Here is a 56,447-nt window from a genome sequence, read left to right as displayed (position 1 = left end):
GGCACAGCTGCCGCAGTATCAGTCGCAGGCGCGCCAGGCGATGAACGGGCTGGCGGTGCTGCTGGGCAAAACGCCCGGCGCGCTGGATAACGAGCTCTTTGCGCCTAAAGCGATGCCCGCCTTGCCGCAGATCGTGCCGGTCGGCATTCCCGCCACGCTGGCGCGCCGCCGACCCGATATTCGTCAGGCGGAGGCGACGCTGCACGCGCAGACGGCGAATATCGGCGTGTCGGTGGCGCAGCTCTTTCCCAGCCTGTCGCTTACCGGGCAGCTCGGGGTGCGCAATACCGACGTCAGCTATCTCGACAACTGGAGCAGCCACTTCTATTCCGTCGGCCCCTCGCTGTCGATTCCCATTTTTCAGGGCGGTCGTCTGGTCTCCAGCGTGAAGCTGGCGCGCGCCCAGCAGGCGAGTGCGGCGCTCGACTATCGTCAGACGGTGCTCACCGCGCTGCAGGATGTAGAAAACGCGCTGGTGAGCTATCGCGCCGATCAGGCGCGGGTCACGGCGCTGGATGAAACCACCGGGTCGCTGCAGCGCGCCTTCGATTTGGCCAGCGACAGCTATCGTCAGGGCATCTCGACCTTTATCGATGTGCTGGACGCGCAGCGTCAGCTGGCGCAGGCGCAGGAACAGGCGACCCAGGCGCGCATGCAGAGCGCGCTCGATTTAGTGGCGCTCTATAAAGCGCTGGGCGGCGGCTGGGAAACTTACCAGAATGTTACGCTGCCGCAGTTCGACGTTTTCGGCCCGGCCGCCAGCTAACGCTTTCTCTCTGTTTACGGCTGCGGCATCTGTCGCAGCCGCTCTCCGCAGCCACGCCGCTATTAATGAAATAAAAGTTTCTTTTTATCGCCTTGATGCATTTTACGCACGGTGCAATTAAGGGTGCCAGTAAAGACTTATGGCGCATAAATGTGATCTATCAAGCAAAAATAAGCGGAGCCTATGATTCACCACGCAAAACTAATATTTCATATTTTATAGTTGCGATAAAAATAATCTATTTTCACTGGACATCTGCAAACCATCGGGAGAAAACATGTCCAGAGAATCCTACCTTACGCTGAATAAAGCCTCAGGGCCGAACAGCAACGCCCGCACCGAACCTTTTGTTAAAGTCATCGCCGTGGTCGCTACGCTTGGCGGGCTGCTGTTTGGCTACGACACCGGCGTGATCTCAGGTGCGCTGCTGTTTATGGGCCCGGAACTCCATCTGACGCCGTTTACCACCGGTCTGGTGACCAGCAGCCTGCTGTTTGGCGCGGCCTTTGGCGCGCTGCTCTCCGGCCATTTCGCGGCAGCGGCCGGACGGAAAAAAATTATTCTGGTTTTGGCCGTGATCTTCGCCATGGGCGCCCTGGGCACCTCGATGGCGCCGGATGTAGCCTGGATGATTTTCTTCCGTCTGGTGCTGGGCGTCGCCGTCGGCGGCGCGGCGGCCACCGTACCGGTCTATATCGCGGAAATCGCGCCGGCGAACCGACGCGGCCAGCTGGTGACGCTCCAGGAGCTGATGATCGTCTCCGGCCAGATGCTGGCCTATATCTCCAACGCCGGTTTCAACGCCGCCTGGGGCGGTGAAACGACCTGGCGCTGGATGCTGGCGGTAGCGACGCTGCCGGCGGTACTGCTTTTCTTCGGCATGATGTTTATGCCAGACACGCCGCGCTGGTACGCGATGAAAGGGCGCCTGGCCGATGCGCGCCGGGTGCTGGAGCGGACCCGCGCTCGCCAGGACGTTGAATGGGAACTGACGGAAATAGAAGAGACGCTGACGGAAGAGCAGCAGCAGCGCCCGCGGCTGAGCGAGCTGCGCAAACCCTGGCTGTTCAAGCTCTTTTTGATCGGTATGGGTATTGCGGTCATTCAGCAGCTAACGGGCGTCAATACCATTATGTATTACGCACCGACCATGCTGAAAGCGGTCGGCATGGATGACAGCGCGGCGCTGTTCGCCACGATCGCCAACGGTGCTATCTCAGTGTTAATGACCTTTGTCGGCATCTGGCTGCTGGGAAAAATGGGGCGGCGCACGTTGACCATGACTGGACAGTTCGGCTGCACCGCCTGCCTGGTTTTTATCGGCGCAGTGACGCTGTTTATGCCGGAAACCGTTAATGGGCAACCTGATATGTGGCGCAGCTATATGGTGCTGTTCGGCATGCTGCTGTTTTTAAGTTTTCAGCAGGGCGCGTTATCGCCGGTCACCTGGCTGCTGCTGTCGGAAATATTCCCAACGCGTCTGCGCGGTATTTTTATGGGCGGCGCGGTATTCGCTATGTGGATCGCCAATTTCCTTATTTCGCTAATGTTTCCGGTGCTGCTGGCAAGCGTCGGTCTGGCAGGTGCTTTCTTTATCTTTGCGCTGGTGGGTATTGCGGGCGCGATATTTGTCATTAAGTGCGTACCGGAAACGCGTAATCGTAGTCTGGAGCAGATTGAACACTATCTGCATGAAACCCTCTCGCGCGATGATGAGATTGTGCGCGAACCCCTGAGACGGCCGGCAAATAAAACATCATAATAAAAGGTTATCAATTTGAGTCTGAGCCGGCGCCCGCGCCGGCTTTTTTTTATCCATTCGTGCCGAAGATTAACCTTTTCATGCTCGCTTACGCTTAAACTCCCCGCAGGCGTCTTACATGAACCGAGCAGATACTATTTGTAAAATATCATCTGAAAAGCACTTTATATCGCCTTTTATCCTCAGGCTGCGAGCTATTAAACCCTTCAACCTTCAATGAAAACGATTTCAGCCGCGCGCTTTTATCCAGACGTGCACTGTTAATTCACCGTTAATAACACCGTGAGAATTCCCTTAAGTTTCTGCTACGAAATTTTACCTGCGCGCTTCGGAATTTTCTGGAGTAGAAAATTAATTTATTTTTTTATTTGAATTGGGTAATCTTGTCGCTACAGTTTTATTAAACCCCTTAGTCAAGGACAGTATAATGAGTGACGCATTTAAAGTTCTGAACAACATTCGCACATTACGTGCTCAGGCACGCGAACTGCCATTGAGCGACCTGGAAGAAATTCTGGAAAAATTAACCGTCGTCGTCACAGAACGTCGTGAAGAAGTGGAAGCTGAAGAAGCGCAAAACCGCGAAAAAGAAGAAAAGCTCTCTAAATATCGCGAAATGCTGCTGGCTGACGGTATCGACCCGAACGAATTACTGGGCGCGCTGGAAACCGGTAAAAAACGCGCCAAGCGCGCGCCGCGTCCCGCCAAGTATTCTTATACCGACGAAAACGGCGAAGTAAAATCCTGGACCGGCCAGGGCCGTACTCCAGCGGCAATTAAAAAGGCGCTCGATTCCGGCAAAAGCCTTGACGATTTCCTGATCGGCTAAATTTACCCAATCCTTGCAAGTGGGAGCCGGTGGCCTGAACAGCCACCGGCTTTTTATTTTTCCCCCACTGCCAGCGGCTTGCCTCAGGCCGCACGCCTGGCGCTGGCATGCGTAAGGCGATGTCTGGCATAATGGCCGCCGTTTTTCCCCTCACTCAGCCATAAAGGTCAATGCCGTGTTAGTAAGCAGCAATATCACCATGCAGTTTGGCAGCAAGCCACTGTTCGAAAATATCTCCGTAAAATTTGGCGGCGGTAATCGTTACGGTTTAATCGGTGCAAACGGCAGCGGTAAATCCACCTTTATGAAAATCCTCGGCGGCGATCTGGCGCCCACCGGCGGTAATGTCTCTTACGATCCCAACGAGCGCATCGGCAAGTTAAGACAGGACCAGTTCGCGTTTGAACAATATAGCGTGCTGGACACCGTCATCATGGGTCACCATGAATTGTGGGAAGTAAAGCAGGAGCGCGACCGCATATATGCTTTGCCGGAAATGAGCGAAGAGGAAGGCTATAAAGTCGCAGACCTTGAAGCGCTTTACGGCGAAATGGATGGCTACAGCGCCGAATCGCGCGCTGGCGAGTTATTACTCGGCGTTGGCATCCCGGTTGAACAGCATTATGGCCCGATGAGCGAAATTGCGCCGGGCTGGAAATTACGCGTGCTGCTGGCGCAGGCGTTATTTTCAAATCCTGATATTTTGTTACTGGACGAACCAACCAACAACCTGGATATTGATACTATTCGCTGGCTGGAGCAGGTGCTGAACGAGCGTGAAAGCACCATGATCATCATTTCGCACGACCGTCACTTCCTGAATATGGTTTGTACGCATATGGCGGATCTCGATTACGGCGAATTACGCGTATATCCAGGCAACTATGACGAGTATATGACGGCGGCTACCCAGTCGCGCGAACGTTTATTAGCAGACAACGCCAAGAAAAAAGCGCAGATCGCCGAGCTGCAGTCTTTCGTCAGCCGCTTTAGCGCCAACGCCTCTAAATCGCGTCAGGCGACGTCGCGCGCGAAACAAATTGATAAAATCAAACTGGATGAAGTTAAAGCGTCCAGCCGTCAAAACCCGTTTATTCGTTTTGAACAAGACAAGAAGCTGTTCCGTAATGCGCTGGAAGTCGAAGCGCTTACCAAAGGTTTTGATAACGGTCCGCTGTTTAAAAATCTCAATCTGCTGCTTGAAGTGGGCGAAAAGCTGGCGGTTATCGGCGCCAACGGTATTGGTAAATCCACGCTGCTGAAAACGCTGGTAGGCGAACTTGAGCCAGACAGTGGCAGCGTTAAATGGTCGGAAAATGCGCGCATCGGTTATTACGCGCAGGATCACGCTGCCGACTTCGCCGACGACCTTAGCGTCTTCGACTGGATGAGCCAGTGGAAGCAGGAAGGGGATGACGAGCAGGCGGTGCGCAGCATTCTGGGTCGTCTGCTGTTCAGCCACGACGACATCAAAAAACCGGCGAAGGTGCTGTCGGGCGGGGAAAAGGGGCGCATGCTGTTCGGCAAGCTGATGATGCAGAAACCCAATATCCTGATTATGGACGAACCGACCAACCACCTGGATATGGAGTCGATCGAGTCGCTGAATATGGCGCTGGAGATGTATGAAGGCACGCTGATTTTCGTTTCGCACGACCGTGAATTCGTCAGCTCGCTGGCGACGCGCGTGCTGGAGATCAAAGAGGACCGCGTGGTGGACTTTACCGGCACCTACGAAGATTATCTGCGCAGTCAGGGTATTTACTAAGGCCGCCGGATCCTTCTGACAGACGACGAAGAACGCTAATAAGCGGGTGGCGTGGACCGAAGAGCAAAGCGTCCCGCGCCATGGAGGGCGCGGGCCGAGCGAGCAGGGATGCGTAAAGCGACTTTGCGATCGGTCCACGCCACTTGCGTTAGCGCAAAACAGGCAGACAGCTTAATTGAGGGCATAAAGGGGATAGCGTAAGCTATCCCCTTTATTATTTACCACAGACTTCGCAGTGCGCATCCTGCGCCACCTTCACGCTGCGGAACTCCGCGCTCATCGCATCATACATCAGCAGCCGCGAGGCGGCGGGCGTGCCGAAGGCCGTCAACACTTTAATCGCCTCCATCGCCTGCATGGCACCAATCACCCCGACCAGCGGCGCCATCACGCCCGCTTCGACGCAGCTGAGCGTTTGCTCGCCGAACAGGCGGCTAATACAGCGATAGCAGGGCGTGCCCGGCTGCCAGGTAAAGACGCTAATCTGGCCTTCCATACGGATCGCCGAGCCGGAAACCAGCGGCACGCCACGCGAACGACACAGGCGGTTCAGCTGTTCGCGGATCTGCACGTTGTCGGTACAGTCGAGCACCACCTGATGCCTGGCGATCAGCGCCTCAAGCGCCTCATCTTCCAGCATGCCGTTAACGGTATCGATATGCACATGCGGGTTGATGGCGGACAGACTCTCCGCCGCCGAGTCGACCTTGGCGCGGCCGATATCCGCGTCGTGATGCAGGATCTGACGCTGCAGATTCGACAGCGCGACGGTATCGAAATCGAGCAGGGTCAGCGCGCCGACGCCCGCGGCGGCCAGATATGGCGCCGCCGCGCAGCCCAGCCCGCCGAGACCGACAATCAGCGCGCGGCTCGCTTTGAGCTTCTCCTGACCGTCGAAGTCGAAGCCGCGCAGCACAATCTGGCGGTTATAGCGCAGCATCTCTTTATCGCTGAGTTCAGGCAGCATTATCCCTCCAGCAGCGCGTTGAAGGGCTCAACCTCGACCCATTCGCCCGGCTCGACCGCGCCGCGATCGCGCTCCAGCACGATAAAGCAGTTGGCGGCGGCGAACGAGCTAAAGACGTGCGAGCCCTGATGGCCGGTACTGTGCACCTCCAGCTCGCCGTCCGCGCCGCGGCGCATGATGCCGCGCTGGAAATCGAGGCGGCCGGGTGATTTTTTCAGGCGTGAGGCGGCGCGCGCGCGCAGACGCGGCGGCAGCGACGATTCGCGCTGGCCGGTCAGGGCGGCGAGCAGCGGCTGCACCAGCTGATAGAAGGTGACGGCGGCCGACACCGGATTGCCCGGCAGCCCGCAGAACCAGCTGCTGGCGAGACGGCCGAAGGCGAAAGGCTTGCCCGGCTTGATGGCCAGCTTCCAGAAGGTAATGACGCCCAGCTCGTCCAGCATAGCTTTAGTGAAATCCGCTTCGCCCACCGACACGCCGCCGGTGCTGATCACCACGTCGGCCTGCCGATCCGCCTCTGCGAAAGCGTGACGCAGCGCCTGCGGATCATCTTTGATGATGCCCAGGTCGATCACCTCGCAGCCGAGCTTGCGCAGCATCAGCGAGACGGCAAAACGGTTAGTGTCGTAGATCTGACCCGGCGCCAGCGGCTGGCCGACCGGCTGCAGCTCGTCGCCGGTGGAGAAAACCGCGACGCGCAGCTTGCGCAGCACGCTGACCTCGGCCAGGCCGAGCGAGGCGAGGAGCGGCAGCTCTGCCGCGCCGAGGCGCACGCCTGCCGCCAGCACCGGCTGGTCGCGACGGATATCTTCGCCGATCAGGCGGATATTTTGTCCCGCCCGCACCGGCGCGTTAATCACAATGCCATCCTCGACCTCGCGCGTCTCTTCCTGCATCACCACCGCTTCGCAGCCTGGCGGCACCGGCGCGCCGGTCATAATGCGCACCGCGCTGCCCGCCGGCCAGTCGCCGTCAAAAGGGGCGCCGGCAAAGGCTTTGCCGGCGATCTTCAGCGGTCGATCGGATTGAATATCGGCCAGCCGCACGGCGTAGCCGTCCATCGCCGAGTTATCAAACGGGGGCACGTCGATCGGCGAGGTGACCGGCAAGGCGGTAATGCGGCCGGCCGCGTCCGCCAGCGGCACGCTGACGCGATCGCGCAGAGGCTGAAGCTGCGCCAGCATTTTCGCCTGCGCCTCTTCCAGAGAAATTAATCCTGCGGTAAAGCTTTCCATCGTATTAGCAACCTGAGTAAAGACAGTTGCTGACTATTATGGTGCTAATTGCCAGCGGAGTCACATTTCCGCCGCGGCATAAGCCACAATAAAAGGTTATGGCTGACGCGCCAGTTTCCCCTTTACAAGCTTTGACAGGCTTTCTATAGTCAAAAATCATTTAAATTGGCTGAAAACCATTTTAAATCAGTGTTTTCACTCCGGTAAAAGGATAGGGCAAGCGTTATGGTTAAAGCAGTCATCGCCATTCACGGTGGGGCAGGCGCCATTACGCGCTCGGCAATGAGCGCAGAAAAAGAGCAGGCGTATCGTCAGGCGCTGAGCGATATCCTTAGCGCGGGACAGCAGATGCTGGCACGGGGCGCCAGCGCGCTGGACGCCGTGACCGAAGCGGTGCGGCAGCTGGAAGAGTGCCCGTTGTTCAACGCCGGCAAGGGCGCGGTCTTCACCCATCAGGGCACGCACGAGCTGGACGCCTGCGTAATGGACGGCCGCACGCTGGCGGTAGGTGCGGTGGCAGGCGTGTCGCGCCTGCGCAATCCGGTGCTGGCGGCGCGCAAGGTGCTGGAATCGAGTCCGCACGTGCTCTTTATCGGCGCGGGCGCGGAGCAGTTCGCGCGGGATAACGGGCTGGAAGAGGTCGATCCCGCTTTCTTTTCGACGCCGGAACGCTGGGAGCAGCTTCAGCGCGCGCTGGCCAGCGACGAGATGGTGCTGGATCACGACGGCGCGGCGAAATCGGACGACCCGCTCGATCCCGACCGTAAATTCGGCACCGTCGGCGCGGTGGCGATCGATGCGGAGGGCAACCTTGCCGCCGCCACCTCGACCGGCGGCATGACCAACAAACAGGCGGGCCGCGTCGGCGACTCGCCGCTGCCGGGTGCAGGCTGCTACGCCAGCAACGATACGGTGGCGGTCTCCTGCACCGGTACGGGTGAAGTCTTTATTCGCACCCTGGCGGCCTACGATATCGCCGCGCAGATGCGCTACGGCGGCCATTCGCTGCAGCAGGCGTGCGTTAACGTCATCCACGACGCCATTCCTGAGCTGGGCGGCAGCGGCGGCCTGATCGCTATCGACCGCTTCGGCAACGTAGCGCTGCCGTTCAATAGCGAGGGCATGTACCGCGGCGTCGCGCGCGTGGGCGAAGAGATTGAGGTCGGCATCTACCGCGAAGGCTAAGGAGCAGGCATGACGCAGCAAATGGCGCCGGATCAGGTTCTGGCGGTACGCAATCTCAACGTGCGCTTCAGCCATGAAGGGCGCGTGACGCACGCGGTGCGCGACCTGTCGCTCGAGGTGCAGCGCGGCGAAACCCTGGCGATCGTCGGCGAGTCCGGCTCCGGCAAATCGGTCACCTCGCTGGCGCTGATGCGGCTGATCGAACAGGCGGGCGGCGAGGTCAGCGGCGATATAGTGCTGCGCCGCCGCAGCGGCGAGCTGCTGGACGTGACGCGCGCAGCGCCGGGCGTGATGCGTCGCGTGCGCGGCGCCGACATGGCGATGATTTTTCAGGAGCCGATGACCTCGCTCAACCCGGTTTTCACCGTTGGCGAGCAGATCGCCGAATCGATCCGCCTGCATCAGGGCAAAGGCCATCAGCAGGCGCTGGCGGAAGCGCGCCGTATGCTCGATCTGGTGCGCATTCCCGAAGCGCAGGGCGTGCTGTCGCGCTATCCGCATCAGCTCTCCGGCGGCATGCGCCAGCGTGTGGTGATCGCCATGGCGCTGTCGTGCCGTCCCGCGCTACTGATCGCCGATGAGCCGACCACGGCGCTCGACGTCACCATTCAGGCGCAAATCCTGCAGCTGATCCGCGTGCTGCAAAAAGAGATGCAGATGGGGGTGATTTTTATCACCCACGATATGGGCGTGGTGGCTGAAATGGCGGACCGCGTCCAGGTGATGTACCGCGGCGACGTGGTGGAGAGCGCGCCGGTGCAGCAGCTGTTCGACGCGCCGCAGCAGCCCTATACCCAGGCGCTGCTGGCGGCGGTGCCGAAGCTCGGCGCGATGAGCGGCCAGCCGCTGCCCGCGCGTTTTCCGCTGCTGCGCGCCGGCGGTCAGGCGGAGCCGGAGACGCCGCAGGATACTGTGCGTCGCGATCTCGAGCCGATTTTGCAGGTGCGCGAACTGGTGACGCGCTTCGATATTCGCGGCGGCCTGCTTAACCGCGTGAAGCGTCGCGTACACGCGGTAGAGAAGGTGAGCTTCGATCTCTACGCCGGCGAGACGCTGGCGCTGGTAGGCGAATCGGGCTGCGGCAAATCCACCACCGGGCGTTCGCTGCTGCGGCTGGTGGCGAGCCAGGGCGGCACCATTACCTTCAACGGCCAGCGCATCGACAGGCTCGCCGGCTCGGCGCTGGTGCATCTGCGGCGCGATATCCAGTTTATCTTTCAGGATCCCTACGCCTCGCTCGATCCGCGTCTGACGGTGGGCTTCTCTATTATGGAGCCGCTGCTGGTGCATAAGGTGATGCCGCGCCGCGAGGCGGAACAGCGCGTCGCCTGGCTGCTGGAAAAGGTGGGGCTGCTGCCGGAGCACGCGCAGCGCTATCCCCACGAATTCTCCGGCGGCCAGCGCCAGCGCATCTGCATCGCGCGCGCGCTGGCGCTCAATCCCAAAGTGGTTATCGCCGATGAGTCGGTGTCGGCGCTTGACGTGTCGATTCAGGCGCAGATCGTCAATCTGATGCTCGATCTGCAGCGCGAATTCGGCATCGCCTTCCTGTTTATTTCGCACGATATGGCCGTTGTCGAACGCATCAGCCATCGCGTGGCGGTTATGTATCTGGGACAAATCGTTGAAATGGGGCCGCGCCAGGCGGTGTTCGAGCAGCCGCGCCACCCCTATACCCGCAAGCTGATGGCCGCCGTACCGGTGGCGGATCCGGCGCATCGCCGGCGCGAACGCGCGCTGATGGTGGATGAAATACCCAGCGCCGTGCGCGCGCTGGGCGACGAGCCTGAAGTCGCGCCGCTGATGGAGGTGGCGCCAGGCCATTTCGTCGCGCGCCACGCTATCAGCAGCACCTGACATCACAATCACACTAAGCAGGGATACAGGAGAACACGATGCACAACGCAATGCGTAAAGGGTTACTGGCTGCGGGCGTGATGAGCGCCATGGCGGCGCTACCCGCCTGGGCGGCAAAAGACGCGGTTATCGCCGTCGGGTCCAACTTCACCACGCTCGATCCTTACGATGCCAACGACACGCTGTCGCAGGCGGTGGCGAAATCGTTCTATCAGGGGCTGTTCGGCTTCGATAAAGAGATGAAGCTGACCAACGTGCTGGCGGAAAGCTATCAGGCAAGCCCGGACGGCCTGACCTACACCATTAAGCTGCGCCCAGGGATTAAATTCCAGGACGGCACTGACTTCAACGCCGAAGCGGTCAAGGTCAACCTGGAGCGCGCCAGCAATCCGGATAACCACCTTAAGCGCTATAACCTGTTTAAATATATCGCCACCACCGAGGCCGTCGATCCCACTACGGTGAAGATCACCCTGAAGCAGCCTTTTTCAGCCTTTATCAACAATCTGGCGCACCCGGCCGCCGCGATGATTTCGCCCACCGCGCTGAAGAAATATGGCAAAGAGATCGGCTTTCACCCGGTTGGCACCGGCCCGTATGAGCTGGTAACCTGGAACCAGACCGACTACGTGAAGGTGAAAAAGTGGGACGGCTACTGGAAGAAGGGCTATCCGAAGCTCGACAGCATTACCTGGCGTCCGGTAGTGGACAACAACACGCGCGCGGCGATGCTGCAGACCGGCGAAGCGAACTTCGCGTTCCCGATCCCCTTCGAGCAGGCCAAACTGCTGGAGAAGAACGCGAAGCTGAAGGTAGTGACCTCGCCGTCGATCATGCAGCGCTATATCAGCCTGAACGTCACCCAGAAGCCGTTCGATAACCCGAAAGTGCGTGAGGCGCTAGAGTACGCCATCAACCGCGAGGCGCTGACTAAAGTCGCCTTTGCCGGCTACGCGACGCCGGCGACCGGCATTGTGCCGCCGTCGATCGACTTTGCGCAGCGCTACCCGGCGATTCAGTATAACCCGGCCAAAGCGCGCGAGCTGCTGAAGGAAGCGGGCTATCCCAACGGCTTTGAGACTACGCTCTGGTCATCGCATAACCACAGCACCGCGCAAAAAGTGCTGCAGTTTACCCAGCAGCAGCTGGCGCAGGTGGGCGTAAAGGTCAAAGTGACGGCGATGGACGCTGGCCAGCGCGCCGCCGAGGTGGAGAGTAAAGGACAGAAAGAGAGCGGCGTCCGCATGTTCTACACCGGCTGGTCCGCCTCTACCGGCGAAGCCGACTGGGCGCTGACGCCGCTATTCGCCACCACCTCCTGGCCGCCGGCGATCTTCAATACCGCCTTCTACAGCAATCCGCAGGTGGATAAAGATCTGGCCGATGCGCTGAAGACCACCGATCGCGAGCGTAAAGCCAGCCTGTATAAAGATGCGCAGGATAAAATCTGGAACGACCATCCGTGGATCCCGCTGGTGGTGGAGCAGCTGGTCTCCGCCAACACCGCGTCGCTGACCGGGTTCTACGTGATGCCCGATACCTCATTCAGCTTTGACGAGGCCGACCTGAAGTAACCCGATCGGCCAGCCCGCGCGGGCTGGCCGCCGCTGCGCAGGATTTCGCATGCTTAACTATTTTATCAAACGTCTGCTCGGGCTGATCCCGACGCTGCTGATTGTCGCGGTGCTGGTGTTCCTGTTTGTGCACCTGCTGCCGGGCGATCCGGCGCGCCTGATCGCCGGTCAGGACGCCGACGCCACGGTGGTGGCGCTGGTGCGCCAGGAGCTGGGTCTGGATCAGCCGCTGCCGCAGCAGTTCTGGCACTTTATTCTGAATGCGCTGCAGGGCGACTTCGGCCATTCGCTGGTGTCGAAGCGGCCGGTCGCCGAGGAAATCGCCACCCGCTTTATGCCGACGCTGTGGCTGACGCTGGCCAGCATGATCTGGGCGGTGATTTTCGGCATGACGATCGGCATCGTCTCCGCCGTGTGGCGCAACCGCTGGCCCGATCGCCTCGGCATGACGCTGGCGGTTTCGGGCATCTCCTTTCCCGCCTTTGCGCTCGGCATGCTGCTGATGCAGGTTTTTTCGGTGGAGCTGGGCTGGCTGCCGACCGTCGGCGCCGACAGCTGGCGGCACTATATTCTGCCGTCGATTACGCTGGGCGCCGCCGTGGCGGCGGTGATGGCGCGCTTTACCCGCGCCTCGTTCGTCGAGGTGATGCAGGAAGACTATATGCGCACCGCGCGCGCCAAAGGGGTGCGCGAATCGCTGGTGGTGGTCAAACACGGCCTGCGCAACGCCATGATCCCGGTGGTCACCATGATGGGCCTGCAGTTCGGCTTTCTGCTCGGCGGCTCGATCGTGGTAGAGGTGGTCTTCAACTGGCCTGGCCTCGGCCGCCTGCTGGTGGATTCGGTGGAGATGCGCGACTACCCGGTGATCCAGGCCGAAGTGCTGCTCTTCTCGCTGGAGTTCATCCTGATTAACCTGATTGTCGATCTGCTCTATGCGGCAATCAATCCCGCTATTCGCTACAGGTAAGGAGTCGCAATGAAAAACTGGCGACGCGAAGCGGTGCTGAAAAGCCTGCCGCTGACGACGGAAAATCGGGTTCGAACGCCCTGGAGCGAGTTCTGGCGACGCTTTCGCCGCCAGCCGGTGGCGATGACCGCCGGGCTGTTTGTGCTGCTGCTGATCGTGCTGGCGTTTATCGCGCCGCTGATTGCGCCGTTCGACGCTGAGAACTATTTCGACTACGACCGGCTCAATCAGGGGCCTTCGCTGATGCACTGGTTCGGCGTCGATGCGCTGGGCCGCGATATCTTCAGCCGCGTGCTGGTCGGCACCCGCATCTCGCTGATCGCCGGCTTCTTTTCGGTGGCGATCGGCGCGGCCATCGGCACCTTCTTCGGCCTGCTGGCGGGCTACTACGAGGGCGCCTGGGATCGCGTCACCATGCGCATCTGCGACGTGCTGTTCGCCTTTCCCGGCATTCTGCTGGCGATTGCCGTGGTGGCGATTATGGGCAGCGGCATGAGCAACGTGATTATCGCGGTGGCTATTTTCAGCATTCCGGCGTTCGCCCGCCTGGTGCGCGGCAATACGCTGGTGCTGAAGCATCAGACCTATATCGAGTCGGCGCGCAGCATCGGCGCGTCCGACGCCACCATTCTACTCAGGCATATTCTGCCCGGCACGGTGTCCTCTATCGTGGTCTACTTCACCATGCGCATCGGCACCTCGATTATTACCGCCGCCAGCCTGTCGTTTCTCGGCCTGGGCGCGCAGCCGCCGACGCCGGAGTGGGGCGCGATGCTCAACGAGGCGCGCGCCGATATGGTACTGGCGCCGCACGTGGCGATTTTTCCCAGTCTCGCGATTTTTCTCACGGTTTTAGCATTTAATTTGCTTGGCGACGGGCTACGCGACGCACTCGATCCTAAACTCAAGACATGAAAAAATTCGATTACGAGCAGGACTTTAAAACCATCGACTTCCGCAAACAGCCGGAGCGCTATCAGGTCGGGCGCGGCGAGCAGGGCGTGCTGATGGTGGAGCCCTATAAAAGCGAAATCTTGCCGCACTGGCGCTTCCGCACCGTGCCGATCGCCGAAGCATCGGCGGCGAAGATCATGGAGCTGTTTGAAGCCTACCGCGCGCAGGATGATTTTGTCGGTATGGATATGGCGCGCAAGTTCATCCAGATGGGCTATACCCGCGCGCGCCGCTACAGCAATCACAAGGGCGGGCGCAAGTACGACGCCGACGGCAACGAGCTGCCGCGCGGCGTCGACGAAGAAAAGGCCGCTGCGGCGGCCGTTTTCAAAGCCTACTGGGATCGCCTGCGCGAAGATGAAGACTACCTGACGCGCAAGCAGGCGCATCAGAAGCTGTACGGTTAAATCCATCATGCCAGCGATCGGCTGAATTTCGCCATCCATCCTACCTGACGCTGGCCTCATTCGGCACGTCGGCGATTGCGCGTGCGCGTTTTCGTCGCGTTTCGCCTGAAATTGCCGTGCTTTTTGTGGGGGAATTATGACGTCTTTTCAGTGAGATAAGCGGCGCTTTTACCTGATAAAAAGGCGGCGATCTGCCCGCATGTTACGTAAATAAGTGCAAACGTCGCGGCCGGATGGTGTGAGGCTAACCTGCGGGAATTTCAACGAAAATTCTTATCCGCTACAGGCGCATCATTTGTCAATAATCAGAACAGGGTTGAGTTTAACGCGGCCTGGTGCTTAAATCCTGAATTCAAATTTACTGTGAATTCAATAATAAGCAGATAACAAGGCAGCTGCGGACACCTGTCGCCGCAGTCGACTAAGTGGATAATGTGAGAGCGCAATGATGAAAGAGATCGTTAACGGATTTCTGAGTTTTCAACAGAATGTGTTTCCTGAAAGGAAGGATCTTTTCAAAAGCCTGGCGTCGAACCAAAATCCGAAAGCGCTGTTTATCTCCTGTTCCGACAGCCGTTTAGTACCGGAGCTGGTGACCCAGCAGGAGCCGGGCCAGCTCTTCGTGATCCGCAACGCGGGGAACATCGTGCCGCCGTTCGGGCCGGAGCCAGGCGGGGTATCGGCCACCATCGAATATGCGGTCATGGTGCTGGGCGTAAGCGAAATTATCATCTGCGGTCACTCCAACTGCGGCGCGATGAACGCTATCGCCTCCTGTCAGTGCATGGACAATATGCCGGCGGTCGATCACTGGCTGCACTACGCCGATGCGGCGAAAACCGTGGTGGAAGAGCGCGAATACGAGACGCCGGAAGCGAAGCTGAACGAGATGGTCAAAGAGAACGTCATCGCCCAGCTGAACAACATCAAGACACATCCATCCGTGGCGCTGGCGCTGCGTAAAGGCAAAGTGCGCCTGCACGGCTGGGTCTACGATATCGAGTCAGGCAAAATCATCGCCCTGACCGAAGGCGGCAAGAGCTTTATCTCTCTCTCCGATAACCCGGAAACCTGCTTCGAGTAAGCCTTTCGCCCGCTGCACCCGCAGCGGGCGTTTTCTTTCTGTTTCTCCCGGCACGTTCTCAACGGATTATCTAAGCTATTAACGTCCTGTTTCCACTTGAGAACTGACTATGCGCAAAATTTCCTTGTTGACCCTGATGGCGAGCGCCATGCTGCTGGCGGGATGCACCTCGCACGTTGCCGATAAACAGCAATATTCCGGTTTTATCACTGATTACAGCCAGCTTAAACCCGCCACCTCCGCCAGCGATCGCCCTACGCTGCGCTGGATCTCGCCCGACTATCGCGACAGCGACTATACCTCGGTCGTTTATACGCCGGTGGTTTACTATCCGGCGGCGAAGCCGACGGCGCGCGTCAGCCAGCAGACGCTGGATCAGATCCGCAGCTACACCGATACGCGACTTAAGGCGGCGATTGGCGAACGTAAAAAGCTGGTGACCCAGCCTGGTCCGCATACGCTGATCGTGCGCAGCGCCATTACCGGCGTGACGGCGGAAAACGAGGGCGTCCAGTTCTATGAGGTGGTGCCGGTGGCGGCGGTGATTGCCAGCACCATGGCGGCCACCGGCCACCGCACCCAGAATAGCGCGCTGTTTCTGGAGATCGAGGCGCGCGACGCGCAGACCGGCAAGCCGCTGATCAAGGTAGTGCGCAAGGCGTTCGGCAAGCCGCTGAACAACAGCAGCGCGCCCATCACTTACGCTGACGTGAAAAGCGCCATTGACGATACGGTCAGCGACGCCGTGCACTTCAGCGCGCCCTGAGTCGCGCGCCGAGGGCAGGGACGCCTTGTTTAATCTTTTGTAAAGCCTGAACATTATCGGGTCGCGCTGGCTACGCTTAAGCTCATCCCCTGATGACTGGAGCACACTATGGCCCGACTGACTGCTACGCTGCTACTTGGCGGCGCGCTGTTTACTCTCCCCGCGCTGGCGGAGGAGCTGCAGGTTCAGGTTTTGCAGGACAAGCTTAATCATCCCTGGTCAGTAGCGTTTCTGCCCGACAATCAAACGCTGCTGATAACTGAACGGAGCGGAGAGCTGCGCAGCTGGCGGCCCGACAGCGGCCTGTCGCAGCCGATCGAAGGGGTGCCGAAAGCGACAGTGCGCCGCCAGGCGGGACTGCTCGACGTGGTGCTGGCGCCGGACTTCGCGCAGAGCCGTCGCGTATGGCTCAGCTATACCACCGAAGCCAGCAGCGGCGAACTGGGCGCGGTGGTCGGCTATGGCCAGCTCAGCGCGGATAACCGGCGTCTGACCGGCTTTAAACCCGTCATCCGTCAGACGCCGGCGCTTTCGGCGGGCAATAATCTCGGCACGCGCATGGCCTTCGATCGCGACGGCTATCTCTATATCGTTTTCGGCGATAACTTTCACAGCAGCAGCGCGCAGGATCTCGACAAGCTGACCGGCAAAATCCTGCGGCTGAATCAGGACGGCAGCGTGCCGAAAGATAATCCTTTCGTCGGCCGCAGCGGCGCGCGTCCGGAGATCTGGGCCTACGGCCTGCGCAATCCGCAGGGTCTGGCGCTGAACCCCTGGACGCAGCAGATATGGGAGAGCGAGCACGGCCCGCGCGGCGGCGACGAGGTGAATATCCCGCAGAAAGGCAAAAACTATGGCTGGCCGCTGGCGACCTGGGGCATCGACTACAACGGCAGCAAGGTGCCGGAATCAAAGGGCAGCCACGCAGAGGGAACGGAACAGCCGGTCTTCTACTGGAAAAAATCGCCTGCGGTGAGCGGCATGGCGTTTTACAACAGCGCCCGCTTCCCGCAGTGGAAAAATTCGCTGTTTATCGGCGCGCTTAAAGAAAAGAACCTGATCCGCCTCAGCGTCAATGGCGATAAGGTGGTGGAGGCGCAGCGCCTGCTGACGGATCGCGACGAGCGCATCCGCGACGTGCGCCAGGGGCCGGACGGCTATCTCTACGTGCTGACCGACGACGACAACGGTAAGCTGCTTAAAGTGGGCCTCGCGCAGGACGCCAGCGCGTCCCGCGGCTAATCAGCGCGCCCAGCGGCAGACCTGCCAGCCGCGGTTCAGCGCCTCCTGATGCAGCAGCGCATCCGGGTTAATGACGAGCGCGTGATCGGCCTGCGCCAGCAGCGGCAGGTCGTTCATCGAGTCGCTGTAGGCCCAGGTGCGGGCGAAATCCTGCTCCTGCTGCAGGGCGCGCCAGTCGGTCAATCGCGTCACCTTGCCCTCTTTATAGGTCATGGTGCCGTAGGTTTGTCCGCTGTAGCGGTCATCCACCACCTCGACGCCAATCGCCAGCGCGCCGTGCGCGCCCAGCCGTTCGGCTATCGGCGTCACCAGATGTTCGCCGCTGGCGGAGCAGATTACCACTTTGTCGCCGCGCTGCTGGTGCCAGCTGATGCGGTCGCGCGCTTCAGGATAGACGCGCGGCAGAATGTCGCGCTGGATCCAGCGGCGCACCCAGCCTGCGACGGTCGGTGCCGCCAGACCGGCCAGCGGCGAGAGCGTCAGCGCCATATAATCCTCCATCGCCAGCGTGCCGGCGTAGTACTGCGCCATTAGCGCCTGCTCTTGCGCCAGCAGTTCTTCACGGGCAAAGCCCTGCGATACCAGCCAGCGCAGCCAGAGGCCGGTGCTGTCTGCGCAGATAACGGTTTCGTCGAGATCAAATACGGCTAAGTCCATGGTGGGTCTCCTCTGTAGACTCACAACAGCCTGGCAGAATTTTGTGACGCTCTTAACCTTTCTACGAAAAATCGGAATTTCACCGGCTTTTCCGGGCGCTTGCCTGGCGTGACACTGGTAAGCGCGCCCGGCAAATGCCAGGGTTACTCTACTAAACTCTATAAAACTTTACGGTTGGGCGGTTTTTTTCATGCTCTGCAGAGGGTAGCGTTTCACTCTGTAGGTTTTTGCCTTAAAACCGCGATTTAACATGGAATTTCCTCGCACATGACAACTATTCGCTCTCCACGCCGCCTGCGGCACGTCGCCGCCGCCTCGTTACTGCTGTTTATCGCCCCCGTTGCTTTTGCCGTGGATGCGCCTGCGCCCCCTCAGGTCGAGGCCAAAGCCTGGATATTAATGGATTACGCCAGCGGCAAGGTGCTGGCGGAAGGCAATGCGGACGATCGGCTCGACCCCGCCAGCCTGACCAAGATGATGACCAGCTATGTGGTCGGCCAGGCGCTGAAGTCGGGCAAAATCAAGCGCGACGACATGGTGACCATCGGCCAGGACGCCTGGGCAACCGGCAATCCCAAACTGAAAGGCTCTTCGCTGATGTTCCTCAAGCCCGGCGACCGCATTCCGGTGTCGGAGCTGAATAAAGGCATCGTTATTCAGTCAGGCAACGACGCCTGCATCGCGCTGGCGGACTATGTCGCCGGCAGCCAGGACGCCTTTATCGGCCTGATGAACAACTACGTTAAGGCGTTCGGGCTGAAGAACACCCACTTTATGACGGTGCACGGGCTGGATGCAGAAGGGCAGTACAGTACGGCGCGCGATATGGCGCTGATTGGTCAGGCGCTGATCCGCGACGTGCCGGAAGAGTATGCGCTGAATAAAGAGAAAGAGTTTACCTTCAACCATATTCGCCAGATGAACCGCAACCGGCTGCTCTGGAGCACCAACCTGCAGGTCGACGGCATCAAGACTGGCCATACCTCGGGCGCCGGTAACAACCTGGTGGCCTCCGCCACCGAGAACGATATGCGGCTGATCTCCGTGGTGCTCGGCACCGCCACCGACGCCGCGCGCTTCCGCGAGAGCGAGAAGCTGCTGACCTGGGGTTTCCGCTTTTTTGAGACCGTGACGCCCATTAAGGCGGATAAGCCCTTCGCCCAGCAGCGCGTCTGGTTCGGCGATCGCAAAGAGGTCAACCTCGGCGTCGAGAAGGATGCCGCGCTGACGCTGCCGAAAGGACAGATGAAGAACCTGAAGGCGAGCTATACCCTCACTACGCCGCAGCTTGAGGCGCCGTTAAAGAAAAATCAGGTGGTGGGCACTATCGACTTCCAGCTTGACGGCAAAACCATTGAGCAGCGGCCGCTGGTGGTGATGGAGGAGGTGCCGGAGGGCAATTTCTTCAGCCGCATCGTCGATTTCGTGCTGATGCAGTTCCACTCCCTGTTCGGCAAGTGGTTTAGTTAAAGCACACTCTGGTAGCGTTGAGCAGACGCGGATGGCATGGGCCGATCGCAAAGTCGCTCAAGGCCTCCCTGCGCGCTCGGCCCGCGTGGTTACGCACCTCATCCCTGAGGTGCGCCCGTAAACGGGCCAACACGCTGCCAGTTTGCTTAATCCTGGATCCAGCCCTTGCGTATCGGCAGGGCGAACAGCGCGCGGTAGGCGGCGTTAAAGGTCGCCAGCATGCGCGCGCCATATCCCTGCCAGGCGAGATGCGACGCCAGACAGCCGAGCAGCCCCACCAGAAACCCGCCCAGCATATCCATCGGCCAGTGCACGCCGAGGTAGACGCGCGACCAGGCGATGGCCGTGCCAAGCGCCATCAGGATCACGCCTGACCAGAGGCGATGCCAGAAGATAAACGCCAGCGCGAAGGTGAAAATCGTGGTGCCGTGATCGCTCGGGTAGGAGTCGTCAGGCGCATGATGCAGAAACTGATACCCAAGCCCGATGGCAAATGGGCGCGGATGAGGGAAAAGCTGGCCGACGCACCAGGAGATAGCAAGCGCATAGATCAGCGCCATGCCGGTTTTCAGCACCAGCACGCGCTGCGATTTCACCTGGTCGCGTGGCCCCCACAGCCAGAGCGCGACAATCAGCAGCGGCACGATGGCGATCAGATCTTTGGCGATAAAGGTCGCCAGCGCCAGCAGCCAGCCGGGCGAATCGGGCGTCGCGTTAATGGATAAAAACAGAGAGTGGTTAAACGCTTCCATAGGGGTAATAAATCCTCGTCGTGTACCTGCGCTCATTCGCCGCTGCGCACAAAATGTCAATGAACAGGCCTATTCTGGCGACGCCGCGCGCCGGGATATATAGCGCCGGCTCCTAAATGACGCGCAGGTTTCAGAACGGTTTAAGTTCAGTGACAGTGCGCGCATCCCTTATGCGCTCTGCCTGTCGCGGCCGGGTAAACCGCAGGCATAAAAAAACCCGTCAGCAAAAAAGCTGGCGGGCTCCACAATTTGGGGATTTCAAAGAAAAGCAGTGGCACTTATTCAGACTCACCCTTAACAAAAAAGTTCTGGACTGAGTCGAAAAAATTTTATAAGGGCAAAATCGGCCAGATAATCACAATCAGCGTGCCCGCCAGCGTCAGCAGCACGTTGGCGATGGCGTAGGTGCCCGCATAGCCCAGCGCCGGAATATTGCTGCGCGCCGTATCGCAGATAATTTCCATCGCCGGCGCGCAGGTGCGCGCGCCCATAATCGCGCCGAACAGCAGCGCGCGGTTCATGCGCAGCACGTAGGCGCCGAACAGATAGCAGATCACTACCGGCAGCAGGCTCACCAGCAGACCGCACAGCAGCATCAGCGCGCCTTCGCTACCCAGGCCCTGGTTAATGCCGCTGCCGGCGCTCAGCCCGACGCCCGCCATAAACACCATCAGCCCGAACTCTTTCACCATGGTCAGCGCGCCCTGCGGGATATAGCCGAAGGTGGGATGGTTGGCGCGCAAAAAGCCGAGCATAATGCCGGCGAACAGCAGCCCGGCAGCGTTGCCGATGCCGAAGCTGAAGTTGCTGAACTGAAAGGTGATCAGCCCGATCATCAGCCCGACGATAAAGAAGGCGCAGAACGCCAGCAGATCGGTCACCTGGCTATGAATCGCGATAAAGCCGATGCGGTCCGCCACGTTTTTCACGCGCTTCGCCTCGCCGCTGACCTGCAGGATATCGCCTTTGTGCAACATAATGCTGTCGTCGATCGGCATCTCGATCTGACTGCGGATGACCCGGTTCAAAAAGCAGCCGTGATCGGTGAGATTGAGTTTGCTGAGGCGCTTATTCACGGCGTTGTGGTTTTTCACCACAATCTCTTCCGTCACGATGCGCATATCGAGCAGATCGCGGTCGAATACCTCTTTGCCGTTGCGAAAGCTGGCGTCGAGCCGCGCGTGAGCATCTGGATAACCCACCAGCGAAATTTCGTCGCCGAGCTGCAGCACCGCGTCACCGTCCGGGCTGGCGAGAATGCCGTTACGGCGAATACGTTCGATATAGCAGCCGGTCTGGCGATAGATACCGAGCTCGCGCAGATTCTTGCCGCCGCTCCACGCCACCAGCTCCGGGCCGACCCGGTAGGCGCGGATCACCGGCAGAAAGACTTTACGCTGGCTGTCGGCGTCCAGGCCGCGCTCGCGCGCGATTTGCTGGGCGCAGGTGGGCAGATCCTGATGCTGCAGGCGTGGCAGATAACGCGCGCCGAAAATCAGGCTTACCAGGCCTATCAGATAGGTCAGGGCGTAGCCGAGCGAGAGGTGATCCTGCATCAGCGCCAGTTGGCCGCCGTCGTTGATGCTCTGTCGCAGGGTATCGCCCGCGCCGACCAGCACCGGCGTCGAGGTCATCGAGCCCGCCAGCATCCCCGCCGTCATGCCGATATCCCAGCCGAAAAGTTTGCCGAAGCCCAGCGCCAGCAGCAGGGCGCTCAGCACCATGACGATCGCCAGCAGAAAATAGTTTTTACCGTCGCGGAAGAAAATAGAAAAAAAGTTGGGCCCCGCCTCTACGCCGACGCAAAAAATAAACAGCATAAAGCCGAGGCTTAATGCGGCGGTATTTATCGCGAAGTGTTGTTGGCCAAGTAATAAAGAAACGACTAATACGCCGATGGAATTTCCTAACTGCACTGAACCCAAGCGCAATTTACCCAGGCAAAGACCGAGTGCTAAAACGACAAATAATAACAGAACGTCATTTCCGCTTAACAAATCTGCGACGTTTATGTTCACTGTTTAACTTCTTGTTTACTTGTAAGCTGTTGATGACAGGCCTGTTTTTCGCTATCTTGTGCAGGCCGCGCAGTGAGCCTGCTGCCAGATTTAAACAGGCCGCTCTTAAACGGCAGGTATTCTAATCATAAAAATCACCCTCAGCCATTAGCTTTAAATTTCATACCGCTAACGGCCTGTTTCATTTTATTTCCACCAGAGATCGCGGCAGGTTGTTGTCATTGTGATGATTTTCAATAAGTGGGGTGATATGCCACAGCGTTCCTTACGCTGGACCAGTGCGACGCTTGGCGTTGCGCTCTACAGTCTGGTGTTTATTTATGCGCATCGTTACTGGCTGGTGGGCAATGCGCCGCTGGGCGGGCAGCCTGAGCTGCTGCTTTTTTTGCTGCCGGGCGCGGTAATGGCGCTGCTGCATGCGGAGAGTCCGCTGAAAAGCACGCTGCTGATGGCGCTCTGGGGCACGCTTCTCGGCGTTCTGTTGCTCAACAACACGCTGCTGGCCCATACCAGCTGGCTGACCCTGTCGGTCTGGAGCCTGAGCGCGCTCTTCTGGGCGGGCAGCGGCGCGCTGCTGGTGCGTCTGGCGCGCATCGTCTGGCGCTGACGCCAGAACGAAAAAACGGGCCGTGTCGGCCCGTTACGCTGGCGAAAAAATCTTATGCGCTCAGGTTTTCTTTGGTCCAGGCGGCGAAATCGGTGTAGCCGCCGATATGCTGCTCGTCGATGAAAATCTGCGGTACGGTGGTGACGGGTTTGCCCGCGCTTTTTTCCAGATCCGCTTTGGTAATGCCTTCCGCCTGGATATCCACATACTGGTAACTAAAGTCGTCGCGCTCAGCGCTGAGCTTGTCGGCCAGCTCTTTCGCACGTACGCAATAGGGGCAGCCAGGACGACCAAAAATAACAGTAACCATGAAAAGCTCCTTAATTCAGGCTATTTAATGTGACCCATATCACACAAGCTCAAGGTGGATGGTCAACATGATGCCCGCTCAAACCGCTTAAAGAAAGCAGGAAATGCCTGTTAGTCTGATGCGCGTCGTCTATGCAAGTCTGTGAACCTTGACCATAATTGACGGCCTGAACCCGGTGCGACCCAGGAGAATGCTATGCCGAATCTGGCGCGTTTACCCAAAGCTCTGCTGATCATGGAGGCGCTCGGCGGCCTGCTGACGCTGTGCGCGCTGCTGCTGGCTAACCGCTGGCTGCCGCTGCCCGCGCACGCTGACGGCAAGACGCTGGCGACCGCGCTGCTGATTATCGGCATTCTCCTGATGCTGCCCGCCGCCTGGCTGATGATATGGCGTACCGCGCAAGCGATGGCGCCGCAGCTGTTTGGTCGCGCCAATACTAAAAATGACACTCGCCGGAGACCTTAATGACACCGACAATCGATCTATTGTGCAGCCATCGTTCTATTCGCGCCTTTACCGACCAGGCGATCAGCGCGGAACAGCGTGAGGCGATTATCGCCGCGGCGCAATCGGCGTCCACCTCCAGCTTTCTGCAGTGCTCTTCCATTATTCGCATCACCGATACCGCGCTGCGCCAGCAGCTGGTGACGCTGACCGGCGGTCAGCAGTGGGTAGCGGACGCGGCGGAGTTCTGGGTATTTTGCGCCGACTTCAATCGCCACCTGCAGATTTGTCCCGATGCGCAGCTGGGCCGCGCCGAGCAACTGCTGCTCGGCTGCGTCGATACCGCGCTGATGGCGCAAAACGCCATGGTCGCCGCCGAATCCCTCGGCCTGGGCGGCGTCTTTATCGGCGGCATCCGCAACAATATCGCGCAGGTGACCGAGCTGCTCGGCCTGCCGAAATTCGTGCTGCCGCTGTTCGGCTTCTGCATCGGCTATCCCGATGCGGTGCCCGACGTCAAACCGCGTCTGCCGCAGGCGATGCTGGTGCATGAGAACCGTTATCAGCCGGTCGATCCGCAGGTGCTGGCCGACTACGATAGCCGCACGGCGATCTACTACGAGCAGCGCGACAGCAATCAGCGCAGCGAGACCTGGAGCGAGCTGATTCAGCGTCTGATCGTCAAAGAGACGCGCCCCTTTATGCTCGACTACCTGCACCAGCAGGGCTGGGCGACGCGCTAATTCCAGAGAGGGCCGATGATGAAAATCGCTATCCTGTCGCGCGACGGGCAACTTTACTCCAGCCGACGCTTGCGCGAGGTTGCCGAGCTGCGCGGGCATGAGATTCAAATCATCGATCCGCTCTCCTGCTACATGAATATCAACCCGGCCTCCCCAGCGGTGCACTACCGCGGCGAGCCGCTCGGCCATTTCGATGCGGTCATTCCGCGCATCGGCTCCGCCACCACCTTCTACGGCACGGCGGTGCTGCGCCAGTTCGAGATGTGCGGCAGCTATCCGCTCAACGAGTCGCTGGCAATCGCCCGCGCGCGCGACAAGCTGCGCTCGCTGCAATTGCTGGCGCGTCAGGGCATCGATATGCCGGTGACCGGCTTCGCCTCGTCGCCGGATGATACCCAGGATCTTATCGCCATGGTCGGCGGCGCGCCGCTGGTGGTGAAGCTGGTAGAGGGCACGCAGGGCATCGGCGTGGTGCTGGCGGAGACGCGGCAGGCGGCGGAGAGCGTCATCGACGCCTTTCGCGGCCTTAACGCGCATATACTGGTGCAGGAGTTTATCCAGGAGGCAAAAGGACGCGACGTGCGTTGCCTGGTGATTGGCGGCGAAGTGGTGGCGGCGATCGAGCGCGAGGCGAAAGAGGGCGATTTCCGCTCTAATCTGCATCGCGGCGGCAAAGCGCATCCGGTGGAGATTACGCCGCAGGAGCGCGCCATCGCGGTCAAAGCGGCCGCGACGCTGGGGCTGGACGTGGCGGGCGTCGATATTCTGCGCGCGCATCGCGGACCTCTGGTAATGGAGGTAAACGCCTCACCCGGCTTGGAAGGGATCGAAACCAGCACCGGCATCGATATCGCCGGCCTGATGATCGGCTGGACAGAGCGCAACGCTCTGCCCGGTTTCAGTCTTAAAACCGGCGGCTGACGCGCGCTTTTCAGCGGTTTTCGTAGCGTCAGGCGCATTTTTTCCGTAAGCTTAGTCGCCTGTTTATTCACCCCTTGGGACACTACGATGGATTCTCTTGTCGTTCCGGATATCGACCTGTTGCGTCGCTGGCTGGATCAGCAAAATATCACCTGGTTCGAATGTGATGCCTGTCAGGCACTTCATCTGCCGCACATGCAAAATTTCGATGGGGTGTTCGACGCCAAAATCGATCTGGTCGACAACGTTATTCTCTTTTCCGCGCTGGCGGAAGTGAAGCCGACGGCGCTGATCCCGCTGGTCGGCGATCTGTCGCAGATCAACGCCAGCTCGCTGACGGTAAAAGCCTTTGTCGACATTCAGGACGACAACCTGCCGAAGCTGATTGTCTGCCAGTCCCTGACGACCAGCGCCGGGTTGACCTTCGGCCAGTTCGCCAGCTTTATGAAGCAGAGCGAAGAGCAGGTCTCCATGGTAATTATGGAAGCGTTTGCCAATAATCTGCTGATGATGGGCGAAGAAGAAGAGCGTGCGCCGGTCAGTTTCAGCCACTCGCTGCTGCACTAAGCCAGCCTTTCTTCCGCCCCGCTTTAACTGCCGCTTTATGCGGCAGTTTTCATTTTCGGCCCACCATTTTTTATTCTGCATTTTGCCCTTTAATGCCAGATATTTCTCGTGGTTTGTGCCGTTCCTGCCAGACCACATAGCACAAACATGCATAACCTGTCGCTAAAAGGCGTTTTTTACGCTGGGGTCTGGCAGCGGCAGGGTAGCAGGGCTATTCTTGCGGGGCTGCATGAGACGTGGATTCGCAGCGCAGGTATCAGTTTTTACTATTAAACTCTCAATGAATATTGATTCATTGTGTCTGTGAATTGACGCACAGCTCGCAGCGCTGGCATTCGCTTTAGCCAGGCCGTGACGATCCGCTCAGGAGGAAATAAAAAGATGTTCAATCAAAAAAAATGGTTGTCAGCTGCGGTTACCGGCGTACTGATGGTCGCCTCTGCAGGATCGATGGCGGAAGATAAAACGCTGCATGTTTATAACTGGTCAGATTATATCTCGGCAGACACGGTGCCGAATTTTGAAAAAGCCTCCGGCATTAAGGTGGTCTACGACGTCTTCGACTCCAACGAAGTGCTGGAAGGCAAACTGATGGCGGGCAGCACCGGCTACGACGTGGTGGTGCCATCCTCCAGCTTCCTGGCGCGCCAGCTGCAGTCCGGCGTATTCCAGCCGCTGGATAAGAGCAAGCTGCCGAACTACAAGAATCTCGATCCTGAGCTGATGAAGAAAGTGGCGCAGCACGATCCCGATAACAAATACGCCATTCCTTATCTCTGGGGCACCACCGGCATCGGCTATAACGTCGAGAAGGTGAAGGCGGCGCTGGGCGCCGACGCGCCGGTCAATAGCTGGGATCTGGTGCTGAAGCCGGAAAACCTCGAAAAGCTGAAAAGCTGCGGCGTCTCTTTCCTTGACGCGCCGGAAGAGATTTTCGCCACCGTGCTCAACTACCTCGGCAAAGATCCCAACAGTTCAGACGCGAAAGATTACTCCGGCGCGGCGACCGATCTGCTGCTGAAGCTGCGCCCCAGCATTCGCTACTTCCACTCGTCGCAGTACATCAACGATCTGGCGAACGGCAACACCTGCGTCGCTATCGGCTGGTCGGGCGATATTCTGCAGGCGAAAAACCGCGCCGAGCAGGCGAAAAACGGCGTGCATCTCGCCTACAGCGTGCCGAAAGAGGGCGCGCTCGCCTTCTTCGATATGATGGCGATCCCGAAAGACGCGAAAAATCTCGACGCGGCCTATCAATGGCTGAACTACATCATGGATCCGAAAGTGATTGCCGACGTTTCCAACAAGATGTCCTACGCTAACGGTAACAAGGCGTCGCTGCCGCTGATCAACGCCGATATCCGCAACAATCCGGGCATCTTCCCGACGCCGGAGGCGATGTCGAAGCTGTTCGTGCTGAAGGTGCAGGATCCGAAGCTGGATCGCGCGCGCACCCGTGCGTGGACGCGAGTGAAAAGCGGGAAATAAGCGGCTTTTTGCGCATTCGCACATTTACAACCTGGAACAGAGGCGCTGCGCTGGCCTCTGTTTTCTCTTTTTTAGCGGCTGGCTTAGCCGTTCCGCGTAGACCGGAGTGAACTGTTAGTGAACGACGCGATCCCTCGTCCCCAACCTAAAACCGCAAAGGCGTTAACGCCCTTGCTGGAAATCCGCAACCTGACCAAATCGTTCGACGGACAGCACGCCGTGGACGATGTCAGTCTGACCATCTATAAAGGCGAAATTTTCGCGCTGCTCGGCGCCTCCGGCTGCGGAAAATCGACGCTGCTGCGCATGCTGGCGGGTTTCGAGCCGCCGACCAGCGGCCAGATTGTGCTGGACGGTCAGGATCTCTCTCACGTGCCGCCGTATCAGCGTCCGGTCAATATGATGTTTCAGTCCTATGCGCTCTTTCCGCACATGACGGTAGAGCAGAATATCGCCTTCGGCCTGAAGCAGGACAAGCTGCCGAAGGGCGAAATCACGGCGCGGGTGCAGGAGATGCTGGCGCTGGTGCATATGCAGGAGTTCGCGAAGCGCAAGCCGCATCAGCTCTCCGGCGGCCAGCGGCAGCGCGTGGCGCTGGCGCGCAGCCTGGCGAAGCGTCCTAAGCTGCTGCTGCTTGACGAGCCGATGGGCGCGCTCGATAAAAAACTGCGCGACCGCATGCAGCTGGAAGTGGTGGATATTCTGGAGCGCGTCGGCGCCACCTGCGTCATGGTGACCCACGACCAGGAAGAGGCGATGACCATGGCGGGCCGAATCGCCATTATGAACCGCGGCAAGTTCGTGCAGATCGGCGAGCCGGAAGAGATTTACGAGCATCCCACCACCGTCTACAGCGCCGAGTTTATCGGCTCGGTTAACGTCTTCAGCGGGCTGCTGCGCGAACGTCAGGAGGATGGCCTGGTGATCGACAGCCCCGGCCTGGTGCATCCGCTGAAGGTCGACTCCGACGTCTCGGTGCCGGACAACGTGCCGGTGCACGTCGCGCTGCGCCCGGAGAAAGTGATGCTGTGCGACGAGGTGCCGGCGGACGGCTACAACTTCGCCGTCGGGGAAGTGGTGCATATCGCCTATCTCGGCGATCTCTCTATCTTTCACGTGCGTCTGAAAAGCGGGCAGATGATCAGCGCCCAGCTGCAGAACGCCCACCGTTTCCGCAAAGGATTGCCGACCTGGGGCGACGAAGTGCGCCTCTGCTGGGATGTCGACAGCTGCGTCGTGCTGACCGCCTGAGGAGATGCGATGAGCCAACTTTTTCACTCCAGCAAACCGGCGCGCGCCTGGCTGGCCGGCACGCCGCTGCAGCGCTGGGCGACGCGCATGAAAATGCGCCACGGCCGCAAGCTGGCGATTGCGCTGCCCTATGTCTGGCTGGTGCTCTTTTTCCTGCTGCCGTTTTTAATCGTGCTGAAGATCAGCTTCGCCGATATCGCGCGCGCGATCCCGCCCTATACCGAGCTGGTTAGCTGGGCCGACGATCAGCTCAATGTGGTGCTTAATTTCGGCAACTATCTGACGCTCACCGACGATCCGCTCTACGTGGACGCCTACCTGCAGTCGCTGAAGGTGGCGGCGATCTCGACGCTGATCTGCCTGCTGGTCGGCTACCCGCTCGCCTGGGCGGTGGCGCACAGCAAGCCCTCGATGCGCACCATCCTGCTGCTGCTGGTGATCCTGCCGTCGTGGACCTCGTTTCTGGTGCGCGTCTACGCCTGGATGGGGCTGCTCAACAACAACGGCATCCTGAACCGTTTCCTGATGTGGCTGGGCGTTATCGATCATCCCCTGGTGATCCTCTATACCAATACGGCGGTCTATATCGGCATCGTTTACTGCTATCTGCCCTTTATGGTGCTGCCGATCTATACCGCGCTGACGCGCATCGACTACTCGCTGGTGGAAGCCTCGCTCGATCTCGGCGCGAAGCCGCTGAAGACCTTTTTCAGCGTCATCGTGCCGCTCACCAAAGGAGGCATTATCGCCGGCTCGATGCTGGTGTTTATTCCGGCGGTGGGCGAATACGTGATCCCGGAACTGCTGGGTGGCCCGGACAGCATTATGATCGGCCGCATCCTGTGGCAGGAGTTCTTTAACAACCGCGACTGGCCGGTCGCCTCGGCGCTGGCGGTGATTATCCTGCTGATTTTGATCCTGCCGATCGTCTGGTTCCACAAGCATCAAAACCGTGAAATGGGAGAGAAGGAATGAATCAGCTGCCTGCGATTCGCTCGCCGTGGCGCACCGCCATTCTGATCTGCGGCTTCCTGTTTCTCTATGCGCCGATGCTGCTGCTGGTGGTTTACTCCTTCAACAGCTCGCAGCTGGTAACGGTGTGGGAGAGCTTCTCGTTTCACTGGTATCGCGTGCTGTTTCAGGACAGCGCCATGCTCGACGCGGTAGGCCTCAGCCTGACTATCGCCGCGCTGAGCGCTACCATGGCGGTGGTGCTCGGCACCATGGCGGCGGTGGTGGTGGTGCGCTTTGGCCGCTTCCGCGGCCATACCGGCTTCGCCTTTATGCTGACCGCGCCGCTGGTGATGCCCGACGTGATCACCGGCCTGTCGCTGCTGCTGCTGTTCGTCGCGATGGGCAACGCCTTCGGCTGGCCGAGCGACCGCGGCATGCTGACCATCTGGCTGGCGCACGTCACCTTCTGTACCGCCTATGTGGCGGTGGTGATCAACTCGCGCCTGCGCGAGCTGGATCGCTCGATTGAAGAGGCGGCGATGGACCTGGGGGCGACACCGCTCAAGGTGTTTTTCGTGATTACCGTGCCGATGATTGCCCCGGCAATCGTCACCGGCTGGCTGCTCGCCTTTACGCTGTCGCTGGACGATCTGGTGATCGCCAGCTTCGTCACCGGGCCGGGCGCCACCACCTTGCCGATGGCGATCTTCGCCACGGTGCGGCGCGGCGTGAACCCGGAGATTAACGCGCTGGCGTCGCTGATCCTGTTTGTGGTCGGGCTGGTGGGCTTTATCGCCTGGCGCTGGATGGCGCACGAAGAAAAACAGCGTATTCGTGATATTCAGAAGGCGAGACGTGGCTGAAATCCCTGATCTTTGCCACTATAAAGGCGGGCGGATTTTTCCGCCCGTCTGCGTGTAGTGATGGAGCCTGGCCATGTCCGAAACCTTGAAAAAAGGCGATTTTATTTCTCTTGCGCCCGTGCCGGTGACGGTAGCGGGCATCGCCATTATCGCGACGCGCTGCCTGAGCGTGCTGATGCTGGCGAACGAGCTGGGTCTGGACGAGATCGCGAACTTCGTGCACCGCAGCGCGCAGGCCTGGGACTCCACGCTTATCTTTATCGCCAGTCAGCTGATCTTTTTCTATGAGCTGCGCTGCGCCTTTCTGCTGCTGCGCGGCAGCAATCGCGGCCGCTGGGGCTTCGCCGCCACTCAGCTGGTGGTGCTGCTCTATATGCTGCTGGCCTCTACCGGCGGTATCTATCCGGAGATTTTCAGCATCAGCGGCGCGAACAACGCGCAAATCATTCACCATACGCTGATGCAAAAGCTGCCCGATCTGCTGGTGCTTGGCCTGCTGTTCGTGCCGGCCGCCAGCCGCGCATTTTTCCGTAAGCGGTGATACAATCGCGCTCCGCCCGACCCCCTTGAATGACACAGGCCTTACCCCATGCAATGCGCGCTTTATGACGCCGACCGCTGCCGCTCATGCCAGTGGCTGGAAAAAACCTATTCGCAGCAGCTCAGCGACAAGCAGTCGCGGCTGAAGTCGCTGCTGGCGCAGCAGCCGGTGGCGCAGTGGCTGCCGCCGGTCACTTCGGCGCAGCAGGCGTTTCGCAATAAGGCGAAGATGGTGGTCAGCGGCAGCGTGGAGCGCCCGGTGCTGGGCATGGTGCAGCGCGACGGCAGCGCGGTGGATCTCTGCGCCTGTCCGCTCTATCCAGACAGCTTCGCGCCGGTTTTCGCCGCGCTGAAGCCCTTTATCGCCCGCGCGGGCTTAACCCCCTATAACGTGGCGCGCAGGCGCGGCGAGCTGAAGTTCCTGCTGCTTACCGAAAGCACTCAGGGCGGCATGATGCTGCGCTTTGTGCTGCGCTCCAGAGAGAAGCTGGACCAGCTGCGCGCCGCGCTGCCCTGGCTGCAGCAGCAGCTGCCGCAGCTCAAGGTGATCTCCGCGAATATACAGCCGGTGCACATGGCGATTCTGGAAGGGGATGAGGAGATTGCGCTGACGCCGTCGCAGTCGCTGGCGGAAAATTTCAATCAGGTGCCGCTCTGGATCCGTCCGCAAAGCTTTTTCCAGACCAACCCGCAGGTCGCCGCCGCGCTTTACGCCGCCGCGCGCGACTGGGTCGGTGAGCTGCGCATCAGCAGCATGTGGGATCTTTTTTGCGGCGTCGGCGGCTTTGGCCTGCACTGTGCCACGCCGCAGATGCAGCTGACCGGCATTGAGATCAGCGCCGAAGCGATCGCCTGCGCGCAGCGGTCGGCCGAGATGCTGGGGCTGGAAAAGGTCAGTTTCGCCGCGCTCGATTCGACCGCCTTCGCCACCGGGCGGGACGCGGTGCCCGATCTGGTGCTGGTCAACCCGCCGCGGCGCGGCATTGGCACCACGCTGTGCGACTATCTCAGCCGCATGGCGCCGGATAACATTCTCTACTCAAGCTGTAATCCAGAGAGCATGGCGCAGGATATCGCGAGGCTGGCGGATTATCGCGTGACGCGCGTGCAGCTGTTCGACATGTTTCCGCATACCGCGCACTTCGAAGTGCTCTGTCTGCTGACGCGCCGTGGCGCGGAAGAGGGTGGGCCAGCGTCCTGAGCCTCTGAGCCAGGAGCGATGCAGAACCGATCGGACGCCCGTCCGCTGGCCCATAATAGCGTCTTACTCAGGGAACCATTTCTGATTGAGCTGCTGAAGGACGCCGTTGCTCTTCAGCGTCGCCAGCGCGGCGTTTAGCCTGTCGCGCAGCGCGTCGTTGCCTTTACGCACCGCGATGCCCAGACCGGTGCCGAAGTAAGCCTTATCCGTCACGTGCTCGCCGACCGGCGCTAAATCGCCGTTGGTCTTCAGCCACTGATTCACCACTGCCGTATCGCCGAATACGCCGTCAAGACGGCCATTTTTCATATCGAGAATGGCGTTTTGATAGCTGTCATAGGCGACGGTAACGATCTCAGGATGCTTCTCCTGCAGATATTTCTGGTGCGTGGTGCCGTTTTCGACCCCGATACGCTTGCCCTTGAGCGAAGCGAAATCGCTGAACTTGCCTTTGCGCGCGATGACGATGGCGGAGTTGGCGTAGTAGGGCTGGGTGAAATCGACCTGCTTGCTGCGATCGTCGGTGATATCCATGCCGGAGATCACCGCGTCAAAGCGGCGAAATTTCAGCGAAGGGATCAGGCTGTCGAAGGCGTTATTGGTAAAGGTGCACTCCGCCTGCATTTGCTGGCAGAGCGCTTTAGCCAGATCGATATCGTAGCCTACGATCTGATTATCGCGATCCAGCGATTCAAACGGAGGATAGGTGGCGGAAGAGGCGAAGCGGAGGGTATCCGCCGCGTGGGCGCTCAGGGTCAGCGTCGCCAGCGCGGCGGCAAGGATCCATTTTTTCATCGTATTACTCCTGAAAACCATGCCAGAGGCGGAATGGTTGACACGATGCCAGTAAATGAATCTTTATGCAATATTTGTGAGTAAAAAATGAAAAAGGCGAGCATTGCTCGCCTGGATATTAACTTCTGCGCTCAAAGGCGAGCGCGCGCCGCTCGATCAGCCGCATCATCAGCGTCAGCAGGCCGTTTACCACCAGATAGACCAGCCCGGCAGCGGCAAACACCATCACGTCGTAGGTGCGGCCGTAAAGCAGCTGGCCGTGGCCCATCACTTCCATCAGCGTAATGGTGTAGGCGAGCGAGGTGCCTTTAAACACCAGCACCACCTCGTTGGAATAGGAGGAGAGGGCGCGCTTAAACGCATAGGGCAGCAGAATGCGCAGCGTATCTTTGCGGTTCATCCCGAGCGCGGCGCAGGACTGCCACTGACCTGAAGGGATGGCGCGCATCGCGCCGTAAAACAGCTGTGTGGTATAGGCGGCGCTGTTGAGCGACAGCGCCAGCATGGCGCACAGCCAGGGCTGCGACAGCAGATGCCACAGCCAGGGAACGCTCTGCAGGCTGGGAAACTGGCCGGGGCCGTAGTAAATCAGAAAGATCTGCACCAGCAGCGGCGTGCCGGTAAACAGGGTGATATAGATCTTCACCAGCGGATTAAGCAGCGGCGTTTTCAGCGACAGCACCACGGTGAAGAGCAGCGCCAGCACCAGCGCCACCAGCAGCGACGCCAGCGTGAGCGTCAGGCTGGTGTGCAGCCCTTTCAGAATTTCAGGCAGGTAGCTCAGCATCAGCTATTCCCTCGCTCGAAGCGGGTGGTGCGCAGCTCGATACGGCGCAGTACCGCCTGACTCAGCAGCGTAATCACCAGATAGATAGCCGCGGCGATCAGAAACCAGGTAAAAGGCTCCTGCGTGCGGGTCGCAATGCTTTTGGTCTGCAGCATCAGATCGTTAACGCTGATCAGCGACACCAGCGCGGTATCCTTTAGCAGCACCAGCCACTGGTTGCCGAGTCCGGGCAGCGCGTGGCGCCACATCTGCGGCATGATCAGGCGCAAGAAGATGGCGGACCTCTTCATGCCCAGCGCCTGACCCGACTCCCACTGACCCTGCGGCACCGCTTTGAGCGCGCCGCGCAGGGTTTGCGAGGCGTAGGCAGAGTAGAGGATCGCCAGCGCAATCACGCCGCACAGAAACGGGCTGACGTCGAAGTTCTCGATCTGAACCTGCACCGGCAGCTGAAACAGGCCGAAATTGAGGGTAAAGCCGTCGGAAAGCACCAGCAGCAGCTGCGAGGCGCCAAAATAGATAAACAGCACCACCAGGATTTCCGGCAGGCCGCGGATCAGCGTCACCAGCGCCGTGCCGATCCACGCCAGCGGCTTAATGCGCAGCGATTCCCAGCCGGCGAAAATCATCGCCAGCACGAGGCCGGCGATCAGGGCGCACACAGCGAGGCCGACGGTCATGCCGGCGGCGCTGGCGAGAGGATAGAACTCACTCATGGTTAATTACTGCTGGAACCATTTGCTGTAGATGGTTTTATAGGTGCCGTCAGCCTTTACCTTCTCCAGCGCGGCGTCGAACTTCGCCTGCAGATCGGTATTGCCCTGGCGCACGGCGATGCCGAGACCGGTGCCGAAGTAGGCTTTGTCGGTGACTTTATCGCCGACCGCCGCCAGACTGGCGTTCTGCTTCAGCCATTCGTTGACCACCGCCGTGTCGCCGAAGACCGCGTCGATACGGCCGTTTTTCAGATCCAGCACCGCGTTCTGATAGCTGTCGTAGGGCACGGTGGTGATATCGGCATGCTGATCGTTGAGGTATTTCTGGTGTGTCGTGCCATTCTGCACGCCGACGCGCTTGCCTTTCAGCGCGGCCACGTCGGCCGCTTTGCCTTTCTGCGCAATAAACAGCGCGGAGTTGTCGTAGTAAGGCTTGCTGAACAGCACCTGTTTTTCGCGCTCGGGCGTAATGTCCATACCGGCCATCACCGCGTCGAAACGGCGGAACTTCAGGCTCGGGATCAGGCTGTCGAACGCCTGGTTGGTGAAGGTGCAGGTCGCGTTCATCTCTTTGCAGAGCGCGTTCGCCAGGTCGACGTCGAAGCCCTGAATCTTGTTGCTGGAATCGACGAACTCAAACGGCGGATAGGAGGCCTCCGTGGCGAAGCGAATAGTCTGCGCCGCAGACGCGCTCAGGCTCAGACCAGCAAGCAGTGCAGCAAGTACGATTTTTTTCATTGAGAGCTTCCTGACTTAATGCGAAAGATAATGTGCAAACGCCTCGGTTTGCGGCTGTGTAAATCGGCTGGCGTCGCCCTGTTCCACGATATGGCCGTTCTCCATATAGACCACGCGGCTGGCGGTTTTACGGGCGACTTCCACTTCGTGCGTCACGATGACCTGGGTAATGTGCGTCTGGGCGAGTTCGCGAATAATGCTGACGATCTGCGCGGTGATTTCCGGATCGAGCGCGGCGGTCGGCTCGTCGAACAGCAGCACCTGCGGCTCCATCATCAGAGCGCGCGCAATGGCGACGCGCTGCTGCTGGCCGCCGGAGAGGTGCAGCGGGAAACGATCGGCATAGGGCGTAAGGCGCAGGCGCTCCAGCAGCTTGTCGGCGCGCGCGCGCGCCTCCGCTTTGCTGAGGCCCAGCACGCGGCACGGCGCTTCGATCAGGTTCTGCACCACGGTAAGATGCGGCCAGAGGTTATATTGCTGGAAAACCATGCCAACATTCTGACGCAGCTCGCGGATGGCGGCGTCGGACGGCGTCTTGCTGAAGTCGAAATGGTTGCCGGCGATTTTCAGGCTGCCCGAGCGTGGCTGCTCCAGCAGGTTAAGCACGCGCAGGAGTGAGCTTTTCCCCGCGCCGCTTGGGCCGAGCAGCACCAGCGTTTCGCCTTGCGGGCAATCCAGATTGATGTCAAACAGCGCCTGATGGGCGCCGTAAAAGCAGTTAATCCCGTTTAGTTGAATACTCATGCGCAAATTTTGAATAGCCATTAGTGCCGCGAATCTTAACCGCACCAGAATAGTTATGCAAATGAAGTGGGTTAAAATTTATTAAACTGCAGCGAAACAGGTAAAGGGTAGCACAATATCGCGCCATTTAGCGGCAGGGGGGCGCAGGCGATAAGAGACGCGCCGCAAGAGAGCGGCGCGCCGGGGGAGAGATTATTTTTTCGCCTGCTCCAGCGTCTGGCTCAGGGTGCCGCCGCCTGGATGCGCCCAGTCGGCGACGTAGCGCACGTCATCCACCACCCAGCAGGTGCCTTCGCGGATCATCAGCACCTCATCCTGCCAGCTTTTGCCGTCGCGGCTCAGCTCGACGCGCAGCGGAATATTGCGCGCGTCGCGGTTCGGAATGGTAGAGCTGTCCGCCACGCTGGCGGCGGTCGGGCCCTGCGGCAGGCTGGAGAAGAGATCGCCGCTGCGCCACTGCGCTGTGGCGTTGCCGCCCTGGGTATTCGCCTGCTGCAGCGCCTGATAGAGGCGGTCGCTCAGGTAGGGGCGGTATTTCGCCAGCTGCTCGCTGCCCGGCAGGCCTGGGGTCGGCTGCTGAATGCGCACATCGTAAAACTGCTGCGCGACGCTGTCTGGACCGCCGTCGACGCAGGGCGCGGTGCGAGGGCCGTTGTCCTTAATCACCGGCTCCACCGTGGTACAGGCGGAGAGCAGCAGTGCGGCCGGAAGCAGCAGCGCAAAGGCTTTGTTTCTCATCTCGATTTCCTTATTGTTCTCTGGCAAAGCGCTATTTTTAGCATAGAGTATAGCCGTGCTTTTTAGTTGAAAGAGCCTTGTCCCCTATTTCATATCAGGAGAGAGCGATGAAATTTTCCACCACGCCTACGCTGGAAGGACACAGCATCAGCGACTACTGCGGCGTCGTCACCGGCGAAGCGATCCTTGGCGCTAACATTTTCCGCGACTTTTTCGCCGGCATCCGCGACGTGGTCGGCGGCCGTTCCGGCGCCTATGAGAAAGAGCTGCGCAAGGCGCGCGAAATCGCCTTCGAGGAGCTGGAAGCGCAGGCGAAGGCGCTGGGCGCCAGTGCGGTGGTCGGCATCGATATCGATTACGAAACCGTTGGCAAAGACGGCAGCATGCTGATGGTTAGCGTAAGCGGCACGGCGGTGAAGCTCCGTTGAGGCTGCTGCTGGCCGCGCTGCTGCTGCTGCTGGCAGGCTGTCAGAGCGGACTGGAATCGCGGCAGGGCTACTGGGTCGACACGCAGCATCCGGCTTATGGCGCCAGGCCGCGCATTAAAGCGATCGTTATTCACTATACCGCCGAAGATTTTCCCTCTTCGCTGGCGACCCTGACCGATCGCGACGTCAGCGCCCATTACCTTATTCCTCGTCAGCCGCCGCAGCGTGCCGGAAAGCACATTATCTGGCAGCTGGTGCCGGAGCCGCAGCTTGCCTGGCACGCCGGACCGAGCTTCTGGCGCGGCGCGACGCGCCTTAACGACACCTCAATCGGTATCGAGCTGGTGAACCGCGGCTATACGCGAACCCTGACCGGGCGCGACTGGCAGCCTTTTACCGAGGCGCAGATCGCGGCGCTGACGCTGCTGTTGAAGGATATCGCCCGGCGCTACGCCATCGCGCCGCAGAATATCGTCGGCCATAGCGATGTCGCGCCGCAGCGCAAGCAGGATCCCGGTCCGCTGTTTCCGTGGGATCGGCTGGCGCGGCAGGGGATCGGCGCCTGGCCGGAGGCGACGCGCGTGCAGCACTATTTAGCGGGCAGGGCGGCGCAGACGCCGGTCGCGATGGAGACGCTGCTGGCGGCGCTGTCGCGCTACGGCTACGACGTGAGCGGCGCCGCTACGCCGCGTCAGCAGCAGCGGCTGATCGCGGCGTTCCAGATGCATTTTCGTCCGGCAGACTATCGCGGCTTACCGGACGCGGAGACCCTGGCGATTGCCGAGGCGCTGCTGGAGAGATACGGCGATTAACGCTGCAGAAAGGCTTTCCAGTGCGCCAGCAGCTGCTCCAGCGCATGGCGGTCGACGTCCAGATGGGTAACGATGCGCGTCACCGGCCCGACGCTTAACAGCACGTCGCGCGCGGCAAACCAGTTTTTCAGCGGCGCGATCTGCTCGGCGGGCACGCGCACGAACAGCATATTGGTCTGCTGATCTACCACCTCGACGCCCGCCTGCTGCAGCTGCTGGCCGAGCCACGCGGCGTTGTCGTGATCCTCTTTCAGCCGCGTCACGTTGTGCTGCAGCGCATAGAGACCGGCCGCCGCCAGGATGCCCGCCTGACGCATACCGCCGCCCGCCATTTTGCGCCAGCGGCGCGCGCGCTCGATGTAGGCCTCATCGCCGCACAGCAGCGATCCCACCGGCGTACCCAGTCCTTTCGACAGGCAGATAGTCAGCGTGTCGCAGTAGCGCGCAATCGCCTCCAGCGTGACGTTTTGCGCCACCACCGCGTTAAAGATGCGCGCGCCGTCGATATGCAGCGCCAGCTTGCGCTCGCGGCTAAACTCCCAGGCGCGGGCGAGATAGTCGAGCGGCAGCACCTTGCCGTGATGGGTGTTCTCCAGGCTGAGCAGGCGGGTGCGCGCAAAGTGGATATCGTCAGGCTTGATGGCGGCGGCCACTAACTCCAGCGGCAGCGTGCCGTCTTCGGCAGCCAGGATCGGCTGCGGCTGAATGCTGCCCAGCACTGCCGCGCCGCCCGCTTCATATTTATAGTTATGCGCCTGCTGGCCGACGATATATTCGTCGCCGCGCTCGCAGTGGCTCAGCAGCGCCACCAGATTGGCCTGGGTGCCGGTCGGGAAGAATAGCGCGGCCGCTTTGCCGCTGAGCCGCGCGGCTTCCGCCTCCAGCGCATTGACGGTGGGATCGTCGCGATAGACGTCGTCGCCGGTTTCGGCGGCCATCATCGCCTGCAACATCGCGGCGCTCGGCCGGGTTACGGTATCACTGCGTAAATCGATCACGTTGCTCTCCTGAGAAAAGAAAAGCGGGCGTAAACGCCCGTTAAGAATGCCAACAGGTGCCGAAGCGGGTGGCATGGGCCGATCGCAAAGTCGCTCAAGGCATCCATGCGCGCTCGGCCCGCGTCATCCCTGACGCGGGACGCTTTGCTCTTCTGCCCATGCCACCCGCTTCTCAGGCTTTGAGCACGCTGAAAGAAACATCAGCGCCCAGCGTCGTCTTTCTCTTTTACCGCAGCCAGTTGGTTTTCGCCAGCTCCACCACTTCGTCGCCGCGACCGTTCAGAATTGCGCGCAGCATATAGAGGCTAAAACCTTTCGCCTGCTCCATCTTGATCTGCGGCGGCATCGCCAGCTCCTCTTTGGCGGTGATGACGTCCACCAGCACCGGACCGGGATGCGCGAACGCCTGCTCCAGCGCGCCGTTAAGCTCGGACGCCTTCTCCACGCGCAGCCCTTTAATGCCGCACGCCTCGGCGATGGCGGCGAAGTCAGGATTATCCAGCTCAGTGCCGTCGGTGAGGTAGCCGCCCGCCTTCATCTCCATGGCGACAAAGCCCAGCACGCTGTTATTGAAGATCACCAGCTTCACCGGCAGCTTGAGCTGCGCCAGAGTAATAAAGTCGCCCATCAGCATGCTGAAGCCGCCGTCGCCGCACAGCGCTACTACCTGACGATCGCGGTTCAGCGCCTGGGCGCCGAGCGCCTGCGGCATAGCGTTCGCCATTGAACCGTGATTGAAAGAGCCGAGCAGGCGGCGACGGCCGTTCATTTTCAAATAGCGCGCCGCCCAGACGGTGGGCGTGCCGACGTCGCAGGTGAAAATCGCGTCGTCGCTGGCGTAGTGGCTGATCTGCTGCGCCAGATACTGCGGATGGATCGCCTGCTTGTCGTTGGCGTTAGCCAGCTCGTCCAGCCCTTTGCGCGCGTCGGCGTAGTGTTCCAGCGCGCTGTCGAGATGATGACGGTCGGTTTTCTTCTCCAGCCGCGGCAGCAGCGCCTGCAGCGTCGGCTTCACCGCGCCGACGTACGCCTGATCGAGATGGCAGTGCGCCCCGAGGCTGCCGGGATTGATATCGAGCTGAATGATTTTCGCGTGTTCGGGATAGAAAGCGCGGTAGGGGAATTTGGTACCGAGCAGCACTAGCGTATCGGCGTTCATCATGGCGTGATACCCCGATGAGAAGCCGATTAGCCCGGTCATGCCGACATCATAAGGGTTATCGTACTCAAGATGCTCTTTGCCGCGCAGCGCATGGACGATCGGCGCCTTCAGCGTCTCCGCCAGCCGCACCACTTCGTCATGGGCGCCGGCACAGCCGCTGCCGCACAGCAGCGTGATATTGCTGGCCTCGTTCAGGGTTTGCGCCAGCAGCGCCAGCTCGCTCTCCTGCGGCAGAACCTGCGGCAACAGCGGCGGATACCAGGCGGTCGACGCACTCTCCGGCGCGGGCTTCAGCGCCACGTCGCCCGGCAGCACCACTACCGACACGCCGCGATTAAGGATCGCCTCGCGCATCGCGATGCCCAGCACCTGCGGCAACTGCTCGGGGCTGGAGACCAGTTCGCAGTAGTGGCTGCACTCGCGGAACAGCTCCTGCGGATGCGTCTCCTGAAAATAGCCGCTGCCGATCTCGCTGGAGGGAATATGGGCGGCGATCGCCAGCACCGGCACGCGGTTGCGGTGGCAGTCGAACAGGCCGTTGATCAAATGCAGGTTGCCCGGCCCGCAGGAGCCGGCGCAGACCGCCAGCTCGCCGCTGACGTGCGCTTCCGCGCCGGCGGCGAAGGCGGCGACCTCTTCGTGTCGCGTCGGCATCCACTCAATGGTGCCCATGCGGTTCAGGCTGTCGCTCAGCCCGTTCAGGGAGTCCCCGGTCACTCCCCAAATACGTTTGACGCCGGCGTTTTCCAGCGTTTTCGCGATCAGCGCCGCAACGGTCTGTTTCATCGTACTCTCCTCTGGCTGCAAGCCATCTTCCCGATGGCGGACAAAAAGAGAAGACTAGACGAGGTTTCGCGCGCGCAGCCGTGAAAAAGTGCGCTGCGCGTTACGCGGAGAAAAAGGCGATGAGCAGCGGCGCCAGCAAACTCATCACAAAGCCGTGCACGATAGCGGCCGGCACGATTTCATTGCCGCCCGCGCGCTGCAGCACCGGCAGAGTAAAATCCATCGCCGTCGCGCCGCACAGTCCGAGCGCGCTGGAGCGGTGCCGGGCGATCAGCGCCGGGATCAGCATGATGGCGGTCAGCTCGCGCACCAGGTCGTTGAAAAAGGCGGCGCTGCCGATCACCGGCCCGAACGCTTCGGTCATCAGGATGCCGGAAAGGGAATACCAGCCGAAACCGCTGGCCAGCGCCAGGCCGGTTTTCAGCGGCAAACCCAGCAGCGCGGCGGCGATGGCGCCGCCCAGCAGGGCGCTCAGCAGCACTACCACTGACACCAGCATGCCGCGTCGATTCAGCAGAATCTGGCGCAGCGTCATGCCGCTGCCGCGCAGCTGCACCCCGACGAGGAACAGCAGAAAGATCAGCGCATATTCGCTGGCGGTGGACGCGTGGCGCAGAAAAGCGAGCTGCGTCAGCCCCGCCAGAAAGCCCACTACCACCACGCCGCACAGCGTCAGCGAATCGAGCGCCATGCGCAGGCGCGACGGCAGCGCTTCCTGCCTGTGCTGGTGCTGCCAGGGACGCTTTTTTTCCAGCAGGCGCAGCGCCAGCAGGTTGCACAGCAGGATCGCCAGCGCGCTCACCAGCGCGATATGAAATACGCTAAGCAGATTGCGGCTGAGATTATCGAGAAAGGCGAGGCTGATGCCCATAAAGAAGAGAATGATATAGACCATCCAGCCCAGCAGACGATTCACCAGACGTAAAAAAGCGGGCTGACGCAGCGGCAACAGCCAGCCCGCCACCAGCGGCAGCAGAATAATAAGAAGCCCAGAATACATAACGGATGCGTTTCCTTGCAGAGAGTGCGGACACGCTAGCGAAAAAGCCTGATAGAGTAAACCCTTGTATTACAGCGGCATGGCTGAACCTGAGGAGAGAGCGTCATGATTCTGGAACATATCGAGATTACCGGCTTTCGCGGCATTAATCATTTGTCGCTGCCGCTCACCCAGACAACCCTGCTGATCGGCGAAAACGCCTGGGGCAAATCGAGTTTGCTGGACGCCCTGAGCCTGCTGCTTGCGCCGCAGGAGACTCCTTATCAGTTTACCCGGCACGATTTCCACTTCACGCCCGGCAACCGCGAGACGCCGATGCGGCGGCTGCAAATCGTGTTTCATTTTCGCGACGACGGCAGCGAACAGTCGGCGCTGTTTTCGCCATTCTGGCAGCGCGACGCACAGGGCGCGCGCTGGCTCTACTTCAGTACCCGCGCCCGGCTGCGCGAAACCGAGGTCACCGCCTCGCGCCGTTTTCTGCGCGCTGACGGCGAGGCGCTGCCGTCGGCGGGCAGCGAAGAGGCGATAAACCAGCTGGCGCGGCTGCATCCGGTACTGCGCCTGCGCGATGCGCGCTTTAGCCGACGCGCGCGGCACGACAGCAGCGACGGACAGGCGCGAAGCGCTGAGATGCGCGCGCTGGCGGCAGATATCGGCAGCCTGACGCGCCAGCTGGCGTCGCAGCCCCATCAGCTCAGCGATGAAACGCTGCGGCAGGGCGTCGCCACCATGCAGCAGCTGATGGAGCACTATTTTCTGGTGCTGCAGCCCGCCGCGGACGGCGCGCGGCGCAGCGACCCGCAAAACCGCGACGGCGCGCACGGCTGGCGCGCGCTCGATCGCCTTAATCAGCTGATCGGCGAAACCGATTCGCGCAGTCAGCAGATCGTGCTGCTGCGCATGTTCGTTCTGCTGGCGCAGGCGCGCGGCGCGGCGGGGCTCTCGCCCGACGCGCGCCCGCTGCTGCTGATAGAAGATCCGGAGACCCGGCTGCATCCGATTATGCTGTCGGTGACCTGGAATCTGCTCGATCTTATCCCGCTGCAGAAAATCGCCACCACCAACTCTGGCGAGCTGCTGTCGCTGACGCCGGTGGAAAATGTCTGTCGGCTGGTGCGCGAACCGACGCGCGTCGCCGCCTGGCGCATCGGCCCGCAGGGGTTGAGCGCCGAAGAGAGCCGCCGTATCGGCTTTCATATTCGCGTCAACCGACCGTCGGCGCTGTTCGCCCGCTGCTGGCTGCTGGTGGAGGGCGAAACCGAGGTATGGATCATCAACGAGCTGGCGCGCCAGTGCGGCTACCACTTCGCGGCGGAAGGGGTGAAGGTAATCGAATTCGCGCAGGCGGGTCTGAAGCCGCTGCTGAAGTTTGCCGCGCGCATGGGTATCGCCTGGCACGTGCTGACCGACGGCGACGACGCCGGCAATAAATATGCCGCCACGGCGCGCAGTCAGCTGGCGCCGCACGATGAGCGCGACCACTACCTGACGCAGCTGCCGGCGCTCGATATGGAGCACTATCTGTTCGGCGCAGGCTTTAAAGCGGTTTATCTGCAGATGGCGCATCTGCCGTTAAATGCGGCGATGAGTCCCAGGCGTATTATTACCAAAGCGCTTCAGCACGCCTCCAAGCCGGAGCTGGCCATCGCCGTCGCAACCGCCGCCGCCGAGCGCGGAGAACAGGCGATGCCGCCGCTGATGCGCCAGATGTTTTCGCGGGTGATGTGGCTGGCGCGCGGCAAAGCGGATTAACCGCACGTGCGCAATAAAATAAAATGCCAGCGACACGGCTGGCATTTTTTGGGGGAGCGTTCAGAATGGGGTGATAGCAGTTCAGGCGTGCTGTACAACGTCCACCGGCACGATCAGACTGGCATGATTGCCTTTCGGGCCCTGATGAACATCAAACTGAACTTGTTGCCCGGCTTTTAATGTTCTGTAGCCATCCATCTGAATCGTAGAGTAGTGCGCGAAGATATCTTCTCCGCCACCGATCGGACAGATAAAGCCGAAGCCCTTGGCGTTATTGAACCATTTAACAGTACCCGTCTCCATGCTTTTACTTCCCTCGCAAGACATTTTGATAATCAGGTGAGTAAATTAAAGCTGGGGTCGAGTTTGTTTAAAACTCAATCAGCTTGTGTCTGTAGAATGTAGAGAAAGGGCCCCTGGCGTCAAGCAAACCACCGGAGAGCGCAGGGATAAAATCATCAAAATTTGAGACAGTTAACGCTATTGCGAATTTTGTGATACAGGTCGCGCGCGGGTTTTTTCGCAAAAAATCGCTGCGGCGGAGGCGTGCTTGACAGGCGTGTTAAACTCTACGTATGGACAGATAATCGTCCGTATCGATGTGCAGAATTTCAACGGAACATTATGGCAAATACTAACGACTGGCTTAACTTTGAACACTTGGCCGAAGACAAAGCAAAAGAGGGACTGCAGCCGCCCTCTATGTATAAAGTCATCCTGAATAATGACGATTATACGCCTATGGAATTTGTTATTGACGTTCTGCAAAAGTTCTTTTCTTATGATGTTGAACGTGCAACGCAACTGATGCTGAAAGTTCACTACCACGGAAAGGCGATCTGCGGTGTCTTTACCGCCGAAGTGGCGGAGACCAAAGTCGCTATGGTGAACAAGTACGCGCGGGAGAATCAGCATCCATTGCTGTGTACGCTGGAAAAAGCCTGAACTCGCCCTCATATAGTGAGGGTGAGGTTGTCAGAGCGATAATTGGGGGAGGTGCCTATGCTCAATCAAGAACTGGAACTCAGTTTAAACATGGCTTTCGCCAGAGCGCGTGAGCACCGTCATGAGTTTATGACCGTCGAGCATTTGTTGCTGGCTCTGCTCAGCAACCCGTCGGCCAGAGAGGCACTGGAAGCCTGTACCGTCGATATTGTCGCGCTGCGGCAAGAACTCGAAGCTTTCATTGAACAAACCACACCGGTGCTGCCCGCCAGTGAAGCGGAGCGCGATACCCAACCCACGCTCAGCTTCCAGCGCGTTCTGCAGCGCGCGGTATTCCATGTCCAGTCATCGGGCCGCAGCGAAGTCGCAGGCGCGAATGTGCTGGTCGCCATCTTTAGCGAGCAGGAGTCGCAGGCGGCCTATCTGCTGCGCAAACATGAAGTCAGCCGCCTTGATGTGGTGAACTTCATTTCTCACGGTACGCGTAAAGACGAACCCGGTCAGGCGCCGCACAGTGAGAATCCGGTCAACGAAGAGCAAGCAGGCGGGGAGGATCGTATGGAAAACTTCACCACCAATCTCAATCAGCTTGCTCGCGTCGGCGGAATCGATCCGCTGATTGGTCGCGACAAAGAGCTGGAGCGTACCGTTCAGGTGCTGTGCCGCCGCCGTAAAAACAACCCGCTGCTGGTGGGCGAGTCGGGCGTCGGTAAAACCGCCATCGCGGAAGGCCTGGCCTGGCGCATCGTGCAGGGCGACGTGCCGGAAGTGATGAAGGACTGCACCATCTACTCGCTCGATATCGGTTCGCTGCTGGCGGGCACGAAGTATCGCGGCGACTTTGAGAAGCGCTTCAAAGCCTTGCTGAAACAGCTGGAGCAGGATAACAGCAGCATTCTGTTTATCGATGAGATCCATACCATCATCGGCGCAGGCGCGGCTTCCGGCGGCCAGGTGGATGCGGCTAACCTGATTAAGCCGCTGCTCTCCAGCGGGAAAATCCGCGTGATGGGATCAACTACCTATCAGGAGTTCAGCAATATCTTCGAAAAAGATCGCGCGCTGGCGCGTCGCTTCCAGAAGATTGATATCACTGAGCCGACGCTGGACGAAACCGTGCAGATCCTGAACGGTCTGAAGCCGAAATATGAAGCGCACCACGACGTGCGTTACACCGCGAAAGCGGTGCGCGCCGCGGTTGAGCTGGCGGTGAAATATATCAACGACCGCCATCTGCCGGACAAAGCGATCGACGTGATCGACGAAGCGGGCGCGCGGGCGCGTCTGATGCCGGCCAGCAAGCGCAAGAAGACCATCAACGTCTCCGATATCGAGACCGTGGTGGCGCGTATCGCGCGCATCCCTGAGAAGAGCGTTTCAGCAACCGACCGCGACACGCTGAAAAATCTCGGCGATCGCCTGAAAATGCTGGTGTTCGGCCAGGATAACGCTATTGAAGCCCTGACCGAAGCGATCAAAATGAGCCGCGCCGGACTGGGCCAGGATCGCAAACCTGTCGGCTCCTTCCTGTTCGCCGGTCCGACCGGGGTCGGGAAAACCGAGGTTACGGTTCAGCTGGCGAAGGCGCTCGGCATTGAGCTGCTGCGTTTCGATATGTCAGAGTATATGGAACGTCATACGGTGAGCCGCCTGATTGGCGCGCCTCCGGGCTATGTCGGCTTCGATCAGGGCGGCCTGCTGACCGATGCGGTGATTAAACATCCGCATGCGGTGGTGCTGCTCGACGAAATCGAGAAAGCGCATCCGGACGTCTTCAACCTGCTGCTGCAGGTAATGGACAACGGCATGCTGACGGACAACAACGGCCGTAAAGCGGACTTCCGCAACGTGGTGCTGGTGATGACCACCAACGCGGGCGTACGTGAAACCGAGCGTAAATCGATTGGTCTGATCCATCAGGACAACAGCACCGACGCAATGGAAGAGATCAAAAAGATCTTTACGCCGGAGTTCCGCAACCGTCTCGACAATATTATCTGGTTCCGTCACCTGTCACCGGAAGTGATTCATCAGGTCGTGGACAAGTTTATTGTCGAACTGCAGGCGCAGCTGGATGCGAAGGGCGTCTCGCTGGAGGTCAGCGACGAAGCGCGTGACTGGCTGGCGGAGAAAGGCTACGACAAGGCGATGGGCGCGCGTCCGATGGCGCGTACGGTGCAGGAAAACCTCAAAAAACCGCTGGCCAACGAATTGCTGTTCGGCTCGCTGGTGGATGGCGGATCGGTCTCGGTGGCGCTCGACAAAGAGAAGAACCAGCTGACCTACCACTTCCTCAGCGCGGAAAAACGCAAAACGGAAGGTACGGTTCACTAAGCGCCGTACGACAGAAATAGAAAAGGCCAGATGCAAATCTGGCCTTTTTTTTCACCGCCGTTCAGGCGGCGAAAGCGAAACGAAGCCGCTTAGCGACTACGGAAGACAATGCGGCCTTTGCTCAGGTCGTACGGGGTCAGCTCAACAGTCACTTTGTCGCCCGTCAGGATGCGGATATAGTTTTTGCGCATTTTACCGGAGATATGAGCGGTAACCACGTGACCGTTCTCGAGTTCTACACGGAACATGGTGTTAGGTAACGTATCAAGTACGGTACCTTGCATTTCAATATTGTCTTCTTTGGCCATCGAATCCTCTGGGTGGACTAGCTTTCAGTGAACCGGCAAGATAATGCCGAATTCCACGATTTATGTAAAGAAACGTTGGCGGTAAGGCCAACGCTTCGCCGTGCTTCGCGCGAGGGCACGAGCATCTCGGTTAAATTCGGGTGTTTATGTGACGTCTGCGGGGGATTAACGGGCTAAGAATCTGCGTCAGTAGGCGGTAACACGCGCTCATCTGAAACAGTTCCGGGAGTGCGTTGTGATTCCCAGCCTGGCAATTCCGGCTCGCCGTTGCGAAGCGCGGACGACATACCAAACGCGACTATTATACCACTTTTGCGCCTGATTGTGTGCAAAACATCTGCGCAGCCTTAAAAAAGGGTCTGAGTACGCCAGCAGCCCGCGCTGACAGGCTGCCAGGCAAGGGTCTGAACATACTGCAAATAGTCGACGCGCGGGATCTCACGCGCGCCCAGCGACGCGGTGTGCGGATTTAAAACCTGACAATCCACCAGCCTGCCCTGATGTTTCATGAAATGCTGGCAAAATACCCAGAGTGCGGTTTTCGAGGCATTCTCGCTGCGGCTGAACATCGACTCGCCGCAGAAAATCTGCCCGAGCGCGAGGCCGTACATGCCGCCGACCAGCTGCTGATCCTGCCAGACTTCCACAGAGTGCGCATGACCCAGCTCATAGAGACGCTGCCAGGCGCGCTTTACCTCGAAGGTAATCCAGGTACCTTCCTGACGACCGGCAGCGCAGCCTTCCACCACCTCGAAAAAGGCGTGATTCATGGTGACGCGGTATGGCGAGCGGCGATGAAACCGCGCCATGCTGCGGCTGAGATGAAAAGATTCCGGCACGAGCACCGCGCGCGGATCGGGCGACCACCACAAAATCGGATCGCCCGGCGAAAACCAGGGGAAAATGCCGCGCTGATAGGCGCTGAGCAGACGGGCAGGGGAGAGATCGCCGCCCATCGCCAGCAGGCCATTCGGCTCGCGCAGCGCCATCTCCGGCGGAGGAAAATGAAGGGATTCCCGTGACAGTTGCACCAGTCTCATCGCATCGTTACTCGTCGCTTTTTCGCTAAGACTATAGCGCAAAGCGCTGCTGGAAATGCCAGTAGCGCCCCTCTTTTGAGATTAATTCGTGATGCGCGCCCTGTTCGACAATCTGGCCATTTTCCATCACGCAGATGCGATCCAGCCTCTCCAGCCCGCTCAGGCGATGCGTCACCATAATCAGGGTTTTGCCGGCGGTGACCTGCAGCAGCAGCGCTAAAATTTGCTGTTCAGTAGTGGCGTCGAGCCCTTCGGTGGGCTCGTCCAGCAGCCAGAGATCGCCGTCGTGCAACAGCGCGCGCGCAATCGCCAGGCGACGCAGTTCGCCGCCCGACAGCGGACGGCCTCCTTCGCCGAGCCAGGCGTTAAGACCCTCTTCGCTCTCCAGCAACCGCGTCAGTCCGCTCTGCCGCAGCGCCTCGCTGAGCTGCGCATCGCTGGCGTCGGGACGCGCCACGCGCAGGTTCTCGCGCAGCGTCTGGTTGAACAGATGCACGCGCTGCGTCACCACGCTGATGCGCTGACGCAGCGATTTTTCATCCCAGCTGCGCAGCGCGATCTCCTGCAACGTAATCGATCCCGCTTCCACGTCCCAGGCGCGCGTCAGCAGCGCCAGCAGGGTGGATTTACCGCAGCCGGTAGGGCCGAGCAGCGCCACGCGTTCGCCCGCCCGCACCTGCAGCGAAAATCCTTCCAGCACCGCTTCGGGGCGATGCGGATAGCGGAAGGTAACCTCGTCGATCGCCACTGAGAGGCTGCCCGCTGCGCTGCCCGCGCTGGCAGGAAAGCGGATGGCGGGCGTCTGACCGATAATGCCGGTGACCCGCTGTGCGGCGGCGATCACCTGCGCCAGCGGCAGAAAGGCGCCGGCGACCGGGCCCAGCGCTTCGAAGGCGGCCAGCGCGCAGAAGACCACCAGCGCGATAAGCGCGCCGGAGGAGGCGTCGTGCGTCAGGCTATCGGCGCTCATCCACAGCAGCAGCGTGACGGTCGCGCCGCTTATCAGCAGCAGCAGGCTTTGCGACAGCGCCTGCAGGCGCTGCTGCTGCCGCTGCGCTTTGTGCCAGCGCGCCTCGTCGCGGTCGAGCTGCTCGCGCCAGCGATCGGAGAGGCCGTAGATCGCCAGTTCAGCCTGCCCGCTTAGCCAGTGCATCAGCCGCAGGCGCCACTGCGCGCGCTGCTGCGCAATGGCGCGCCCGGCTGGCGAGCCCAGCCGATAAAACAGCGGCAGCAGCAGCAGCGTCGCCAGCATCACGCCGCCGAGGGTCAGCGCCAGCCGCACGTCCAGCAGGCTGATGCCCAGCGTCACCACCACAATCACCACGAAAGCGCCAGTCAGCGGCGCGATAACCCGCAGATAGAGATGGTCGAGCGTATCGACGTCGCCGACGAAGCGGTTAAGCAGATCGCCCTGGCGAAACGCTGCGAGCTGGCCCGGCGCCAGCGCGATAAGGCGGCTGAAGGTAAAGACGCGCAGGTGTTGCAGCACGCGGAAAGTAGCATCATGGCTGACCAGCCGCTCGAAATAGCGCGCGGCGGTGCGCGAGATCGCCGCGCCGCGAACGCCTGCGGCGGGCAGCATGTAGTTAAAACTGTAGAGCCCGGCGAGGCCCGCCAGCGAAGAGGCGGCGAGAAACCAGCCCGAAAGCGCCAGCAGACCGATGCTGGCGAGCAGCGTAACGATGGCAAGCAGCACGCCCAGTGACAGCCGCCAGGGGTGACGTAGAAACAGGCGCAGGAAAGGACGCAGGGCGGACATCAGTAAATCTCCTTCTGACGATGCGAAGCCATCTGACGAAACGGACCTGGTTCGGCGATCAGATCGCGCCACTGGCCCTGTTGCGTTAGCTGACCCTCCTGCATCACCCAGACCGCGTCCCACTGCTGCAGCGCATCGAGCTGGTGGGTGATCATCAGGGTGGTCTGCCGGCGTGACGCTTTATCGAGCGCCCGCATCACGTGCTGTTCGCTGCGACTGTCGAGGCTGGCGGCGGGCTCGTCCAGCAGCAGCAGGCGCGCTGGCTTATAGAGCGCGCGCGCCAGCGCGATGCGCTGCGCCTGGCCGACAGAAAGCCCTGCGCCGTCGTCGCCGATCGGCGTCAGCACGCCGGCGGAGAGTCGCGGTAAAAATTCGCTAACGCCACAGTCGGCGAGCAGAGCGTCCAGATCGACGTCGTCACGCCCGTTCCCCATTACGATATTCTCTTGCAGCGTCCCGGCGGGCAGCTGCGGGTTTTGCCCAAGCCAGGCGATCTGCCGCTGCCAGTAGGCGCGGCTCATCTCGCGCAGCTCAACGCCGTTGACGCGCAGCGATCCCTGATAGGGCAGGAAGCCGAGCAGCACGTTCATCAGCACGGTTTTTCCAGCGCCGCTCTGGCCGACCAGCGCCACGCGCTCGCCGGCCGCAAGCGTAAAGCTGAGGGGGCCGCACAGCGTTTTGCCCGCTGGGCTCAAGGCTATCAAATCCTGAGCGACCATGGCGAGCGGCGCGTCGTCGGGCAGCGTCGCCGCGCCCTCGGCGGCGGCAGGTTGCGGACTTTCGCGCATAAAGCGCTCCAGAGCGTCCGCGCCGCCGACCGCCTGCGCTTTGGCATGGTAAAACGCGCCGAGATCGCGCAGCGGCTGGAAGAATTCCGGCGCAAGGATCAGGGCGACGAAACCGGCAAACAGCGTGACGCCGCTTCCCCAGGCGCCGAAATGGAGTTCGCCGAGATAGGAAAAGCCGAAGTAAACCGCGACCACCGCAATCGCCAGCGACGCGAAAAACTCCAGTACGGCGGAGGAGAGAAAGGCGAGGCGCAGCACTTCCATGGTGCGCTGGCGAAAATCGGCGGTGGAGGCGGCGATAGCGGCGGTTTCCGCTTCAGCGCGATGAAACAGGCGCAGGGTCTCGCGTCCGCGCAGTCGGTCGAGGAAATCGCCGCTGAGGCGCGCCAGCGCGATAAAGTTGCGGCGGTTGGCGTCGGCCGCGCCCATGCCGACCAGCGCCATAAACAGCGGGATCAGCGGCGCGGTGCCCAGCAGAATCAAACCGGCCGCCCAGTTGAGCGGGAAAACGGTCAGCAGAATGCACAAGGGGATCAGCGCCGCCAGCGTCATCTGCGGCAGATAGCGCGCATAGTAGTCCTGCATCTCCTCGATCTGCTCCAGCAGCAGCGTCGCCCAGCTGCCCGCCGGTTTGCCGCGGATCCACGCCGGTCCGAGCGCGGAGAGGCGATCCAGCACCTGCTGACGCAGCGCCTGGCGAATCGCCTGGCCGGCGCGAAAGCCTGCGGCCTCGCGCGCATAGTTGAACAGGGCGCGCAGCGCAAAGCAGAGCAGCAAAAGGGCGAAGGGGAGAAGCAGATCGGCACGCGGCCGCTGTTCGACAATCAGCGCCTGCAGCAAAAAGGCGAGCAGCCAGGCCTGGGCAATAATCGCCAGCGCGCTCGCCAGTCCAAACAGCGAGGTCAACCGCAGCCAGCGGCCGCCGTAAGCGCGTTGCTGGCGCAGCCAGCGGGTCAGTTCCTGTTGCCGGGTTTTGTTCATGCGAGACCGTAGCGTTGTCGATATCCGGGAAAGGATAAGAAGGTAGCTCTTCAGGCGCCTGAATCTAGCACGGCGGCATAAAAAAAGGCGACTGAAAAACAGTCGCCCTGAATAAGTTAGATCAGCTAATTAACAACTTACCGATCGTTTTTAACCAGCCCGTCGAGATAACGCTCGGCGTCCAGCGCGGCCATACAGCCGGTGCCGGCAGAGGTGATCGCCTGGCGATAGATATGGTCCATCACGTCGCCTGCGGCGAACACGCCAGGGATGCTGGTCTGGGTGGCGTTGCCGTGCAGGCCGGACTGCACCTTGATATAGCCGTTCTCCAGCGCCAGCTGACCTTCGAAGATTGCCGTATTGGGGCTATGGCCGATGGCGACGAACAGTCCCGCCACTTCCAGCGACTCGGTTTCCGCTTCGTTCAGCGTCGAGCGCAGCGTCAGGCCGGTCACGCCCATCTGGTCGCCGACGACCTCTTCCAGCGTGCGATCGGTGTGCAGCACAATATTGCCGCTGCGCACTTTTTCCATCAGGCGGTCGATCAGAATCTTCTCCGCGCGGAAGCTGTCGCGACGGTGAATCAGGTGCACTTCCGCCGCGATGTTCGCCAGATAGAGCGCCTCTTCCACTGCGGTATTGCCGCCGCCGATAACCGCGACTTTCTGGTTGCGGTAAAAGAAACCGTCGCAGGTGGCGCAGGCGGAAACCCCTTTGCCTTTAAACGCCTCTTCGGAAGGCAGGCCCAGATAGCGCGCCGAAGCGCCGGTCGCAATAATCAGCGCGTCAGCGGTGTATTCGGCGCTGTCGCCAGTGAGACGGAACGGACGGTTCTGCAGATCGACGGTGTGAATATGGTCGAAAATGATTTCCGTGTTGAATTTCTCGGCATGCTCATGCATGCGCTCCATCAGCGAGGGACCAGTGAGATCGTGCGGGTCGCCGGGCCAGTTCTCTACCTCGGTGGTGGTGGTCAGCTGACCGCCTTTTTCGAGGCCGGTGATCAGCACCGGATTCAGGTTAGCGCGAGCAGCATAGACCGCTGCGGTATAACCCGCCGGGCCTGAGCCCAGAATGAGCAATTTACTGTGTTTGGCCGTACTCATATGATCCTCAGTTTCATTCGGCTGACAACATGACCTGGGATTGTAGGGAATTTACCGTGGCAAAAAAAGGGCTGGGGAATTTTGTTACCGATAGCTGCAAGCGGCGTAGACGATAACGGCGGGTTCTGCACGTCGGCTGCGCTAAAAGGGGGCAATAATCGGTTTTTACTGGTGCAAGAGTACAAAAATTCTCATTTAAAAACAGTTACCCAGCGGTCTGTCTGGCATCTTGTCCTGAATTTGGTCTTTTTACTTTGACAATCGCCTGCGCTTTTGCGAAAACAATGGCAGAAGCGAAGAAGAAGGAGAGAGTCAAAACAGGGTTTCGTTCCTCGTTTTGCCCTTTTTTCCCGATAAATTTCAGCCTGGCATAGGTAATGACGCATGATGTGGACAGACAACATGCGTCATGCGGATGGATGCGCGACAGCGCACAGGCTCTGATTCTTCGCTTCACTAATGCCTTGAACAGTGAACGTTTCCAGGGCGTGGCAGGTAAAGGGAAGGAATTAAGAGAGACAATAATAATGGTAGACAATAAGAAACGCCCCGGAAAAGATCTCGACAGAATCGACAGAAATATTCTGAATGAGCTTCAGAAAGATGGTCGTATTTCCAACGTAGAGCTTTCCAAACGCGTAGGATTATCGCCTACGCCATGTCTTGAGCGTGTGCGTCGTCTGGAACGTCAGGGTTTTATTCTTGGCTATACCGCGCAACTTAACCCGCACTATCTCGATGCGTCGCTGCTGGTTTTTGTTGAGATTACTCTGAATCGTGGCGCGCCGGATGTGTTTGAACAGTTTAACGCCGCTGTGCAAAAACTTGAGGAAACTCAAGAGTGTCACCTGGTTTCCGGTGATTTCGACTACCTGCTGAAGACGCGCGTGCCGGATATGTCCGCCTACCGTAAGCTGCTTGGCGAAACCCTGCTGCGCCTGCCGGGGGTCAACGACACCCGCACTTACGTGGTGATGGAAGAGGTCAAACAGAGCAATCGGCTGGTGATCAAAACCCGATAACGCAGCGCAGGTGCAAAACCTGCGATATTTCGATACACTCCTGTGAATTCATACAGGACCAGCGTCGGGCTTGCCCGACGCTGTTGCCTTCATAATTTACAGGCACCTGGAGAGTTCTCTTGAGCCAGGAATACACAGAAGACAAAGAAGTTTCGTTAAAACCGCTGAGCAGTGGACGCCGTCTGCTGGAAGCGTTGCTTATTCTCGTCTCGCTTTTCGCCGTCTATCTGATGGTCTCGCTCGTCAGCTTCAATCCTTCCGATCCGAGCTGGTCGCAAACCGCCTGGCATGAGCCGATTCATAATCTCGGCGGCGGCGTGGGGGCCTGGCTGGCGGATACGCTGCTGTTTATCTTCGGCGTGATGGCCTACGCCATTCCGCCGGTGATCGTCGGACTGTGCTGGATCGCCTTTCGCCAGCGCGATCAGCAGGACTACATCGACTATTTCGCTATCGGCCTGCGCCTGATCGGCGTGCTGGCGCTGGTGGTGACCACCTGCGGCCTGGCCGCGCTCAATGCCGACGATATCTGGTATTTCGCCTCCGGCGGCGTTATCGGCAGCCTGGTGAGCAACGCCATTGCGCCCTGGTTCTCGCCGGCTACCGGCACGCTGGCGCTACTCTGCGTCTGGGCGGCGGGCATTACGCTCTATACCGGCTGGTCGTGGCTGACCATCGCCGAGCGCATCGGTGGCGTGGTGATGGGCGTACTGACGTTCGCCAGCAACCGTTCGCGCCGCGACGAGCCGTGGCAGGAAGACGAGGACGAGATTGACGCTGACGTTGCGCCGCGCTTTAAGGCGGCCACGCAGGATGACGAAGATGTGCTGCTTGCCGCGCCGCGCGCGCCGGCCGATCACGCTGCGACTGATGCCGCCGATCCGCTGCTGGCGAAAGCCGCTGCGGCAACGGATGCCGCGCTAACGTCAGCCGCCCAGGCTGCAGGCGTTTCCGCTGTTGTGTCGCCAGCGCCGACTGCCACCTCCCCGACGACGGATGCGGCTCCGCCCGTTACGCCAGCTGCAGCTACGCCAGCTTTCGATACGTCGCCATCGGTGCCGACATTCTCCACGCCTGCTGCATCGCCTGTAGCAGCTGCGGCCGTACCGACGCCGGCCGCCGTGCAGGCTACGGCGGCTAACGCCTTCTCTGCGCCTCAGGCTCAGCAACCCGCCAGCGCCTTTACGCCAGCGGCCGAACAGCCCGCTGCGCCTGCCGAGCCGCCGCGCTATCGTTTCGACGTGCCGCAAGAGCCTGCTGCGCCTGCCTTTACCGGCTGGGAAGAGGACGAAGGTCCGCAAATGGGCAACTGGCGCGATGCCGAGATGACCGCAACGGCGAGCGCGACCGCCGCCGCAGCGGCGCAGGCAAGCTCCTCGCCGCTGTTCGATATCGCCCCGGAAACCAACCACAATCCGCAGGTTAAGCAGGGGATTGGACCGGCGTTGCCGCGTCCTAATCCGGTAAAACTGCCGACGCGCCGTGAGCTTGCCTCCTACGGCATCAAGCTGCCTTCTCAGCGTATGGCGGAAGAAAAAGCCAAAGCGCAGGAGCAGCAGCGCGCCGAGGCCGAACGGCCTGCAGAGGCGCACGCCGAATGGTCGGAGCAACAGCAGCAGGCTGAAGAACAGGCGCAGCTGCGCGACGCGTTCGCCAGCCAGCAGCAGCAGCGCTACGGCGAGAGCTGGCAGCAGGAAGAGGAGCCTGAAGCGGAAGAGGCGATCGAACAAGCCGCGCTGGCGCAGCAGTTTGCCGCTCAGCAGCAGCAGCGCTACGGCGCCGAAGAGCAGGAAGAGAAGACGCCTGCCTTTAGCCTGGACACCTCCGCCGCGTTTGATTTCTCGCCGATGAAAGATCTGGTGGATGAGGGACCGAACGAACCAGTCTTTACCATCGCCAGCGCTCCCGAGTCGGAAGCGCCCGCGGCGACCCATACGCCGTGGCAGCAGCCTGCTGAAGCGGCGGCTGCCCAGCCCGCGGTTTCCGTGGCCGCGCCGACGGTCTCCACCGCGTTCGAACCCGCCGCTGCTTTCGCTGCCGAGCCGGAGCCAACGCCCGCGTTTCAGACGCCTGCGCCTGCCGCTGCGCAGCCGACGGCCTCACAGCCCGCTTCGCTGGATAACAGCCTGATCCATCCTTTCCTGATGCGTCATAACCAGCCGCTGGAGAAACCTTCCACGCCGCTGCCGACGCTCGATCTGCTCACCTCGCCGCCTGCGGAAGAGGAGCCGGTCGATATGTTCGCGCTGGAGCAAACGGCGCGTCTGGTCGAAGCGCGACTGGGCGACTATCGCGTCAAAGCGGAAGTGGTCGGCATTTCGCCCGGCCCGGTTATTACTCGCTTCGAGCTGGATCTGGCGCCGGGCGTCAAAGCCGCACGCATCTCCAACCTGTCGCGCGATCTGGCCCGTTCGCTCTCTGCGGTTGCGGTGCGCGTGGTTGAGGTGATCCCTGGCAAGCCTTATGTCGGCCTGGAGCTGCCTAACAAGCATCGCCAGACGGTCTACCTGCGCGAAGTGCTCGACTGCGCCAAATTCCGCGATAACCCGTCGCCGC

At 60.2% G+C, this 56,447-nt stretch carries 54 protein-coding genes (2 of these 54 running past the window's edge); 32 read left to right on the top strand and 22 right to left on the bottom strand.

Going from position 1 to position 56,447, the window contains the following annotated elements; translation table 11 throughout:
- The 4 genes from PVE98_RS13315 to PVE98_RS13300 form a co-directional block, all read left to right on the top strand.
- Positions 1-766: the 3' portion of an efflux transporter outer membrane subunit gene (locus tag PVE98_RS13315; protein WP_033751432.1), read on the top strand. 764 nt of this gene lie to the left of the window's left edge; 766 of the gene's 1,530 nt are visible here — the last part of the coding sequence; the start codon falls outside the window, past its left edge; it ends in the stop codon at positions 764-766.
- A 277-nt stretch (positions 767-1,043) separates the two neighbouring features.
- On the top strand, positions 1,044-2,528 hold the full coding sequence (locus PVE98_RS13310) for a sugar porter family MFS transporter (RefSeq protein WP_096072858.1): 1,485 nt from the start codon (positions 1,044-1,046) through the stop codon (positions 2,526-2,528).
- A 427-nt stretch (positions 2,529-2,955) separates the two neighbouring features.
- Positions 2,956-3,357 (top strand): H-NS family nucleoid-associated regulatory protein, encoded by a 402-nt coding sequence (locus PVE98_RS13305; RefSeq protein ID WP_033751426.1) that lies wholly within the window; start codon positions 2,956-2,958, stop codon positions 3,355-3,357.
- Positions 3,358-3,532: 175 nt separating this feature from the next.
- Positions 3,533-5,125, top strand: a complete 1,593-nt coding sequence (locus tag PVE98_RS13300; protein ID WP_033751423.1) for an ABC-F family ATPase — start codon at positions 3,533-3,535, stop codon at positions 5,123-5,125.
- 214 nt (positions 5,126-5,339) lie between these two features.
- On the opposite strand, the gene moeB is transcribed toward PVE98_RS13300, so the two are convergent.
- Together moeB and moeA are read right to left on the bottom strand one after the other, a co-directional pair.
- Positions 5,340-6,092: a molybdopterin-synthase adenylyltransferase MoeB gene (gene moeB, locus PVE98_RS13295; protein ID WP_333620535.1), complete on the bottom strand. Its 753-nt coding sequence runs from the start codon at positions 6,090-6,092 to the stop codon at positions 5,340-5,342.
- Positions 6,092-7,327, bottom strand: a complete 1,236-nt coding sequence (gene moeA, locus PVE98_RS13290; protein ID WP_096072860.1) for a molybdopterin molybdotransferase MoeA — start codon at positions 7,325-7,327, stop codon at positions 6,092-6,094. Before moeA ends, moeB begins: the two co-directional genes overlap by 1 nt.
- Positions 7,328-7,552: 225 nt before the next feature.
- Here moeA and PVE98_RS13285 point away from each other — a divergent pair, with 225 nt between their 5' ends.
- From PVE98_RS13285 to PVE98_RS13245, 9 genes are all read left to right on the top strand, one after another.
- The gene (locus PVE98_RS13285; RefSeq protein WP_096072861.1) at positions 7,553-8,512 is read left to right on the top strand and encodes an isoaspartyl peptidase/L-asparaginase family protein; all 960 of its coding nucleotides are present in this window, start codon (positions 7,553-7,555) and stop codon (positions 8,510-8,512) included.
- A gap of 9 nt (positions 8,513-8,521) precedes the next feature.
- Positions 8,522-10,369: a glutathione ABC transporter ATP-binding protein GsiA gene (gsiA, locus tag PVE98_RS13280; protein ID WP_096072862.1), complete on the top strand. Its 1,848-nt coding sequence runs from the start codon at positions 8,522-8,524 to the stop codon at positions 10,367-10,369.
- A 38-nt stretch (positions 10,370-10,407) separates the two neighbouring features.
- Positions 10,408-11,943 carry a glutathione ABC transporter substrate-binding protein GsiB gene (gsiB, locus tag PVE98_RS13275; protein WP_033751410.1) on the top strand — a complete coding sequence of 512 codons (1,536 nt, stop codon included), beginning with the start codon at positions 10,408-10,410 and terminating at the stop codon, positions 11,941-11,943.
- Positions 11,944-11,992: 49 nt separating this feature from the next.
- On the top strand, positions 11,993-12,913 hold the full coding sequence (gene gsiC, locus PVE98_RS13270; RefSeq protein ID WP_033751407.1) for a glutathione ABC transporter permease GsiC: 921 nt from the start codon (positions 11,993-11,995) through the stop codon (positions 12,911-12,913).
- A gap of 9 nt (positions 12,914-12,922) precedes the next feature.
- Positions 12,923-13,828, top strand: coding sequence for a glutathione ABC transporter permease GsiD (gene gsiD, locus PVE98_RS13265; RefSeq protein WP_033751404.1), 906 nt, complete (start codon positions 12,923-12,925; stop codon positions 13,826-13,828).
- Positions 13,825-14,274, top strand: coding sequence for a DUF4385 domain-containing protein (locus PVE98_RS13260; RefSeq protein ID WP_033751401.1), 450 nt, complete (start codon positions 13,825-13,827; stop codon positions 14,272-14,274). The genes gsiD and PVE98_RS13260 overlap by 4 nt, the downstream gene beginning before the upstream one ends.
- Before the next feature lie 448 nt (positions 14,275-14,722).
- Positions 14,723-15,358 (top strand): carbonic anhydrase, encoded by a 636-nt coding sequence (locus tag PVE98_RS13255; protein WP_033751938.1) that lies wholly within the window; start codon positions 14,723-14,725, stop codon positions 15,356-15,358.
- Between the two features lie 109 nt (positions 15,359-15,467).
- On the top strand, positions 15,468-16,124 hold the full coding sequence (locus PVE98_RS13250; protein WP_033751399.1) for a DUF3313 domain-containing protein: 657 nt from the start codon (positions 15,468-15,470) through the stop codon (positions 16,122-16,124).
- Between the two features lie 108 nt (positions 16,125-16,232).
- Positions 16,233-17,366, top strand: coding sequence for a PQQ-dependent sugar dehydrogenase (locus tag PVE98_RS13245; protein WP_096072863.1), 1,134 nt, complete (start codon positions 16,233-16,235; stop codon positions 17,364-17,366).
- Here PVE98_RS13245 and PVE98_RS13240 read toward each other — a convergent pair whose 3' ends face one another.
- Positions 17,367-18,023: an HAD family phosphatase gene (locus PVE98_RS13240; RefSeq protein ID WP_096072864.1), complete on the bottom strand. Its 657-nt coding sequence runs from the start codon at positions 18,021-18,023 to the stop codon at positions 17,367-17,369. It abuts the gene before it with no gap.
- Between the two features lie 267 nt (positions 18,024-18,290).
- Between PVE98_RS13240 and PVE98_RS13235 the strand changes: the two genes are divergently transcribed.
- Entirely contained in the window at positions 18,291-19,493 is a 1,203-nt protein-coding gene (locus tag PVE98_RS13235) for a serine hydrolase (RefSeq protein WP_048784904.1), read from the top strand.
- Positions 19,494-19,639: 146 nt separating this feature from the next.
- On the opposite strand, the gene ybjG is transcribed toward PVE98_RS13235, so the two are convergent.
- Together ybjG and PVE98_RS13225 are read right to left on the bottom strand one after the other, a co-directional pair.
- On the bottom strand, positions 19,640-20,245 hold the full coding sequence (ybjG, locus tag PVE98_RS13230; protein WP_048784906.1) for an undecaprenyl-diphosphate phosphatase: 606 nt from the start codon (positions 20,243-20,245) through the stop codon (positions 19,640-19,642).
- A 329-nt stretch (positions 20,246-20,574) separates the two neighbouring features.
- Positions 20,575-22,263: an aspartate:alanine antiporter gene (locus tag PVE98_RS13225; RefSeq protein WP_033751385.1), complete on the bottom strand. Its 1,689-nt coding sequence runs from the start codon at positions 22,261-22,263 to the stop codon at positions 20,575-20,577.
- 250 nt (positions 22,264-22,513) lie between these two features.
- Between PVE98_RS13225 and ybjM the strand changes: the two genes are divergently transcribed.
- Positions 22,514-22,870 (top strand): inner membrane protein YbjM, encoded by a 357-nt coding sequence (gene ybjM, locus PVE98_RS13220; protein ID WP_096073885.1) that lies wholly within the window; start codon positions 22,514-22,516, stop codon positions 22,868-22,870.
- A 52-nt stretch (positions 22,871-22,922) separates the two neighbouring features.
- On the opposite strand, the gene PVE98_RS13215 is transcribed toward ybjM, so the two are convergent.
- Complete coding sequence (locus tag PVE98_RS13215) at positions 22,923-23,180, bottom strand: GrxA family glutaredoxin (protein WP_033751382.1); 258 nt, start codon at positions 23,178-23,180, stop codon at positions 22,923-22,925.
- A 195-nt stretch (positions 23,181-23,375) separates the two neighbouring features.
- Here PVE98_RS13215 and PVE98_RS13210 point away from each other — a divergent pair, with 195 nt between their 5' ends.
- The 10 genes from PVE98_RS13210 (at position 23,376) to rlmC (ending at position 32,152) form a co-directional block, all read left to right on the top strand.
- Complete coding sequence (locus PVE98_RS13210; RefSeq protein WP_033751379.1) at positions 23,376-23,645, top strand: DUF1418 family protein; 270 nt, start codon at positions 23,376-23,378, stop codon at positions 23,643-23,645.
- Positions 23,645-24,367: an oxygen-insensitive NADPH nitroreductase gene (gene nfsA, locus PVE98_RS13205; RefSeq protein WP_096072865.1), complete on the top strand. Its 723-nt coding sequence runs from the start codon at positions 23,645-23,647 to the stop codon at positions 24,365-24,367. Before PVE98_RS13210 ends, nfsA begins: the two co-directional genes overlap by 1 nt.
- An 18-nt stretch (positions 24,368-24,385) precedes the next feature.
- A complete protein-coding gene (gene rimK / locus PVE98_RS13200) occupies positions 24,386-25,288 on the top strand; it encodes a 30S ribosomal protein S6--L-glutamate ligase (protein ID WP_096073886.1) in 903 nt (300 codons plus the stop codon).
- Positions 25,289-25,375: 87 nt separating this feature from the next.
- Positions 25,376-25,855, top strand: coding sequence for a YbjN domain-containing protein (locus PVE98_RS13195; RefSeq protein WP_033751373.1), 480 nt, complete (start codon positions 25,376-25,378; stop codon positions 25,853-25,855).
- 381 nt (positions 25,856-26,236) lie between these two features.
- Positions 26,237-27,343 (top strand): spermidine/putrescine ABC transporter substrate-binding protein PotF, encoded by a 1,107-nt coding sequence (potF, locus tag PVE98_RS13190; protein ID WP_033751371.1) that lies wholly within the window; start codon positions 26,237-26,239, stop codon positions 27,341-27,343.
- A gap of 117 nt (positions 27,344-27,460) precedes the next feature.
- Positions 27,461-28,594 carry a putrescine ABC transporter ATP-binding subunit PotG gene (gene potG / locus PVE98_RS13185; protein ID WP_096072867.1) on the top strand — a complete coding sequence of 378 codons (1,134 nt, stop codon included), beginning with the start codon at positions 27,461-27,463 and terminating at the stop codon, positions 28,592-28,594.
- A gap of 9 nt (positions 28,595-28,603) precedes the next feature.
- The gene (gene potH / locus PVE98_RS13180; RefSeq protein WP_033751366.1) at positions 28,604-29,569 is read left to right on the top strand and encodes a putrescine ABC transporter permease PotH; all 966 of its coding nucleotides are present in this window, start codon (positions 28,604-28,606) and stop codon (positions 29,567-29,569) included.
- Positions 29,566-30,411, top strand: coding sequence for a putrescine ABC transporter permease PotI (gene potI / locus PVE98_RS13175; protein ID WP_033751365.1), 846 nt, complete (start codon positions 29,566-29,568; stop codon positions 30,409-30,411). Before potH ends, potI begins: the two co-directional genes overlap by 4 nt.
- Before the next feature lie 73 nt (positions 30,412-30,484).
- Complete coding sequence (locus PVE98_RS13170) at positions 30,485-30,952, top strand: YbjO family protein (RefSeq protein ID WP_096072868.1); 468 nt, start codon at positions 30,485-30,487, stop codon at positions 30,950-30,952.
- A 48-nt stretch (positions 30,953-31,000) separates the two neighbouring features.
- Positions 31,001-32,152 (top strand): 23S rRNA (uracil(747)-C(5))-methyltransferase RlmC, encoded by a 1,152-nt coding sequence (gene rlmC, locus PVE98_RS13165; RefSeq protein ID WP_096072869.1) that lies wholly within the window; start codon positions 31,001-31,003, stop codon positions 32,150-32,152.
- 63 nt (positions 32,153-32,215) lie between these two features.
- On the opposite strand, the gene PVE98_RS13160 is transcribed toward rlmC, so the two are convergent.
- From PVE98_RS13160 to PVE98_RS13135, 6 genes are all read right to left on the bottom strand, one after another.
- Positions 32,216-32,947 (bottom strand): arginine ABC transporter substrate-binding protein, encoded by a 732-nt coding sequence (locus PVE98_RS13160; protein WP_096072870.1) that lies wholly within the window; start codon positions 32,945-32,947, stop codon positions 32,216-32,218.
- A gap of 118 nt (positions 32,948-33,065) precedes the next feature.
- Positions 33,066-33,734, bottom strand: a complete 669-nt coding sequence (gene artM / locus PVE98_RS13155; RefSeq protein WP_048785388.1) for an arginine ABC transporter permease ArtM — start codon at positions 33,732-33,734, stop codon at positions 33,066-33,068.
- The gene (gene artQ, locus PVE98_RS13150) at positions 33,734-34,450 is read right to left on the bottom strand and encodes an arginine ABC transporter permease ArtQ (RefSeq protein ID WP_033751355.1); all 717 of its coding nucleotides are present in this window, start codon (positions 34,448-34,450) and stop codon (positions 33,734-33,736) included. The genes artM and artQ overlap by 1 nt, the downstream gene beginning before the upstream one ends.
- A 6-nt stretch (positions 34,451-34,456) precedes the next feature.
- Positions 34,457-35,188, bottom strand: a complete 732-nt coding sequence (gene artJ / locus PVE98_RS13145; protein WP_096072871.1) for an arginine ABC transporter substrate-binding protein — start codon at positions 35,186-35,188, stop codon at positions 34,457-34,459.
- A 15-nt stretch (positions 35,189-35,203) separates the two neighbouring features.
- A complete protein-coding gene (artP, locus tag PVE98_RS13140) occupies positions 35,204-35,932 on the bottom strand; it encodes an arginine ABC transporter ATP-binding protein ArtP (RefSeq protein WP_033751350.1) in 729 nt (242 codons plus the stop codon).
- A gap of 192 nt (positions 35,933-36,124) precedes the next feature.
- The gene (locus tag PVE98_RS13135; protein ID WP_096072872.1) at positions 36,125-36,670 is read right to left on the bottom strand and encodes a lipoprotein; all 546 of its coding nucleotides are present in this window, start codon (positions 36,668-36,670) and stop codon (positions 36,125-36,127) included.
- A gap of 107 nt (positions 36,671-36,777) precedes the next feature.
- Here PVE98_RS13135 and PVE98_RS13130 point away from each other — a divergent pair, with 107 nt between their 5' ends.
- Positions 36,778-37,098 carry a heavy metal-binding domain-containing protein gene (locus PVE98_RS13130; RefSeq protein WP_033751347.1) on the top strand — a complete coding sequence of 107 codons (321 nt, stop codon included), beginning with the start codon at positions 36,778-36,780 and terminating at the stop codon, positions 37,096-37,098.
- On the top strand, positions 37,095-37,910 hold the full coding sequence (locus PVE98_RS13125; protein ID WP_096072873.1) for an N-acetylmuramoyl-L-alanine amidase: 816 nt from the start codon (positions 37,095-37,097) through the stop codon (positions 37,908-37,910). Before PVE98_RS13130 ends, PVE98_RS13125 begins: the two co-directional genes overlap by 4 nt.
- Here the strand turns inward: PVE98_RS13125 and ltaE are convergent.
- From ltaE to PVE98_RS13110, 3 genes are all read right to left on the bottom strand, one after another.
- The gene (gene ltaE / locus PVE98_RS13120) at positions 37,907-38,908 is read right to left on the bottom strand and encodes a low-specificity L-threonine aldolase (protein ID WP_033751337.1); all 1,002 of its coding nucleotides are present in this window, start codon (positions 38,906-38,908) and stop codon (positions 37,907-37,909) included. The genes PVE98_RS13125 and ltaE overlap by 4 nt on opposite strands.
- Positions 38,909-39,134: 226 nt before the next feature.
- Positions 39,135-40,856 carry a ubiquinone-dependent pyruvate dehydrogenase gene (gene poxB / locus PVE98_RS13115; protein ID WP_096072874.1) on the bottom strand — a complete coding sequence of 574 codons (1,722 nt, stop codon included), beginning with the start codon at positions 40,854-40,856 and terminating at the stop codon, positions 39,135-39,137.
- Positions 40,857-40,956: 100 nt separating this feature from the next.
- The gene (locus PVE98_RS13110) at positions 40,957-41,856 is read right to left on the bottom strand and encodes a lysine exporter LysO family protein (RefSeq protein ID WP_033751332.1); all 900 of its coding nucleotides are present in this window, start codon (positions 41,854-41,856) and stop codon (positions 40,957-40,959) included.
- 105 nt (positions 41,857-41,961) lie between these two features.
- Here PVE98_RS13110 and PVE98_RS13105 point away from each other — a divergent pair, with 105 nt between their 5' ends.
- Entirely contained in the window at positions 41,962-43,608 is a 1,647-nt protein-coding gene (locus PVE98_RS13105; protein ID WP_096072875.1) for an ATP-dependent endonuclease, read from the top strand.
- Between the two features lie 81 nt (positions 43,609-43,689).
- Here PVE98_RS13105 and cspD read toward each other — a convergent pair whose 3' ends face one another.
- Complete coding sequence (gene cspD / locus PVE98_RS13100) at positions 43,690-43,911, bottom strand: cold shock-like protein CspD (protein WP_033751327.1); 222 nt, start codon at positions 43,909-43,911, stop codon at positions 43,690-43,692.
- A gap of 321 nt (positions 43,912-44,232) precedes the next feature.
- On the opposite strand from cspD, the gene clpS reads away from it, so the two are divergent.
- Positions 44,233-44,553: an ATP-dependent Clp protease adapter ClpS gene (gene clpS, locus PVE98_RS13095; protein WP_033751321.1), complete on the top strand. Its 321-nt coding sequence runs from the start codon at positions 44,233-44,235 to the stop codon at positions 44,551-44,553.
- A gap of 57 nt (positions 44,554-44,610) precedes the next feature.
- The gene (gene clpA / locus PVE98_RS13090) at positions 44,611-46,887 is read left to right on the top strand and encodes an ATP-dependent Clp protease ATP-binding subunit ClpA (protein ID WP_048785815.1); all 2,277 of its coding nucleotides are present in this window, start codon (positions 44,611-44,613) and stop codon (positions 46,885-46,887) included.
- An 89-nt stretch (positions 46,888-46,976) separates the two neighbouring features.
- Here clpA and infA read toward each other — a convergent pair whose 3' ends face one another.
- The 6 genes from infA to PVE98_RS13060 all read right to left on the bottom strand — a co-directional run bounded on the left by infA (position 46,977) and on the right by PVE98_RS13060 (position 53,407).
- Positions 46,977-47,195 carry a translation initiation factor IF-1 gene (infA, locus tag PVE98_RS13085; protein ID WP_002211347.1) on the bottom strand — a complete coding sequence of 73 codons (219 nt, stop codon included), beginning with the start codon at positions 47,193-47,195 and terminating at the stop codon, positions 46,977-46,979.
- A 347-nt stretch (positions 47,196-47,542) separates the two neighbouring features.
- Entirely contained in the window at positions 47,543-48,235 is a 693-nt protein-coding gene (aat, locus tag PVE98_RS13080) for a leucyl/phenylalanyl-tRNA--protein transferase (RefSeq protein ID WP_033751930.1), read from the bottom strand.
- 31 nt (positions 48,236-48,266) lie between these two features.
- On the bottom strand, positions 48,267-49,994 hold the full coding sequence (gene cydC, locus PVE98_RS13075; RefSeq protein WP_313619554.1) for a heme ABC transporter ATP-binding protein/permease CydC: 1,728 nt from the start codon (positions 49,992-49,994) through the stop codon (positions 48,267-48,269).
- Complete coding sequence (gene cydD / locus PVE98_RS13070; RefSeq protein WP_033751310.1) at positions 49,994-51,763, bottom strand: heme ABC transporter permease/ATP-binding protein CydD; 1,770 nt, start codon at positions 51,761-51,763, stop codon at positions 49,994-49,996. Before cydD ends, cydC begins: the two co-directional genes overlap by 1 nt.
- Before the next feature lie 137 nt (positions 51,764-51,900).
- Positions 51,901-52,869, bottom strand: coding sequence for a thioredoxin-disulfide reductase (gene trxB, locus PVE98_RS13065; protein ID WP_033751307.1), 969 nt, complete (start codon positions 52,867-52,869; stop codon positions 51,901-51,903).
- Positions 52,870-53,074: 205 nt separating this feature from the next.
- Complete coding sequence (locus PVE98_RS13060; RefSeq protein ID WP_227741475.1) at positions 53,075-53,407, bottom strand: hypothetical protein; 333 nt, start codon at positions 53,405-53,407, stop codon at positions 53,075-53,077.
- On the opposite strand from PVE98_RS13060, the gene lrp reads away from it, so the two are divergent.
- Together lrp and PVE98_RS13050 are read left to right on the top strand one after the other, a co-directional pair.
- Complete coding sequence (gene lrp, locus PVE98_RS13055) at positions 53,397-53,891, top strand: leucine-responsive transcriptional regulator Lrp (RefSeq protein ID WP_006118610.1); 495 nt, start codon at positions 53,397-53,399, stop codon at positions 53,889-53,891. The two genes, PVE98_RS13060 and lrp, sit on opposite strands and share 11 nt — an antisense overlap.
- Positions 53,892-54,010: 119 nt before the next feature.
- Positions 54,011-56,447: the 5' portion of a DNA translocase FtsK 4TM domain-containing protein gene (locus PVE98_RS13050; RefSeq protein WP_096072877.1), read on the top strand. 1,103 nt of this gene lie beyond the right edge of the window; only the first 2,437 of its 3,540 coding nucleotides appear in the window; its start codon is at positions 54,011-54,013; its stop codon lies off the right edge, out of view.

Source organism: Pantoea sp. GABEPS69 (assembly GCF_045780835.1).
Lineage (GTDB): Bacteria > Pseudomonadota > Gammaproteobacteria > Enterobacterales > Enterobacteriaceae > Pantoea > Pantoea septica.
Note: the sequence above shows the minus strand (reverse complement) of the source record. Positions and strands in the feature narration are given on the sequence as shown.

Bases quoted from the DNA above. Each gene is read 5' to 3' on its own strand.
- poxB (WP_096072874.1), bottom strand. From the start codon at position 40,856: ATGAAACAGACCGTTGCGGCGCTGATCGCGAAAACGCTGGAAAACGCC.
- rlmC (WP_096072869.1), top strand. From the start codon at position 31,001: ATGCAATGCGCGCTTTATGACGCCGACCGCTGCCGCTCATGCCAGTGG.
- PVE98_RS13135 (WP_096072872.1), bottom strand. From the start codon at position 36,670: ATGAGAAACAAAGCCTTTGCGCTGCTGCTTCCGGCCGCACTGCTGCTC.
- lrp (WP_006118610.1), top strand. From the start codon at position 53,397: ATGGTAGACAATAAGAAACGCCCCGGAAAAGATCTCGACAGAATCGAC.
- PVE98_RS13310 (WP_096072858.1), top strand. From the start codon at position 1,044: ATGTCCAGAGAATCCTACCTTACGCTGAATAAAGCCTCAGGGCCGAAC.
- artM (WP_048785388.1), bottom strand. From the start codon at position 33,734: ATGCTGAGCTACCTGCCTGAAATTCTGAAAGGGCTGCACACCAGCCTG.
- potH (WP_033751366.1), top strand. From the start codon at position 28,604: ATGAGCCAACTTTTTCACTCCAGCAAACCGGCGCGCGCCTGGCTGGCC.
- PVE98_RS13215 (WP_033751382.1), bottom strand. From the start codon at position 23,180: ATGGTTACTGTTATTTTTGGTCGTCCTGGCTGCCCCTATTGCGTACGT.
- PVE98_RS13110 (WP_033751332.1), bottom strand. From the start codon at position 41,856: ATGTATTCTGGGCTTCTTATTATTCTGCTGCCGCTGGTGGCGGGCTGG.
- PVE98_RS13235 (WP_048784904.1), top strand. From the start codon at position 18,291: ATGACAACTATTCGCTCTCCACGCCGCCTGCGGCACGTCGCCGCCGCC.
- PVE98_RS13105 (WP_096072875.1), top strand. From the start codon at position 41,962: ATGATTCTGGAACATATCGAGATTACCGGCTTTCGCGGCATTAATCAT.
- PVE98_RS13130 (WP_033751347.1), top strand. From the start codon at position 36,778: ATGAAATTTTCCACCACGCCTACGCTGGAAGGACACAGCATCAGCGAC.
- PVE98_RS13245 (WP_096072863.1), top strand. From the start codon at position 16,233: ATGGCCCGACTGACTGCTACGCTGCTACTTGGCGGCGCGCTGTTTACT.
- gsiD (WP_033751404.1), top strand. From the start codon at position 12,923: ATGAAAAACTGGCGACGCGAAGCGGTGCTGAAAAGCCTGCCGCTGACG.
- artQ (WP_033751355.1), bottom strand. From the start codon at position 34,450: ATGAGTGAGTTCTATCCTCTCGCCAGCGCCGCCGGCATGACCGTCGGC.
- PVE98_RS13285 (WP_096072861.1), top strand. From the start codon at position 7,553: ATGGTTAAAGCAGTCATCGCCATTCACGGTGGGGCAGGCGCCATTACG.
- nfsA (WP_096072865.1), top strand. From the start codon at position 23,645: ATGACACCGACAATCGATCTATTGTGCAGCCATCGTTCTATTCGCGCC.
- gsiB (WP_033751410.1), top strand. From the start codon at position 10,408: ATGCACAACGCAATGCGTAAAGGGTTACTGGCTGCGGGCGTGATGAGC.
- infA (WP_002211347.1), bottom strand. From the start codon at position 47,195: ATGGCCAAAGAAGACAATATTGAAATGCAAGGTACCGTACTTGATACG.
- clpS (WP_033751321.1), top strand. From the start codon at position 44,233: ATGGCAAATACTAACGACTGGCTTAACTTTGAACACTTGGCCGAAGAC.
- moeA (WP_096072860.1), bottom strand. From the start codon at position 7,327: ATGGAAAGCTTTACCGCAGGATTAATTTCTCTGGAAGAGGCGCAGGCG.
- gsiC (WP_033751407.1), top strand. From the start codon at position 11,993: ATGCTTAACTATTTTATCAAACGTCTGCTCGGGCTGATCCCGACGCTG.
- PVE98_RS13305 (WP_033751426.1), top strand. From the start codon at position 2,956: ATGAGTGACGCATTTAAAGTTCTGAACAACATTCGCACATTACGTGCT.
- potF (WP_033751371.1), top strand. From the start codon at position 26,237: ATGTTCAATCAAAAAAAATGGTTGTCAGCTGCGGTTACCGGCGTACTG.
- moeB (WP_333620535.1), bottom strand. From the start codon at position 6,092: ATGCTGCCTGAACTCAGCGATAAAGAGATGCTGCGCTATAACCGCCAG.
- artP (WP_033751350.1), bottom strand. From the start codon at position 35,932: ATGAGTATTCAACTAAACGGGATTAACTGCTTTTACGGCGCCCATCAG.
- PVE98_RS13260 (WP_033751401.1), top strand. From the start codon at position 13,825: ATGAAAAAATTCGATTACGAGCAGGACTTTAAAACCATCGACTTCCGC.
- PVE98_RS13240 (WP_096072864.1), bottom strand. From the start codon at position 18,023: ATGGACTTAGCCGTATTTGATCTCGACGAAACCGTTATCTGCGCAGAC.
- ybjM (WP_096073885.1), top strand. From the start codon at position 22,514: ATGCCACAGCGTTCCTTACGCTGGACCAGTGCGACGCTTGGCGTTGCG.
- PVE98_RS13255 (WP_033751938.1), top strand. From the start codon at position 14,723: ATGAAAGAGATCGTTAACGGATTTCTGAGTTTTCAACAGAATGTGTTT.
- clpA (WP_048785815.1), top strand. From the start codon at position 44,611: ATGCTCAATCAAGAACTGGAACTCAGTTTAAACATGGCTTTCGCCAGA.
- rimK (WP_096073886.1), top strand. From the start codon at position 24,386: ATGAAAATCGCTATCCTGTCGCGCGACGGGCAACTTTACTCCAGCCGA.
- PVE98_RS13250 (WP_033751399.1), top strand. From the start codon at position 15,468: ATGCGCAAAATTTCCTTGTTGACCCTGATGGCGAGCGCCATGCTGCTG.
- artJ (WP_096072871.1), bottom strand. From the start codon at position 35,188: ATGAAAAAAATCGTACTTGCTGCACTGCTTGCTGGTCTGAGCCTGAGC.
- cspD (WP_033751327.1), bottom strand. From the start codon at position 43,911: ATGGAGACGGGTACTGTTAAATGGTTCAATAACGCCAAGGGCTTCGGC.
- trxB (WP_033751307.1), bottom strand. From the start codon at position 52,869: ATGAGTACGGCCAAACACAGTAAATTGCTCATTCTGGGCTCAGGCCCG.
- PVE98_RS13195 (WP_033751373.1), top strand. From the start codon at position 25,376: ATGGATTCTCTTGTCGTTCCGGATATCGACCTGTTGCGTCGCTGGCTG.
- cydC (WP_313619554.1), bottom strand. From the start codon at position 49,994: ATGTCCGCCCTGCGTCCTTTCCTGCGCCTGTTTCTACGTCACCCCTGG.
- PVE98_RS13170 (WP_096072868.1), top strand. From the start codon at position 30,485: ATGTCCGAAACCTTGAAAAAAGGCGATTTTATTTCTCTTGCGCCCGTG.
- aat (WP_033751930.1), bottom strand. From the start codon at position 48,235: ATGAGACTGGTGCAACTGTCACGGGAATCCCTTCATTTTCCTCCGCCG.
- gsiA (WP_096072862.1), top strand. From the start codon at position 8,522: ATGACGCAGCAAATGGCGCCGGATCAGGTTCTGGCGGTACGCAATCTC.
- PVE98_RS13210 (WP_033751379.1), top strand. From the start codon at position 23,376: ATGCCGAATCTGGCGCGTTTACCCAAAGCTCTGCTGATCATGGAGGCG.
- PVE98_RS13160 (WP_096072870.1), bottom strand. From the start codon at position 32,947: ATGAAAAAATGGATCCTTGCCGCCGCGCTGGCGACGCTGACCCTGAGC.
- potI (WP_033751365.1), top strand. From the start codon at position 29,566: ATGAATCAGCTGCCTGCGATTCGCTCGCCGTGGCGCACCGCCATTCTG.
- cydD (WP_033751310.1), bottom strand. From the start codon at position 51,763: ATGAACAAAACCCGGCAACAGGAACTGACCCGCTGGCTGCGCCAGCAA.
- ybjG (WP_048784906.1), bottom strand. From the start codon at position 20,245: ATGGAAGCGTTTAACCACTCTCTGTTTTTATCCATTAACGCGACGCCC.